Below are 57671 nucleotides of genomic sequence, written 5' to 3' on the forward strand. Positions count from 1 at the left end.
TCGAAGGTCTTGTTCTCCGCCGAGATGACCGCGTACTGCATGGCCTTCGGGATCTCGGCGAGGGTGACGTTCTGCCGGTTGGCGCCAGTTCCGGTCGCCACCATGCGGTCGCCGTTGGCCCAGAAGAAGACGTTGTTCTGCGACTTGGCGGCGTCGTTCTCGTTGGGGATGCCCACCATCGCGTAGCCGATGCCCGCGGCCGCCACCATGCTGCCGAAGAGGAAGACGCACAGACCCGACACGAGCTTCCAGGACGGCATCCAGCGCTGCCATCCGTCCCGGCCCCAGCGCGGGTAGTCGACGATGCGCTTCTTGGGCGGCTGGCCGCCACCGCGTCCGCCCCCGGCACCAGTCGCGTCCGCTCCCGCGGTGCGGCGACGGCCGCCCTTCTGTGTGGACTGGGCCGCGCGGCGCGCGGCGGCACGTCCCTGGTACGCGGACTCGCCCCCGCCCCGGCGACCGCCCTGACCCGCACCCGGGCCCGGCGCCGCGCCGTGGCCGGCGCTCTGGCGTGCGCCCTGACCCGGACCGGGCGGCCGTCCGCCCTGACCCGGGGCAGCGCCCTCCCGGCGCGGCTGCTGGCGCGAACCGCCGCCCGCGCCCTGGGCCGGACCGGGTCCGCGTGTGCCGTACGACTGCGATGGCGGCGCTTCCCGCCGCCCTCCTGGCGGCGGGGGTTGCTGCTGCGCGCCGCGCCGGGCGGCTGCGCGGCCGCCGCCGGGCGGCGTCTGCGGCGGCTTGCGACGGTGCTCGCTCATGAACAGCTACTCCTAGGACAGGCGGGATCGCCTGAAAGCGGCAGTGGTTTTCCGGTCCCCCCGGCGTGCGTTGGCCGCACTGCACCACGGACAAGGACGCTCACTTGCGCCTCACGGTTCCCGGTGCTCTGCATGGCGAACAGAGTACGCAGGGTCAAAAGACCTGCTAGCCCGATGTTCATCACATAAGGGGCGGTTGACGCTGTGCAGATTTCCCGATGTGACGTCGGTCACCGTGCGGCACCTTGCGGGTCCCGGCCGGGCGTTCTATCGTCACGATGTATCGAGCCGATACATCGCGGCGAGATAAGAGGCGACGACTGCAAGGACGGAGGCGGGAAGAGGGCATGAGCAAACGCTCGGGCATCCTCGAGTTCGCCGTCCTGGGCTTGCTGCGCGAATCCCCGATGCACGGTTATGAGCTGCGGAAACGGCTCAACACCTCGCTCGGTGTGTTCCGCGCGTTCAGCTACGGGAGCCTCTACCCCTGCCTCAAGACACTGGTCGCTCAGGGCTACCTGGTCGAGGAGACCGGCCCCGAGTCCGATCCGCTCACTGCGCCGCTGGCCGGCCGGCGGGCGAAGATCGTGTACCGGTTGACGGCGGCCGGCAAGGAGCACTTCGAAGAACTGCTCGCCCACTCCGGACCGGACGCATGGGAGGACGAGCACTTCGCTGCTCGCTTCGCCTTCTTCGGCCAGACGTCCAGGGACGTACGGATGCGTGTCCTCGAAGGTCGGCGCAGCCGGCTGGAGGAGCGCCTGGAGAAGATGCGCGCGTCCCTCGCGCGCACCCGTGAGCGGCTCGACGACTACACGCTCGAGTTGCAGCGGCACGGCATGGAGTCGGTGGAGCGCGAGGTCCGCTGGCTGAACGAGCTGATCGAGACCGAGCGGGCGGGGCGCAGCAGAGCGCCCCTGTCCACTCTGTCCTCCGACGCCGAGCAGGACAACCAACTGGAAAACGACGAGGAACCCGGCAGCGACCGGGGATCCGCGTGACGATCACACAGGGAGCAACCGGAATGGGTTCGGTTCGCGTAGCCATCGTTGGCGTGGGCAACTGCGCCGCGTCGCTGGTGCAGGGTGTCGAGTACTACAAGGACGCCGACCCGGCCGGCCGCGTGCCCGGCCTCATGCACGTGCAGTTCGGCGACTACCACGTGCGTGACGTCGAGTTCGTGGCGGCCTTCGACGTGGACGCCAAGAAGGTCGGGCTCGACCTGGCCGACGCCATCGGTGCCAGTGAGAACAACACCATCAAGATCTGCGACGTGCCGCAGACGGACGTGACCGTCCAGCGCGGCCACACTCTGGACGGTCTGGGCAAGTACTACCGCGAGACCATCGAGGAGTCCGGCGAGGAGCCGGTGGACGTCGTCCAGATCCTCAAGGACCGCCAGGTCGACGTGCTCGTCTGCTACCTGCCGGTCGGTTCCGAGGCCGCCGCCAAGTTCTACGCGCAGTGCGCCATCGACGCCAAGGTCGCGTTCGTCAACGCCCTGCCGGTGTTCATCGCGGGCACCAAGGAGTGGGCGGACAAGTTCACCGCGGCGGGCGTGCCGATCGTCGGCGACGACATCAAGTCCCAGGTCGGTGCGACCATCACGCACCGCGTGCTGACCAAGCTCTTCGAGGACCGCGGGGTCATCGTCGAGCGCACCATGCAGCTGAACGTCGGCGGCAACATGGACTTCAAGAACATGCTCGAGCGCGAGCGCCTGGAGTCCAAGAAGATCTCCAAGACGCAGGCCGTCACCTCCCAGATCCCGGACCGCGACCTGGGCGCGAAGAACGTCCACATCGGCCCCTCGGACTACGTGGCCTGGCTGGACGACCGCAAGTGGGCGTACGTCCGCCTCGAGGGCCGTGCGTTCGGCGACGTCCCGCTGAACCTGGAGTACAAGCTCGAGGTCTGGGACTCCCCGAACTCGGCCGGCGTCATCATCGACGCGGTGCGCGCGGCGAAGATCGCCAAGGACCGTGGCATCGGCGGCCCGATCCTCTCGGCCTCCTCCTACTTCATGAAGTCCCCGCCGGTTCAGTACTTCGACGACGAGGCGCGCGAGAACGTCGAGAAGTTCATCCGCGGCGAGGTCGACCGCTGATCGGCGGTTCAGCCACCGTTCACCGCCCGTCGCACGACGCGACCGCACAGGCCCCCGGGTATGACACCCGGGGGCCTGTGCGTCGTGTGAGGCTGTGCGCATGCCCGTAGTACGTGATCTCCGTCTGCTGCTGCGCTTCCGCGACTTCCGGCGCCTGCTGGCAGTGCGGCTGCTGTCGCAGCTCTCCGACGGGGTGTTCCAGGTGGCACTGGCGACCTACGTGGTCTTCTCCCCGGAGAAGCAGACCTCGCCGGCTGCCATCGCCTCCGCCATGGCGGTGCTGCTGCTGCCGTACTCGCTCCTGGGACCGTTCACGGGCGTCCTTCTCGACCGCTGGCGACGGCGGCAGGTGCTGCTCTACTGCAACCTGCTCCGGGCACTGCTCTCGGCCGGCACCGCCGCCTTGACGCTGCTGCGGGTGCCGGACTGGCTGTTCTATCTGTCGGCCCTCTCGGTCACCGGCATCAACCGCTTCGTCCTGGCCGGTCTGTCGGCCTCGCTGCCTCGCGTGGTCGACGGCGACCGCCTTGTGATGGCGAACTCGCTCTCCCCGACCGCGGGCACACTCGCGGCGACCGCGGGCGGCGGGGTGGCGTTCCTCATCCACCTCGGGGTCGCCGAGGGCAGGGCGTCCGACGCCCTGATCGTGCTCCTGGCGGCGGTCGTCTATCTGTCGGCCGGACTCACCTCCCTGACCCTGGGGAGAGATCTGCTGGGGCCCGATCCCACCCGGGTCCAGCCGCGGGTCGGCGAGGCGCTGCGCAGCACGCTGAGCGGTCTGCTGCACGGACTGCGGCACCTACGGGACCGCCCCCGGGCGGCGCGTGCGATGACCGCGATGACGGCGATGCGCTTCTGCTACGGCGGACTGACCGTGACGGTGCTCATGCTGTGCCGGTACGCCTGGGTCGACGGGGGATCGGGCGACGCCTCGGGCGGGGACGGACTGGCGCTCCTGGGCCTCGCGGTCGCCGCGTCCGGGGCGGGTTTCTTCGTCGCGGCGGTGATCACTCCGTGGTCGGCGGGGCGTTTCGGCACCTTCGGGTGGATCACCGTCTGCGCGGCCTCGGCCGCCGTCCTGCTCCCGGGTCTGGGGCTGCCCTTCCGTCCGGTCCCGATACTCGTGGCTGCCTTCGTCCTCGGAATCGCCACCCAGGGAGCCAAGATCGCCACTGACACGGTCGTCCAGTCCTCGATCGACGACGCCTACCGCGGCCGTGTCTTCTCGCTCTACGACGTCCTCTTCAATGTGGCCTTCGTCGGTGCGGCAGCCGCCTGCGCCCTGATCCTGCCTCCTGACGGGCGTTCCGCCCCCCTGGTGATCGCGCTCGCCCTGATCTACGCCGCAGTGGCGGTGGGCACCGCACGCACTCCGCTCCGCTTCACGTGAAACGCGGCCACATCGTCATGTTTCACGTGAAACACCCGCCCCGTCATGCCGGAGGGGGTCATGTTTCACGTGAAACATGACCCCCTCCGGGCGGCTTGACCACCTTCACCGGCTTGGCCGGCTCGCGGTCCTCGAAGCTCAGCCGGTCTGCGCGGCCCACCATTCCTTGAGCGCCGCCACCGCGGCCTCCTCGCCGAGCGGCCCGTGGTCCATGCGCAGCTCCAGCAGATGGGCGTAGGCCTTGCCGACCTCCGGGCCCGGGGAGACGCCCAGGATCCCCATGATCTGGTTGCCGTCCAGGTCGGGCCGGATCGCGTCCAGTTCCTCCTGCTCCCGCAGCCGCTCGATGCGCTCCTCGAGCCCGTCGTATGTACGCGACAGGGCGGCGGCCTTGCGCTTGTTGCGGGTGGTGCAGTCCGAGCGGGTCAGCTTGTGCAGCCGCTCCAGCTGCGGGCCCGCGTCCCGGACGTAACGGCGCACGGCGGAGTCGGTCCACTCGCCGGTGCCGTAGCCGTGGAAGCGCAGGTGCAGCTCGACCAGCCGGGCAACGTCCTTGATCGTCTCGTTCGGGTACTTGAGCTTCGTCAGCCGGGCCTTGGTCATCTTCGCGCCCACCATTTCGTGGTGGTGGAAGGAGACCCGCCCGTCGGACTCGAAACGCCGGGTACGCGGCTTGCCGATGTCGTGCAGCAGGGCCGCCAGACGCAGCACGAGGTCCGGCCCCTCGGTCTCCAGGGCCATCGCCTGGTCGAGCACCGTCAGCGTGTGCTCATAGACGTCCTTGTGCCGGTGGTGCTCGTCACGCTCCAGCTTCAGGGCCGGCAGCTCCGGCAGCACCCGGGCCGCCAGACCGGTCTCGACCAGCAGGCCCAGGCCCTTGCGCGGGTTGTCGGAGACGATCAGCTTGTTCAGCTCGTCCCTGATCCGTTCCGCGGAGACGATGTCGATGCGGTCCGCCATCTCCGTCATCGCGGTGACCACCTCGGGCGCCACCTCGAAGTCCAGCTGTGCCGCGAAGCGGGCCGCCCGCAGCATCCGCAGCGGGTCGTCGGAGAAGGACTCCTCCGGGGTGCCCGGTGTCCGCAGCACCCGCTGGGCCAGATCACTCAGGCCGTCGTGGGGGTCGATGAACTCGGGGTCGGGGAGGGCGACCGCCATCGCGTTGACGGTGAAGTCCCGGCGTACGAGGTCTTCCTCAATGGTGTCGCCATAGGAGACCTCCGGTTTCCGGGACGTCCGGTCGTACGCCTCGGAACGGTACGTCGTGATCTCGATCTGGAAGCCGTCCTTGCGGCAGCCGACCGTGCCGAAGGCGATGCCGACCTCCCAGACCGCCTCGGCCCAGCCGCGGATGATCCTGAGCACATGGTCGGGGCGGGCGTCCGTGGTGAAGTCCAGATCATTGCCGAGCCTGCCGAGCAGGGTGTCGCGGACCGAACCGCCGACGAGGGCAAGCCGGAATCCGGCGTCCTGGAAGCGGCGGCCGAGGTCCTCGGCCACCGGCGCGATGACGGGCGCCGGCTTCAGGGTCTGGGGGGCGTTGTTGGCATTCGGCACAACAGAACAGGGTACGTGCCCGTGCGCCCTACGGCCGACCGGTTTAGTGTCGTCCCATGATCGCCACGGGCGTTTCGGGGTCGTCATTGTGGCGATCTTGTGGCCCGACCGCAGCACTTCGACTCATCGAGCATCGTTACCATTCCAGGACGCACATCCGATGACGACGAGGGACGGCCAGCGCGTGGGCGAGGCGGCACAGCACCCTGGGACAGCTCCGGCCCGTACGAGGCTGCGTCGAGCCGCGGCGCTGCTCGCCGGCGCCGCGATGTTCGCAGGGCTGCTCCAGGCCCAGACGGCTCCCGTGGCGCGCGCGGACTCCTCGGGCCAGGGTGTCGACGTGTCGGTGGACTCGTTGTCCCCCACCGTCCCCGCGAAGGGCGACACCCTCACGGTGACCGGCACGGTCACCAACAAGGGGAAGCGGACCGTCACCGACGCCGAGATGGGCGTGGAGGTCGCCCCTGGCGGCCCCCTCACCAGCCGCAGCGCCATCGGCGCGGCCGCCGGGCGCGGCACGTACAGTCCCGGCACCGACGGCTACGAGATCTCCGGTCACTCGGCCGCCCTCGAGGACCTGTCGGCCGGCATGAGCCGCCCCTTCACCCTCAAGATCCCCGTCAAGGACCTCCATCTGGGCGCCGACGGCGTCTACCAGCTCGGTGTCTCCCTCGCCGGGCAGACCCGGGCCACCGGCTACCGGCAGATCCTGGGTGTGGAGCGGACGTTCCTTCCCTGGTACGCCACCGCGACCGCCAAGAGCACCCGGTACACCTTCCTGTGGCCGCTCATCGACCGTCCCCACCTGGCCGTGCGCAGCGAGAGCGACGACCAGCAGAGCCCGATCTTCCTCGACGACCACCTCGCCCAGGACCTGGCTCCCGGCGGACGGCTCCAGCAACTCGTGGCGCTGGGCCGGAACCTCCCGGTCACCTGGGTGGTCGACCCCGACCTGATCGCCACCGTCGACGCGATGACCCGGCGCTACCAGGTGGCCGGTCCTGACGGTGATCTCGATCACACCGCCTCCGGTACCGGGACGGAGGATGCCAAGCGCTGGCTGACCGACCTGAAGACCGCTCTCACAGGCGACGAGGTGGTCGCCCTGCCCTTCTCCGACCCGGACATCGCCTCGATCGCGCACCACGGCAAGAACGTCGCCGGAACCCTGGCCCACCTCAACACCGCCACCGAACTGGCGACCACCACCTTCGAGACCGTCCTGCACATCACGCCCGCCACGGATGTGGCCTGGCCCGTGCAGGGCGCCGTCGACCCCTCCATCGTCGACGTCGCCACCTCGGCGGGCGCGGACAAGGTCATCGCCCGCAGCGACAGCCTCGGCGAGCCCGGCAAGCCCAGCTACACGCCGACCTCCGCCCGGCCCATCGGGGGGGGCACCACTGCTGTGGTGGCCGACGCGGGGCTATCCCAGGGCTTCGAGGGCGACATGATGCGGGCCGAGAAGGCCACCCTGGCGATCCAGAAGTTCGTCTCCCAGACGCTGATGGTCACCATGCAGGCGCCCGACCGCCAGCGGAGCATCGTCGTCGCCCCCCAGCGGATGCCCAGCGCCTCGCAGGCCCAGGCCATGGCCATGGCCATCACGTCCGTCGAATCGAGCGCGTGGGCCGAGACGGCCGACTTCTCCGACGCCGCCAAGGCCACCCCGGACCCCCGGGCCAACCGCACGGTGCCGCGCGGCAGCGCCTACCCGGCGAGCCTGCGCAAGCGGGAACTGAGTACCGAGGCGTTCCGTCAGATCCAGGCCACCCAGGCCACGCTCAACGGCTTCCTTGTCATCCTCAGCCGCAAGGACCGGGTGACGACGCCCTTCACGACCGCGCTGCTGCGGTCGATGTCCACCGAATGGCGCGGCAACTCCGGGGGCGCCGCCTCCTTCCGGTGGGCGATCGGGACATACCTCTCCGATCTCATGGGGCTCGTCCAGATCCTCCCCAAGACCGGTACCCTCACCCTCTCCGGCCGCAGCGGCACCATCCCGGTGACGGTGAAGAACGAGCTCGGCCAGACCATCGAGGGACTGCAGCTGGAACTCAGCTCCAGTCAGGGCAACAGCATGGACCCGGGCGACCCGCAGCCGGTCACGGTGGAGGGCGGACACACCCGGTCCCTGAAATTCGCGGCGACAGCGGCGCGCAACGGCCTCAACACCATCACCGCGCAGCTCTACACCAAGGACCACGTCGCCTACGGCAGGCCGATCACCTTCACGGTGGACGTCACCTCGATCACCTCCACCGTCATGCTGGTGATCGCCGCCGGCCTGCTGCTGCTTGTCCTCGCCGGCGTACGGATGTATCACCAGCGCAAGCGCCGCGCCGTCGACGGTGACGGTGACAACGGCGACGAGGACGAGGACGAGGGCGACGACGAGGACGCGAAAGCGGCCGCGGACGGGGAAGACGCGGAGGAGGACACCGCCGACGGCACCGCGAAGGGCACCGAAGGTACCCAGGACGGCGCCGCGCCCGGGCAGCCGGGTGACCCGGCGGCGGACACCGCCGCGCAAAGTAAGGACCCGTCCGGGACGGGTGAGAAGGTGGACCGATAGTCAGCGAGTCAGGGGCCGATGAGGTGGGGCAGTGATGAACGCGCCGTACGACGGTGAACGCGAACGGGAAGCGGGGGAGCGGTTCCCCGCCCAGCCCGGGCAGCCCCCCGCCGTCCCCGACCCGTATTTGCAGGACACGTATGCCCGCGACCCGTACGAGCGCCAGGACCCCACGGCGCAGGACCCGGTGGACGAGGCGCTGTACGACCGCACCGCGCACCCGGCACCCGCCTACGGCCAGCCGCCCTACGGTCACCAGCCCTACCGGATGCCCTATGCCGACGACGCCGCCACGCGGTACGTGGGTGTGGACGAGCTCGTCTCCTACGCTCCTGACGAGCAGGGCGCCCAGGCGCCCCAGCCGGACGCCTACGCGCACCTCTTCCGGGACGACCCGGAGCCGCCCGCTCCCGAGCCTGAGCCCGTGGTGGAGCCGGTGCAGGCCTCGGCGGGCAGCCGCGGCAGCAGCCTGCTGAAGTCCAGCGCCCTCATGGCGGCCGGTACCCTCGTGTCCCGGATCACCGGATTCCTGCGCACCCTGGTCATGGCCGCCGCGATCGGCGTCGGCACCCTGAACGACGGCTACCAGGTCGCCAACACCCTGCCGACGATGATCTACATCCTGGTCGGCGGCGGAGCGATCAACGCCGTGTTCGTGCCGCAGCTCGTGCGGGCCATGAAGAACGACGAGGACGGTGGCGAGGCCTACGCCAACCGCCTGCTCACCCTCGTCGCCGTCGGCCTGGCGGCGGTCACCGCCGTCTGTGTCGTCGGCGCACCGCTGCTCATCCGGGTGATGTCCCCGAGCATGGCCTCCGACCCGGCCAGGTTCGACGTCGCGGTCACCTTCGCCCGCTACTGCATCCCCACCATGTTCTTCATGGGTCTGCATGTGGTGCTCGGCCAGGTACTCAACGCCCGCGGCCGGTTCGGCGCGATGATGTGGACCCCGGTCCTCAACAACGTCGTCATCATCGCCACCTTCGGTGCGTTCATCTGGGCCTTCGGCTCCTTCACCAGTACCGGTGTCTCCTCGCAGTCGATCACCCCCGAGGCAGTGCGTCTGCTCGGCCTCGGCACCCTGCTGGGCCTGACCGTGCAGGCCCTGGCGATGATCCCCTACCTGCGCGAGGCCGGATTCCGGATCAAGCCGCGGTTCGACTGGCGCGGCCACAGTCTCGGCCACGCGGCCAAACTGGCCAAGTGGACCTTCTTCTTCGTCCTCGCCAACCAGATCGGCCTGATCGTCCTCACCCAGTTCGCCACCGCGGCGGGTGCAGCGGCCGAGGCACAGCACCACGAGGGAACGGGTATCACCGCCTTCAACTACGCGCTGCTGCTGTGGCAGATGCCGCAGGCGATCATCACCGTCTCTGTCATGACGGCCGTGCTCCCGCGCATCTCCCGCGCCGCCGCCGACGGCGACGCCGCGGCGGTCCGCGACGACATCTCCTACGGGCTGCGCACCTCGGGTGTGGCCATCGTGCCCGCCTCCTTCGCGTTCCTCGCCCTCGGCCTCCCCATCGCCACCCTGCTCTACAGCAGCTCCGGCGATGGCGCGGTGAACATCGGCTTCGTACTGATGGCCTTCGGACTAGGCCTGATCCCCTTCTCGGTGCAGTACATCGTCCTGCGCGGCTTCTACGCGTACGAGGACACCCGCACCCCCTTCTACAACACGGTCATCGTCGCGGTCTGCAACGCCACCGCGGCGGCCGCCTGCTACTTCCTGCTGCCCGCCCGATGGGCCGTGGTCGGCATGGCCGCCGGCTACGGCCTGTCCTACGCGATCGGTGTGGGGATCGCGGTGAAGCGCCTGCGCAGGCGACTCGGCGGCGACATCGACGGCAAGCGCGTGGTCCGCACCTACGCCAGGCTCTTCGGCGCCTGCATCCCCGCCGCAGCGGGTGCCGGCGCGGTCGTCTACGGTGTCTGGCACTCGCTGGGTCACGGTGCCGCCGCATCGTTGCTGTCACTGGCGCTCGGCGCCGCTGTGCTGGGCGGAATCTTCTTCATCGCCGCCAAGCGCATGCGCATCGAGGAGATGACAGCCATGGTCGGCATGGTCCGTGGCCGGCTGGGCCGCTGATTTCTGGTCGCGGGGCAACCATCGCCCGCCCTCGTGTGTCGTGCATAGCGGTGGACTGTTGGCACAATTGTCCTTGGCTGTGTTGTCAGATCTTGCAACGGATGGGGAGGCAGGAACGACGGTGGCGGAACGGAGCACGGCTGCCGTCGGAGTGGCCAACGAGAGCGGCGACAAGCCGCTCACCGCTCACGCGGACAGTGCCACTGCCGACGAGGCGACCGACCTGAGCGAAGAGCAGGACGCACCGCAAAAGACCCTCCCCGAGGAGACAGCACCGACCAGGAACGCCCCGCCTGAGCTCCACAGCGGCCACAAGCTCGCCAGGCGGTACCGCCTGGAGGACTGCCTCACCCGTGTCGACGGCTTCAGCAGCTGGAAAGCCTTCGACGAGAAACTCCGCCGCGCCGTGGGCATCCACATCCTGCCCGCCGACCACAGCCGGGCCCGCCTGGTGCTGGCCGCGGCCCGCTCCGCGGCGCTGCTCGGAGACCCCCGGTTCGTCCAGGTCCTCGACGCCGTCGAGGAGAACGACCTCGTCTACGTCATCCATGAATGGCTGCCCGACGCCCGTGAGCTGAGCGAGCTCGTCGCCGTCGACCCGCTGGAGCCCCACGAGGCCTACCAGATGGTCAGCCAGGTCTCCCAAGCCATGGCCGCCGCCCACCGCGAGGGCCTGGCGCATCTGCGGCTCAACCCGGACGCCGTGCTCCGCACCGAGGCCGGCCAGTACCGCATCCGCGGTCTTGCCGTCGCCGCCGCGCTGCGGGGCATCACCTCCGATCGCCCGCAGCGCGAGGACACCGAGGCAATCGGGGCCCTGCTGTACGCCTGCCTCACTCAGCGCTGGCCCTACGCGGAGGACGCGTACGGGCTCACCGGCCTGCCCAAGGACGTCGGTCTCGTCGCCCCGGACAAGGTGCGGGCGGGAATCCACCGCGGGCTGTCCGAGCTCGCCATGCGCGCACTCGTCAACGACGGTGCCACCGCGTCCCGCGAGCCGGGTCCGTGTGCCACCCCGGAGGAGCTGGCGAAGGCGGTCGCCGCGACCCCCAAGATCCGGCCTCCGGAACCGTCCACGACCGCCTATTCGCGGACGACCTACCAGCAGGGCGCCTACCGCCAGGCCACCCCCCGTCCCTCCACGCACGCCACCACGGCCCTGCCGGCCACGCCACCCCCGCCCCTCACCGGGCGTACCGGGAAGGCCCTCAAGTGGTCCGTGTCGGCCCTTCTGATCACCGCTCTCGGTCTCGGTAGCTGGCAGGTCGCCGAGACGCTCATGGACCGCGAGAACCGGTCCAAGGACGGCGGCACGACCAGCTCCCACCCCACGGGGGGCAGTGACGACCCCAGCGGCACCGCGCAGCTGACGTCCGGCAAGCCCATCGCCATCACCGGGGCCAAGGACTTCGACCCGCTGGGTACCGACGGTTCGGAGAACCCGCGGGACGTGGCCAACGCTTATGACGGCAAGGCGTCCACCTTCTGGGAGACCAGCTGGTACACCCAGGCCAACCTCGGCGGGCTGAAGTCCGGGGTCGGCGTCATCGTCGATCTCGGCAGCGTCCAGCAGGTCGGCAAGGTGAAGGTCGACTTCATAGGGGACGACACCAGCGCCGAGCTGATGGCCGCGAGTTCGAGTGCCGACTCCATGCCGACCGGTCTCGACGACTTCACCAAGGTGGCCGCGGGCTCCGGCGGCCAGGTGACCCTGACGCCGGGCAAGGCGGTCAAGACCCGGTACCTCCTGGTCTGGCTGACCCAGCTCCCCCACACCGATCAGGGCAACTACCGCGGCCGGATCTCCGAGATCAAGGTCAGCGGCTAGCGGAAGAACTGGGGGGAGCGTGCCGAAGCAGAACACGGGCGGGGAGGTCGCGGACAGCGACCTCCTCGCCCGTCATGTAGCGGGGGACCCGGACGCCTTCGCAGAACTCGTCCGCCGCCATCGCGACCGACTGTGGGCAGTGGCCCTGCGGACTCTGGGGGACCGGGAGGAGGCCGCGGACGCCGTCCAGGACGCACTGGTCTCGGCCTTCCGTTCCGCCCACACCTTTCGCGGCCAGTCCGCCGTCACCACATGGCTGCACCGCATCACCGTGAACGCCTGTCTGGACCGCGCGCGCAAGGCGGCCTCACGCCGGACTTCGTCGGTCATCGACGAGAAGCAGTTCGAGGCGATTCTCGAACCGCATGAGTCGGCCGCGGCCCCGGCGGAGCGGGGGGAGCTCCATCGAGAGTTGCTCCAGGCTCTGGCGACGCTGCCGCCAGAGCAACGCGCCGCCCTCGTCCTGGTCGACATGCAGGGCTACCCCGTGGCGGAGGCCGCGGCCGTCCTGGACGTTCCACCGGGAACAGTCAAGAGCAGATGCGCCCGGGGCCGGGCACGGCTGCTGCCGCTCCTCACTCATCTGCGTGAAGGGAGTGTGGGTAGCGCCGATCGGGGCGGGGGAAGGAACCGGACGGAGAACGCATCCGTCCCAGAGACGGAGACCGGACCGGGTCACGGGATCACGAAGGGCGGAGGTGGACATCGATGACGTCACCGACGGGAATGAACGAACATCCCGAGGTCGTCGAGATCTCGGACTTCACAGAGGGCATCCTCCCGCCCCAGCGGTCCGCCTCCGTCCGCGGCCATCTCGACGACTGCCCGCTCTGCGCCGACGTACGGGCCTCCCTGGACGAGATCCGCGGACTGCTCGGAACCCTCCCCGGGCCGCCCCGGATGCCCACCGACATCGCCCACCGCATCGATGCCGCACTCGCCGCAGAAGTCCTGCTGGCCTCCACCGCCCCCGATGTTTCACGTGAAACATCGCCCGCAACGACGGCGACTCCTGTTTCACGTGAAACATCGCCCGGTGCCGGCCGTGGACCCGACAGCCGAGGCACCGCTGCCACCGGTCCGGGACGCACTGTGACCCCGACCCGCCGACGCTGGCACAGGGGGCTTGTCCTGACCGTCTCCGCGATGGCGGTCCTCGGTTTCGGTGGTCTCGGCGCCGCCCTGATGGAGTCCTCGTCCGGGCAGGCCGACAAGGCCTCCGCCGATGCCGTCGGTGCCAAGGACTCCGTCGCCGGTCAGTCGGACGAGCGGAGCGAGGCGGCCGACTCGCTCCGCACCCAGGTACAGCAGCTCCTGACCGGCACCACGGCCAGCCGGATCCAGGGAAAGCCGGCCGGGCAGTCCCCGCTCATGGACGTCAACGGAGCGCCGCCCTCCTGCGTCCTGCGGGCGATCGGCCGTCCGGACGACAGCAGCCCGCTCGCCGCCCGTCGAGGCGTCTACGAGGGATCGGACTCCTATCTCGTCCTCCTCCCGCATCCCGGCGATCGATCGCTGGTCGACGCCTTCGTCGTGGATGCCTCCTGCACGGCCGCCACGCCGTCCGGAACGGGCACTCTGCTGCGTGAGGAGACATACCCTCGTTAGCGGCGGAGCGCTGGGAATGCGGGGCCCGTAGTATCCGTTAGGCGGATACAACAGTCCCGCCGGGGCACCGGCGCAGCTGTCAGACAGAGACGAGGAATGAACCCGTGAGCGACGTCCGAAACGTGATCATCATCGGTTCCGGGCCGGCGGGCTACACAGCCGCGCTGTACACCGCACGCGCCTCGCTGAAGCCTCTGGTCTTCGAGGGAGCGGTGACCGCCGGCGGTGCACTGATGACGACGACCGAGGTGGAGAACTTCCCCGGCTTCCGCGACGGCATCATGGGCCCGGACCTGATGGACAACATGCGCGCCCAGGCCGAGCGCTTTGGAGCGGAGCTGATCCCGGACGACATCATCGAGGTGAACCTCGACGGTGACATCAAGACCGTCACCGACTCCGCGGGTACCGTGCACCGCGCCAAGGCCGTGATCATCACCACCGGCTCGCAGCACCGCAAGCTCGGACTGCCGAACGAGGATGTGCTGTCCGGCCGCGGTGTCTCCTGGTGCGCCACCTGTGACGGCTTCTTCTTCAAGGACAACGACATCGCCGTGATCGGCGGCGGCGACACCGCGTTGGAGGAGGCGACCTTCCTCTCCCGCTTCGCCAAGACCGTGACGGTCGTCCACCGCCGTGACACCCTGCGCGCCTCCAAGGCCATGCAGGAGCGTGCCTTCGCCGACCCCAAGATCAAGTTCATCTGGGACAACGAGGTCGACACCATCCACGGCGAGGGCAAGCTCGCCGGGCTGACGCTGCGCAACACCAAGACCGGTGAGACCTCGGAGCTTCCGGTGACCGGCCTGTTCATCGCGATCGGCCACGACCCGCGCACCGACCTCTTCAAGGGCATCCTCGACCTGGACGGCGAGGGTTACCTCAAGGTCGAGTCCCCCAGCACCCGCACACGGATCCCCGGTGTCTTCGCCGCGGGTGACGTCGTGGACCACACCTACCGTCAGGCCATCACGGCGGCCGGCACGGGCTGTTCCGCGGCTCTGGACGCGGAGCGATTCCTCGCCGCCCTGAGCGACGCGGAGGCCGAGCACACCCGCGAGCCCGAGCAGACCACCGCCGCCGTCTGACCTGCCCACCCCCCACCGAAGTACCCGCACAACACCCCGAGGAGACAGCCGTGGCCGGCAACACCAAGATCGTCACCGATGCGACCTTCGACGAGGAGGTCCTCGCCAGCGACAAGCCCGTCCTCGTCGACTTCTGGGCCGAGTGGTGCGGTCCCTGCCGCCAGATCGCTCCGTCTCTGGAGGCCATTGCCGCCGAGCACGCCGAGCAGATCACCATCGTCAAGCTGAACATCGACGAGAACCCGGTCACCGCCGCCAAGTACGGCGTCATGTCGATCCCGACCCTCAACGTCTACAAGGGCGGCGAGGTCGTGAAGACCATCGTCGGCGCCAAGCCGAAGGCCGCCATCGAGCGCGACCTCTCCGACTTCATCGGCTGACACACCGGCCCTGACGACGGACAGCGAAGAAGGCCCGCCCCCTCACCGGGACGGGCCTTCTTCGCTGTCACAGGGGCCGCAGCGCGGGTTCCTTCTGGACGGCTCCCAGCAGGCGGTCGATCGCCAACTCGACATCCTCTCGCCAGGAGATTGTCGTCCTCAGCTCCAGCCGCAGCCGGGGGAAGCGGGGATGCGGACGCACCGTCTTGAAACCGACCGCCAGCAGATGTTCCGCCGGCAGCACGCACGCGGGTTCCTCCCAACGTGCGTCGCCGAAAGCCTCGATGGCCCGGAAGCCGCGTCGTACCAAGTCCTTGGCGACGGTCTGCACCAGCACCCGGCCCAGTCCCTGGCCCTGGAACCCCGGCATGATCCGCGCCGTCATCAGCTGGACCGCGTCGGCGGAGACAGGGCTCGTGGGGAAGGCCGTGGAGCGTGGCACATACGCGGGCGGCGCGTAGAGGACGAAGCCAGCCGGGACCTCGTCGACATAGACGACCCGGCCGCACGACCCCCACTCCAGCAGGGCGGCCGATATCCAGGACTCCTTCTCCAGCTCCGGTTTCCCGGTCTGGACGGCGGCCTCACCGCTTACCGGGTCGAGTTCCCAGAAGACGCACGCGCGGCAGCGGTTGGGGAGATCCGGGAGGTTGTCCAGCGTGAGCGGAACGAGCCGACGCCCCATGAGGTCAGACCCTCGTTTCTGTCGTGGACCCAACTGCCGACGAAGCCACCCACCGCCCCCAGTCCCAGTCCCGCGGCCAGGAGAGCGGCCGTCTGCCAATCGTGCTCCACTCCAGCGCGCCGCACCGATCGCATGGGCCTCCCACCTCAGGGGGTAGTGCTCCATCTCGTACGCATCGTATCCGCGGCAGGACATGTCCGACACAGGACAACACCAACGGTCCAGCAAAAAGCGGGCCACATTCCCCGAGGGGATGTGGCCCGCTGTCGTGTGGTGAGCCGGCCCTGGCGGCCGGGCGGGAGGGTCGGCTCACTCCTCGTCTTCGTCGGTCTCCTCGGTCAGCGACCGTTGAAGGGTGTTGCTCTCGCCCGGAGCCATCGAGCCGAGGATGCGCTCCAGATCCTCTATCGAGGCGAACTCGACGACGATCTTCCCGCGCTTCTGGCCGAGGTCCACCTTCACCCGGGTGTCGAACCGGTCCGACAGACGCAGTGCAAGATCGGTGAGGGCGGGGGAGACGCGCCTCCCGGCTCGCGGCGTCGCGGACTTCCGGACGGGTGCGGTCTCGGAGTTCATCACATGCACGATCTCCTCGACCGCGCGCACCGACAGCCCCTCGGCCACGATCCGGCTGGCGAGCTTGTCCTGGTCCTCCACGTCCTCCAGGGCGAGCAGTGAGCGGGCGTGCCCGGCGGAGAGCACACCGGCCGCCACACGGCGCTGGACGGGCGCCGAGAGCCTCAACAGCCGCAGGGTGTTGGAGACCTGGGAACGGGAACGGCCGATCCGGTCGGCCAGCTGCTCGTGCGTACAGGCGAAGTCCTTCAGCAACTGGTCGTAGGCCGCGGCCTCCTCGAGCGGGTTCAGCTGCGCGCGGTGCAGGTTCTCCAGGAGGGCGTCGAGAAGGAGCTTCTCGTCCTCGGTGGCGCGGACGATCGCCGGGATGCGTTCCAACCCGGCCTCGCGGCTGGCCCGCCACCGACGCTCACCCATGATGAGCTCATAGCGGTCCGTGCCGGTCTCCCGGATCACGACCGGCTGGAGGAGACCGACTTCCTTGATGGATGCGACGAGTTCGGCGAGGGCGTCCTCGTCGAAGACCTCACGGGGCTGGCGCGGGTTGGGGGTGATCGCGTCGAGCGGCACCTCCGCGAAGTACGCTCCCGCCACCGGGACCGGCCCGTGATCGCTGATCCCTTCCCGCGTTTCACGTGAAACAGGGATCTCCACGGTCCCGCTGTGCTCCGCGAGGGCGGTCACCTTCGCCACCGCGATCCCCCGCTCCGGCGCCAGGACCGCCACGGCGGGGGCGGCAGCCGCAGCCGTGGCCACCGCGGTCGCGGCTGCCTGATCCGCACCATTGGGTGCGGCAGGAATCAGCGCGCCAAGACCACGGCCGAGCCCTCTGCGTCGCTCACTCACTGGATCCCCTCCGAGCTGCTCTGTTCCTTGAACTCACTGCTGCCACCGAGACCGCGCATCGCCATCTCCCGCGCCGCCTCGAGGTAGGACAACGCTCCACTTGACCCCGGGTCGTAGGTCAGCACGGTCTGACCGTAGCTGGGCGCCTCCGAGATGCGGACCGAGCGCGGAATGCTCGTACTCAGCACTTCCTTGCCGAAGTGGGTGCGCACTTCCTCCGCGACCTGTGAGGCGAGCCGGGTACGGCCGTCGTACATGGTGAGGAGGATGGTGGAGACGTGCAGCTTGGGATTGAGGTGGCCACGCACCAGCTCCACGTTCCGCAACAGCTGCCCCAGACCCTCCAGGGCGTAGTACTCGCACTGGATCGGGATGAGCACCTCGGCTCCCGCCACCAGGGCGTTGACGGTCAGCAGACCGAGCGAGGGCGGACAGTCGATGAGGATGTAGTCGAGCGGCTGCTCATAGGCCTCGATCGCCCGCTGCAGTCGGCTTTCTCGTGCCACCAGCGACACAAGCTCGATCTCCGCGCCGGCGAGGTCGATCGTGGCGGGGGCGCAGAACAGCCCCTCCACGTCAGGGACCGGCTGCACGACGTCGGAGAGCGGCTTGCTCTCGACCAGGACGTCATAGATGGACGGCACCTCGGCGTGGTGGTCGATCCCCAGCGCCGTGGAGGCATTGCCCTGGGGGTCAAGGTCCACGACGAGCACACGGGCCCCGTGGAGGGCCAGGGAAGCCGCCATATTGACGGTCGTGGTGGTCTTGCCGACGCCCCCCTTCTGGTTGGCGACGACGACCACTCTGGTCTCGGGTGGGCGGGGGAGTCCTTCACCGGCCCGCCCCAGAGCCTCGACGGCCAGCTGGGCGGCTCGGCCGATGGGGGTGTCGTCCATCGGGGGCGGTGTTTCACGTGAAACATCCTCCCCGAACAGCTCGGTACGGGGACCGGGGACCGGATCGGCCATCGGTCCCGCGATGTTGGCGTCGGACCGCAAGGATTCACTCTCCTCGACTACAAGCTCGCAATGAACAGAGCCTGCCATGCTTTCGGGGTCGCGAACCAGTGAGGCCCGTTCTCCTGTGGATGAATCCTTCGGTCGGCTCGCCGGAGCGACCGGCTCCGAGGCCCGTTGGGTCAGCGTTTCGGCCGCCGCACGGGCACGACCGAGGATTCCTGGAAGCAGAGAGCGCCGTTTCACGTGAAACACGATGCGCAGCCGCGCATCTGTTTCCTATCCGACACTCCGGGTTGTCATGGTTTGACCGGTTATATGGAGCACAGCCACGGGATGTCGTCAACGTCACATTCAGCGCTGACGCCGACGGTTCGCCCGCGCCGCCTTGGCTCGCCGGGTCGCGGCACGGACACCGCCGGGGCTCTCCCCCGCGATCACCCGGACAACCGTGGACTGTGGGTCCACCACACCTTCACCGACCTGCACCACAGAGGTCTCTGCGGCACCGAGCCGACTCAGCGCGGCCCGGGCGGCCTTCAGTTCCTCCTCGGCGGTGTCCCCCTTCAGCACGGCCATCTCCCCGTGCGGACGGAGCAACGGCATCCCCCAGCCGGCCAGCCGCTCCAGTGGCGCCACGGCGCGAGCAGTCACGACATCCACCGGAGGCAGCGTACCGACCATCTCCTCGGCACGGCCTCGGACCACCCCGACATTGTCGAGGCCGAGCAGCCGGACGGCCTCCTCCAGAAAAGTGGTCCGGCGAAGCAACGGTTCCAGGAGTGTGATCGTGAGGTCGGGCCGGGTCAGCGCCAGGGGAATGCCGGGCAGACCCGCTCCGGAGCCGACATCGCAGACCGAGGCACCGTACGGGATCACCTCGGAGAGGACCGCACAGTTCAACAGATGCCGCTCCCACAGCCGGGGAACCTCCCGAGGACCGATGAGGCCACGTCCCACCCCCGCGTCGGCCAGCAGCTCCGCGTAGCGCACCGCGTCCGCGAAACGCTCTCCGAAGACCTCCCGCGCCGCTTCCGGTGCCGGGGGAAGCTCCGACGCTGCTTCCGTCACGAGAACTGTCCTTCCGTAAGTGGGGGCCCTCAGAACCGTGAGAGCCGTCATCAGGCTGACAAGATTCGGCCCCGCCTGCGAACAGACGGGGCCAAAATAGGTACGACGGGGGAACTGGAAAGCGGGTCAGGCGGGAAGAACCACCACGCGGCGCTCGGGTTCCTCGCCCTCGGACTCGCTGCGAAGGCCGGCCGCCGCGACGGCGTCGTGCACGACCTTCCGCTCGAAGGGCGTCATCGCCTTCAGCTTCACCGGCTGACCGCTGTCCTTGACCTCCTCGACGGCCTTGACGCCCAGGTCCGTCAGCTCGGTGCGCTTACGCGCCCGGAAGCCGGCGATGTCCAGCATCAAGCGGCTCCGGTCACCGGTCTCCCGGTGCACCGCGAGCCGGGTGAGTTCCTGGAGCGCCTCCAGGACCTCGCCCTCCCGACCCACCAGCTTGTTGAGATCACGGCTCGTCGACGACTCGCCGACGATGGAGACCGACGCACGATCGCCCTCGACGTCCATGTCGATGTCACCATCGAGGTCGGCGATGTCCAGCAGCCCCTCGAGGTAATCGGCCGCGATCTCACCCTCCTGCTCGAGGTGGGTCAGCGCGTCGGTGGTGTTGCCGTCCGTCACGACGGGGCTCCTCTACTACTTCTTCTTCGACAGGTTCGGCTTGTCCACGCCGCTGCTGGGCCTGGGCGGCTTGTTCCCCGCGGCGCCACCACCGCCCTGCTTGGGCTTGCTGCTGCCCACAGCCGGCTGGACGGGAGCGGGCCCGCCCGTCTGGCGCTGGGACTTGGTCTGCCGCTTGGGCTGCGCGCGCTTGACCGGGGCGGCGTCCTGCGCCTCCTTGGCGGCGACAGGCTCCTCCTTGAGCAGGCCCTTGGCCTTCAGGCGTTCCTGGCGCTGCTGGAAGGCCAGGCTGCCCGGCGTCGGGTTGCGGCGGATCACGAACATCTGCTGGCCCATGGTCCACACGTTGGTGGTCAGCCAGTAGATGAGGACACCGACCGGGAAGTTGATGCCGAAGACGGCGAACATGATCGGGAAGACGTACATCAGCATCTTCTGCTGCTGCATGAACGGGGTCTTCACCGTCATGTCGACGTTCTTGGTCATCAGCTGGCGCTGCGTGTAGAACTGCGAGGCCGACATCAGGACGATCATGATGATCGTGACCACACGGACGTCGGTGACCGATGCGCCCAGCTGCGCGACCTTGTCGGCGCCGTCCCGGAACGTCGCGGCGAGCGGGGCACCGAAGATGTGCGCCTTCTGGGCACTCGCAACCTGGTCGGCGTTCAGCACGCCCACCTGGTTGCCCTTCGCGATGTTGCTGAGGACGTGGTACAGCGAGAAGAAGAAGGGCGACTGCGCCAGGATCGGAAGGCACGAGGAGAGCGGGTTGGTACCCGTCTCCTTGTACAGCTTCATCATCTCTTCGGACTGACGCTGTTTGTCGTTCTTGTAGCGCTCCTGAATCGCCTTCATCTTCGGCTGGAGCGCCTGCATGTTCCGGGTCGCCTTGATCTGCTTCACGAAGAGCGGGATCAGGCAGATCCGGATCAGGACCACCAGTGAGACGATCGACAGACCCCAGGCCAGTCCGCTGTCCTTGTCAAAGACAAGGCTGTACAGCGAGTGGAACTGGACGATGATCCACGAAACTGCGTCGTAGAGGGGGTTCAAGATCCCCACGGTCAGGCTCCTTGGGCGTTAGGGGTCTCGACGGGCTCGGGAGTAACGGACCCGCCTGTCGTATCGCCCCGCAGGGCGTCACGCAGCCGAACGTGCCACGGCGGTCGCTTACGCGGCGGGACATGATCCACACCGCCGAGCGACCACGGGTTGCAACGCAGGATCCGCCACGCGGTCAAGGCGGTGCCCTTGATCGCGCCATGCCGATCGATCGCCGTATACCCGTAGTGAGAACACGAGGGGTAGTACTTGCAGACCGGACCGAGCAACGGGCTGATGGTCCACTGGTAAATCTTGATCAACGCCAGTAGCGGGTACTTCATCGCGCCACCCCCAGGAGCCTCCCGAGGGCGGCATCCAGGTCTCGGGCCAGCTGTGAATGGTCTGCGTCACCCGCACCGGGCAGCGCTCGTACGACTACCAGGCTACCGGGGGGCAGCACGGACAGACGTTCGCGAACAAGGTGACGAAGCCGACGCTTGACCAGGTTCCGGGTAACAGCGCCTCCGACGGCCTTGCTGACAACGAAACCCGCACGCGCCGGGGGGGCACTTCCCCCCGCCGCGTGCGGGTCCCTTGTCTCAGTGTCGGTGCGCAGGTGAACGACCAGAAGGGGTCGCCCGGCCCGGCGTCCTCGACGTACCGCGCTCGCGAAGTCCTGCCGCCGCCTCAGCCGATTATCGCTGGGCAGCACGGCACCACACCTCGCGCTTCGGTGCGATCAGGCGGACAGACGGGCGCGGCCCTTGCCACGGCGGGTCGCGAGGATGGCGCGACCGGCACGCGTACGCATGCGCAGCCGGAAGCCGTGGGTCTTGGCGCGACGACGGTTGTTCGGCTGGAAGGTGCGCTTGCTCACTCGGGGGCTCCAGGATGAATCGTGTGTTGGCGGGGCGTCGCCTGGCTGTCACCGTGCGCCCACGAGAGACTCGCGGAACATCGCAGTGTGCACCGCTTAACGATCACCTCGGTGATCCTCGCCCATCGGTAGGCAGGCGGCAGCAGCCATCGACAACTCGACCTGGTTACGGTACGCGCGGCTGAGGCGTCAGGTCAAACCAGCGGGCCCTGCGGCCGGTGAGCGCCGCCATCCGGCCGTGGTTTTGCACACCCTGTGGACAACGACTTGAACCAGGCGGGCCCGGCTGACTACCGTGGCAGAACCCCAAAACATTCCCGTCCGTCCCAAGAACCACACCTTCGTGGGACCCATCGGCACCGACCAGCGACCGAGAGAGCGTGCCCTGTGGCTGACGTAACTGCCGATCTTGCCTCAGTCTGGCCAAGGGTCCTGCAGAAACTTCTCGTCGACGGCGACGACCTGAAGCCGAAGGACGCGGACTGGCTTCAGCGCACCCAGCCGCTCGCCCTGGTCGCGGGCACCGCCGTGCTCTCGGCTCCGAACGAGTTCGCCAAGAGCGTGCTGGAGGGACGGCTCCTCCCGCTGATCACCGAGGTGCTCAGCCGTGAGTTCGGTCACCCGGTGGGCATCGCCATCGCCGTCGCCTCGGGCAGCGAGCACGACGCGGCCCCCGCGCCGCCGCCCTCGCCCGCCCATGAAGTGCAGCAGGGCCCGTACGCCTCCGAGCCCTCTCCTTACGACGAACCGCAGCACGGGTACGGAGAAGGCCCGCGGATGCGCCGTGCGTATCCCGAGCACCAGGCCGGTTCTCCCGTCGGCTGGCCGCCCCGTGATCCCGAGGACCACTGGCAGCAGCAGCGGCTGGGCGATTTCCAGGAGCGCGAGCCCTACCAGTCGCCCGTGTCGCGCTACGACATGCCGCCGGCGCACCAGGTCCCGCCCCGCCGCGAGCCCCCCGCGACCCAGATGCCCCAGATGCCCGCCCCCCGCACGCCGGGCGGCCACAACGGCGGCGGCCCCGTCGGGCACGGAGGCCACAACAGCCACAACTCGCACGGGGGCCACAACGGCCACAACTCCTCCGGCCACAACTCCTCCGGCCACGGCGGCGGATCCGGCACGGGTTCGGGCAGCTCCGGCGGCCCTGCCGAGCCAACGGCCCGGCTGAACCCCAAGTACCTCTTCGACACCTTCGTCATCGGCTCCTCCAACCGCTTCGCGCACGCCGCGGCGGTGGCCGTCGCAGAAGCACCGGCCAAGGCGTACAACCCGCTGTTCATCTACGGGGAGTCCGGCCTCGGCAAGACCCACTTGCTGCACGCCATCGGGCACTACGCGCGGAGCCTGTACCCCGGCACCCGGGTCCGGTACGTGAGCTCGGAGGAGTTCACCAACGAGTTCATCAACTCCATCCGCGACGGCAAGGCGGACGCGTTCCGCCGGCGGTACCGCGACATGGACATCCTGCTCGTCGACGACATCCAGTTCCTGGCGAGCAAGGAGTCGACGCAGGAGGAGTTCTTCCACACCTTCAACACCCTGCACAACGCGAACAAGCAGATCGTGCTCTCCTCGGACCGGCCGCCCAAGCAGCTGGTCACCCTGGAGGACCGGCTGCGCAACCGCTTCGAGTGGGGCCTGATCACCGACGTCCAGCCGCCTGAGCTGGAGACCCGGATCGCGATTCTGCGCAAGAAGGCCGTGCAGGAGCAGCTCAACGCGCCGCCGGAGGTACTGGAGTTCATCGCTTCCCGGATCTCGCGCAACATCCGCGAGCTGGAGGGCGCGCTGATCCGGGTGACCGCGTTCGCGAGCCTGAACCGGCAGCCGGTCGACCTCCAGCTGACCGAGATCGTGCTGAAGGACCTGATCCCGGGCGGCGAGGACTCCGTGCCGGAGATCAGCGGCCCGGCGATCATGGCCGAGACGGCCTCCTACTTCGGACTGGACGTGGAGGACCTCTCCGGCTCCTCCCGCAGCCGGGTGCTGGTCACGGCGCGCCAGATCGCGATGTACCTCTGCCGTGAGCTCACCGATCTGTCGCTGCCGAAGATCGGCGCGCTGTTCGGCGGCCGCGACCACACGACGGTGATGCACGCCGACCGGAAGATCCGCTCCCTCATGGCGGAGCGGCGGTCCATCTACAACCAGGTCACCGAGCTCACCAACCGCATCAAGAGCTGACCTCGGCCGGGGCCACGGCCGAGGGCGGGGCAGGTCCGCCCGAGGCCCCTCCGCGGTGTTCCCGTCGCCCGCGGCAGCCCCCGCCACAGACCCGTCCCAGCCTCTCGCCGACCGTTTCGGCGGCCTCCACGCGTCCTCAGCGCCCCGGGTCCAACTCCCGGGGCGCTTCGCTTTGTTCGAACGCGCCGGCAGCGCGCCGGGCACAGGAACGTCTCTCCACAGCAACAGCCCGGATTTCCCCGTCCACAGCCTGGGGATGCCCGAGTTGTCCAGAACTCGTCCACAGCCGGGACCGTGGGAGACTCATCGGGCCAGCTGGGAGGCGTGTGGATTTGTGGGCAACCCTGATCCACAGACTGTGGACGCCCGAACCGCCCACAGGGACGTCCACGAGGTTGTCCACCGGCCGCCCACAGGATCGGGGCAGTTGTCCCCACATCCGGGTGGCTTCTCCACAGTTCTGTCCACTGTTCGGCAACCCGACACGACCACTCACCGGTCGGAGTGAACCGCGTCACACCAACGTGGTGGGTTGGGCTGGGGAGAACCTGGGTATTCCTGGGGACAGTGCTGGGGAGAACCGGGCCCGTCCTGTGCATTGCGTGTGCACAACGTCGGGCCGTCCACAGACGGGGCTGTTTGTCCACCGGCTCCACCCACAGGCGCGGTGGACAAAAAACGTGGCCTGACCTGCGCAGGAACCACTTATCCACGGTATCCACACCCCCTATTACTACGACCAGGGATAGATACCGGGAGACCTGCTTCGAAGCGGGGCCTGTGCACAAACGAGCCGTCGACCGCCCGACCCCTCCGGCTCCGGCTTGACCCCAACGCGCACCGCATGTCGGTGGCGGCTGTCAGACTGTTCCCCGGCAAGAGGGCCAGCAGGGCCAAGAGACAGTTCGGCCACAGACAGCCAGCAACAGCAGGAGGCGGTTCCGGTGAAGATCCGGGTGGAGCGCGATGTACTCGCGGAGGCAGTGGCCTGGGCGGCCCGCAGTCTCCCGGCCCGTCCCCCGGTGCCGGTCCTTGCAGGGCTGCTGCTGAAGGCCGAGGAGGGCCGGCTGAGCCTGTCCGGCTTCGACTACGAGGTCTCGGCCCGGGTCTCCGTCGAGGCCGATGTCGAGGAGGACGGCACCGTCCTGGTCTCCGGCCGGCTGCTCGCCGACATCTCGCGGGCACTTCCCAACAGGCCTGTGGAGATCTCCACCGACGGTGTGCGCGTGACCGTCGTCTGCGGCAGCTCGCGATTCACACTCCACACCCTGCCTGTGGACGAGTACCCGGCACTGCCCGCGATGCCGATCGCCTCCGGCACCGTCCCCGGCGAGGTCTTCGCCGCGGCCGCCGCCCAGGTCGCGATCGCCGCCGGCCGTGACGACACCCTCCCGGTGCTCACCGGTGTGCGCATCGAGATCGAGGGCGACACCGTCACCCTGGCCGCCACCGACCGCTACCGCTTCGCGGTCCGCGAGTTCCTGTGGAAGCCGGAGACCCCGGACATCTCCGCGGTCGCCCTGGTCCCCGCCAAGACGCTGCTGGACACCGCCAAGTCGCTCACCAACGGTGACTCGGTCTCCATCGCCCTTGCCGGCTCCGGCGCGGGCGAGGGCCTGATCGGTTTCGAGGGTGCGGGCCGCCGTACGACGACCCGGCTGCTCGAGGGCGACCTGCCGAAGTACCGCACGCTCTTCCCGACGGAGTTCAACTCCGTCGCGGTCATCGAGACCCCCCCGTTCGTCGAGGCCGTCAAGCGCGTCGCCCTCGTGGCCGAGCGCAACACGCCGGTGCGGCTGAGCTTCGAGCAGGGCGTGCTGACCCTGGAGGCCGGGTCCAGCGACGATGCACAGGCTGTGGAGCGGGTGGACGCCAAGCTGGACGGCGACGACATCTCGATCGCCTTCAACCCGACGTTCCTGCTGGACGGCCTGAGCGCAATCGACTCCCCCGTGGCGCAGTTGTCGTTCACCACGTCCACCAAGCCCGCGCTGTTGAGCGGCCGTCCGGCTGCCGACGCCGAGGCGGACGATGCGTACAAGTACCTGATCATGCCGGTCCGGCTGTCCGGCTGATGCGAGGCCTGTCCGGTCACGTCGGCCGTTGAGGGCCGACGTAGGCTCGACCTAGGTCAGGCAGGCTTCGAACGAAGGATCAACGATGGAGCTCGGTCTCATCGGTCTCGGCAAGATGGGCGGGAACATGCGCACCCGCATCCGCCAGGCCGGACACACGGTCATCGGCTACGACCGCAACCCGGACCTCGCCGACGTCCACAGCCTGCGCGAACTTGTGGACAAGCTCGAGGCCCCTCGGGTGGTCTGGGTGATGGTGCCGGCCGGTGCAGCGACCCAGTCCACCATCGACGAACTGGGCGAGCTGCTCTCTCCCGGGGACGTCGTCGTCGACGGCGGCAACTCCCGCTGGACGGACGACGAGAAGCACGCCGAGGAGCTCGCGGCCAAGGGCATCGGCTTCGTCGACTGCGGTGTCTCCGGCGGCGTATGGGGCCTGCAGAACGGCTACGCGCTGATGTACGGCGGCGACGCCGAGCACGTCGAGAAGGTCCAGCCGGTGTTCAACGCCCTCAAGCCGGTGGGCAGCTTCGGCTCCGTGCACGCGGGCAAGGTCGGCGCGGGCCACTTCGCGAAGATGGTCCACAACGGCATCGAGTACGCCATGATGCAGGCCTACGCCGAGGGCTGGGAGCTGCTGGAGAAGGTCGACTCCGTCACCGATGTGCGCGAGGTCTTCCGCTCCTGGCAGGAGGGCACGGTCATCCGTTCCTGGCTGCTGGACCTGGCCGTCAACGCCCTCGACGACGACGAGCACCTGGAAAAGCTCAAGGGCTTCGCGGAGGACTCCGGCGAGGGCCGCTGGACCGTTGAGGCGGCCATCGACAACGCCGTGCCGCTGCCCGCGATCACCGCGTCGCTCTTCGCCCGCTTCGCCTCGCGCCAGGACGACTCCCCGCAGATGAAGATGATCGCCGCACTGCGCAACCAGTTCGGCGGCCACGCCGTCGAGACCAAGAAGTAGCCGCGCAAGCAGTCATGTCCACCGGGTGCTCGCCGCGCCCACGAGGGAAGGAGGCGTCGCACAGCCATGCACGTCGCGCATCTGTCGCTCGCCGACTTCCGCTCCTACGCCCGGGTCGAGGTCCCGCTCGACCCGGGCGTCACCGCTTTTGTCGGCCCCAACGGCCAGGGCAAGACCAATCTGGTCGAGGCGGTCGGCTATCTGGCCACCCTCGCCAGCCACCGGGTCGCCAGTGACGCCCCGCTGGTGCGCATGGGCGCGGACCGGGCGATCGTCCGGGCGGCCGTCGTCCAGGGCGAACGCCAGCAGATGGTGGAGCTGGAGATCAACCCGGGCCGTGCCAATCGCGCCAGGCTCAACCGCTCCTCCCAGGTCCGCCCGCGCGACCTGCTGGGCATTGTCAGGACCGTGCTGTTCGCCCCCGAGGACCTGGCCCTGGTCAAGGGCGATCCCGGTGAGCGCCGGCGTTTCCTCGACGAGCTGCTGACCGCCCGCGCGCCCCGGATGGCAGGCGTGCGCAGCGACTACGAGCGGGTGCTCAAGCAGCGCAACACCCTGCTCAAGTCGGCGGCCATGGCCCGCCGCCACGGTGGCCGGGGTGGCGATCTGTCCACGCTCGACGTGTGGGACCAGCATCTGGCCCGGGCCGGTGCCGAGCTGCTGGCCCAGCGCCTGGACCTCACGCACGCGCTGCAGCCGCTGGCCGACAAGGCGTACGAGCAGCTGGCACCGGGCGGCGGCCCGGTCGCACTGGAGTACCGCAGCTCGGTCGGCGAACGCATCGCCGGGGCGTCCGGCCGCGAGGAGCTGTACGGACTGCTGCTGGAGGCTCTGGGAGAGGCCCGCAAGCAGGAGATCGAGCGCGGGGTGACCCTCGTCGGCCCGCATCGCGACGACCTCTCCCTCAACCTCGGCCGGCTTCCCGCCAAGGGGTACGCCAGCCACGGAGAGTCCTGGTCGTACGCCCTGGCGCTGCGACTGGCCTCGTACGACCTGCTGTGCGCCGACGGCGGCGAACCGGTGCTGGTGCTCGACGACGTCTTCGCCGAGCTGGACGCCCGGCGTCGCGACCGCCTGGCGGAACTGGTGGCCCCCGGCGAGCAGGTGCTCGTGACGGCGGCTGTGGACGACGACGTGCCGGGCGTGCTGATCGGCGCCCGCTACGCGGTGGAGAGCGGCGGCGTGGAGCGGGCATGAGCGAACAGCAGGCACAACCTCCCACGCAGGACAAGCCGCTGTCCGGCGTCGACCTGGCGCGTGTGGCCCTGCGTGCGGCCAAGGAGCAGGCGCGGGCCAAGGGCGCCGCCGCCCAGCAGAAGAAGCAGGCCCGCCGCGGTGGTCTGCGCAGTGGCGCCAGGGCCGACGGACGCGACCCGCTGCCGCTCGGCGCGGCGATCAATCGTCTGATCACCGAGCGCGGCTGGGAGGCGCCGGCCGCCGTGGGCGGGGTGATGGGCCGCTGGCCGCAATTGGTCGGTGACGACGTGGCGCTGCACTGCCAGCCGCAGCGGTACGACGAGGAGGAGCGGGTTCTCACCGTCCAGTGCGACTCCACGGCCTGGGCGACCCAGCTACGGCTGCTCGCCCCGACCCTGGTGGCCAGGCTGAACGCCGATCTCGGCCATGGAACGGTCAAGCTGATCAAGGTCCTGGGGCCGGGGGGACCGGCGCGGTCCTACGGGCGTCTGAGGGCTCCCGGGAGCCGTGGGCCGGGCGATACGTACGGATAGGCCGGGAACCTGCGGTGCGTAATCAGGTCGAAGCCCTGAGCGCCCGCGTGAGCGGTTTTGAGACCCGGTGCGCGTGTAGGGAGTCGGCAGGAGGCACTTCCGTCGGGTACGCGGGAACTCAGGTACCGCCAAAGCCCCATCTATGTCGGTGCTACCGGTAGACTGGTGGCAAGACGCCCGCCCCTGGCCTCCGGCACTGGAGGATCCCAGCGGGACCCGTCGATCGATGTCGAAGTGATGCAGCCGATCCCGCTCCGCGGGTCCCGGCTCGTGCTGTGCCAGAAAGGGCGCTTCGTGGCCGATTCCGGCAACCCCAACGAGATCAATACGTCCGCAGCCGAAGGCTCTGCCGCGCCCCCGCACGGGGGCGCGTACGACGCTAGCGCGATCACCGTCCTGGAGGGCCTGGACGCCGTTCGCAAGCGACCGGGCATGTACATCGGCTCGACGGGCGAGCGCGGCCTGCACCACCTGGTGTACGAGGTCGTCGACAACTCCGTCGACGAGGCGCTGGCCGGTCACGCGGACGCCATTCAGGTCACGATCCTCGCCGACGGCGGCGTGCGCGTGATCGACAACGGCCGTGGCATCCCGGTGGACATCGTGCCGTCCGAGGGCAAGCCCGCCCTCGAGGTCGTGCTCACCGTGCTGCACGCGGGCGGCAAGTTCGGCGGCGGCGGCTACGCCGTCTCCGGCGGTCTGCACGGCGTCGGCGTCTCCGTGGTGAACGCCCTGTCGAACAGGGTCGCGGTCGAGGTCAGGCGTGAGGGCTTCCGCTGGACCCAGGACTACAAGCTCGGTGTGCCCACCGCCCCGCTGCAGAAGAACGAGCCGGCCTCGGAGACCGGTACGAGCGTGACCTTCTGGGCCGACGGCGACATCTTTGAGACCACCGAGTACTCCTTCGAGACGCTGTCGCGGCGCTTCCAGGAGATGGCCTTCCTCAACAAGGGCCTGACGATCTCGCTGACCGACGAGCGCCCCGAGCACGCGGACCTCGAGAACGAGGGCCAGCCGCGCACGGTCGCTTACCACTACGAGGGCGGCATCGTCGACTTCGTGAAGTACCTCAACTCGCGCAAGGGCGAGACGGTCCACCCCTCGGTGATCGACATCGAGGCCGAGGACAAGGAGCGCCTCCTCTCGGTCGAGGTGGCGATGCAGTGGAACACCCAGTACAGCGAGGGTGTCTACAGCTTCGCGAACACCATCCACACCCATGAGGGCGGTACTCACGAGGAGGGCTTCCGCGCCGCGCTGACCACGCTGGTCAACAAGTACGCGCGCGAGAAGAGGCTGCTCCGTGAGAAGGACGACAACCTCACGGGCGAGGACATCCGCGAGGGTCTGACGGCGATCATCTCGGTCAAGCTCGGCGAGCCGCAGTTCGAGGGCCAGACCAAGACCAAGCTGGGCAACACCGAGGCGAAGACCTTTGTCCAGAGGGTCGTGTTCGAGCACCTGACGGACTGGCTGGACCGCAACCCCAACGAGGCCGCGGACATCATCCGCAAGTCGATCCAGGCGGCCACCGCCCGTGTCGCCGCCCGCAAGGCGCGCGATCTGACGCGCCGCAAGGGACTGCTGGAGACGGCGTCGTTGCCGGGCAAGCTGAGCGACTGCCAGTCCAACGACCCGAGCAAGTGCGAGATCTTCATCGTCGAGGGTGACTCCGCAGGCGGTTCGGCCAAGTCCGGCCGCAACCCGCAGTACCAGGCGATCCTCCCGATCCGCGGCAAGATCCTCAACGTGGAGAAGTCGCGGATCGACAAGATCCTGCAGAACACGGAGATCCAGGCGCTGATCTCGGCCTTCGGCACCGGTGTGCACGAGGACTTCGACATCTCGCGGCTGCGGTATCACAAGATCATCCTGATGGCGGACGCCGACGTCGACGGCCAGCACATCAACACCCTGCTGCTGACCTTCCTGTTCCGCTTCATGCGTCCGCTGGTCGAGGCCGGGCACGTGTACCTCTCCCGTCCCCCGCTCTACAAGATCAAGTGGGGCCGGGACGACTTCGAGTACGCGTACTCGGACTCCGAGCGTGACGCCCTGATCGAGCTGGGGCGGCAGAGCGGCAAGCGCGTGCGCGAGGACTCGATCCAGCGCTTCAAGGGCCTCGGTGAGATGAACGCCGAGGAGCTGCGGGTCACCACCATGGACGTCGACCACCGTGTACTGGGCCAGGTCACCCTGGACGACGCGGCCCTCGCCGACGACCTCTTCTCGGTGCTGATGGGCGAGGACGTCGAGGCCCGGCGCTCCTTCATCCAGCGCAACGCCAAGGATGTCCGCTTCCTCGACATCTGAGTCGGCCCCCATCAGCCGCAGCTCGAAAGGACTTTGACCAGCAATGGCCGACGACAACACTCCCGTCACGCCCGAGGGCCCCGAGGGCGCCGCCACGACGGGCATCATGCGGATCGAGCCCGTGGGCCTCGAGACGGAGATGCAGCGCAGTTACCTCGACTACGCGATGTCCGTCATCGTCTCCCGCGCGCTGCCGGACGTCCGCGACGGACTCAAGCCCGTCCACCGTCGTGTGCTGTACGCGATGTACGACGGCGGTTACCGCCCCGAGCGCGGCTTCTACAAGTGCGCCCGCGTCGTCGGCGACGTCATGGGCACGTACCACCCGCACGGCGACTCCTCGATCTACGACGCGCTGGTCCGCCTCGCGCAGCCGTGGTCGATGCGCATGCCGCTGGTCGACAGCAACGGCAACTTCGGTTCCCCGGGCAACGACCCGGCCGCGGCCATGCGGTACACCGAGTGCAAGATGGCGCCGCTGTCGATGGAGATGGTCCGGGACATCGACGAGGAGACCGTCGACTTCCAGGACAACTACGACGGCCGCAACCAGGAGCCGACGGTCCTGCCGGCCCGCTTCCCCAACCTGCTGATCAACGGCTCCGCCGGCATCGCGGTCGGCATGGCGACCAACATCCCGCCGCACAACCTGCGCGAGGTCGCCGAGGGCGCCCAGTGGTGCCTGGCCAACCCCGACGCGACGAACGAGGAGCTGCTGGAAGCCCTCATCGAGCGCATCAAGGGCCCGGACTTCCCGACCGGCGCACTCGTGGTGGGCCGCAGGGGTATCGAGGAGGCGTACCGCACCGGTCGCGGCTCCATCACGATGCGCGCGGTGGTCGAGGTCGAGGAGATCCAGGGCCGGCAGTGCCTGGTCGTCACCGAGCTGCCGTACCAGGTGAACCCGGACAACCTGGCGCAGAAGATCGCCGACCTGGTGAAGGACGGCCGCGTCGGCGGCATCGCAGACGTCCGCGACGAGACCTCGTCGCGCACCGGCCAGCGCCTGGTGGTCGTGCTCAAGCGCGACGCCGTCGCCAAGGTCGTGCTGAACAACCTCTACAAGCACACGGACCTGCAGACGAACTTCGGCGCCAACATGCTGGCGCTGGTCGACGGCGTGCCGCGCACGCTCTCGCTCGACCAGTTCATCAAGCAGTGGGTGACCCACCAGATCGAGGTCATCGTCCGCCGGACCCGTTTCCGGCTGCGCAAGGCCGAGGAGCGCGCGCACATCCTGCGCGGTCTGCTGAAGGCCCTGGACGCGATCGACGAGGTCATCGCCCTGATCCGGCGCAGCGCGACGGTCGACGTGGCGCGTGAAGGCCTGATGGGCCTGCTCGAGATCGACGAGATCCAGGCCAACGCGATCCTGGAGATGCAGCTCCGCCGGCTGGCGGCCCTGGAGCGGCAGAAGATCGTCCAGGAGCACGACGAGCTCCAGACGAAGATCAACGAGTACAACCGCATCCTGGCGTCGCCGGAGATGCAGCGCGGCATCATCAGCACGGAGCTGACGGCGATCGTCGACAAGTTCGGCGACGACCGGCGCTCGGCACTGGTGCCCTTCGACGGCGACATGTCCATCGAGGACCTGATCGCCGAGGAGGACATCGTCATCACGATCTCCCGCGGCGGCTACGTCAAGCGCACCAAGACGGACGACTACCGCTCCCAGAAGCGCGGCGGGAAGGGTGTGCGCGGCACGAAGCTGAAGGAAGACGACATCGTCGACCACTTCTTCGTCACCACCACCCACCACTGGCTGCTGTTCTTCACCAACAAGGGCCGGGTCTACCGCGCCAAGGCCTACGAGCTCCCGGACGTCGGCCGTGACGCCCGCGGCCAGCACGTGGCCAACCTGCTGGCCTTCCAGCCGGACGAGCAGATCGCCCAGATCCTGGCCATCCGCGACTACAACGCGGCGCCCTACCTGGTGCTGGCCACCCGTTCGGGCCTGGTGAAGAAGACCATGCTCAAGGACTACGACTCGCCCCGTGCGGGCGGCGTCATCGCGATCAATCTCCGCGAGACCGAGGACGGCGGCGAGGACCTGCTGATCGGTGCGGAACTGGTCGGCCCGGCCGACGATCTGCTCCTGGTGAGCCGCAAGGCGCAGTCCATCCGCTTCACGGCGACGGACGACGCGCTGCGGCCGATGGGCCGTGCGACATCGGGCGTCAAGGGCATGAGCTTCCGCGAAGGGGACGAACTGCTCTCGATGAATGTCGTCCGACCGGGTACGTTCGTCTTCACCGCCACCGATGGCGGGTACGCCAAGCGGACCAGCGTGGACGAGTACCGGGTCCAGGGCCGCGGCGGACTCGGCATCAAGGCGGCGAAGATCGTCGAGGACCGGGGTTCACTGGTCGGGGCGCTGGTGGTCGAGGAAACGGATGAGATCCTCGCCATCACACTCGGCGGCGGAGTGATCCGCACCCGCGTCAACGAGATCCGTGAGACCGGGCGTGACACCATGGGCGTCCAGCTGATCAATCTCGGTAAGAAGGATGCCGTTGTGGGCATCGCGCGCAATGCCGAGGCGGGGGTGGAGGCCGAAGAGGTCGTCGCCGCCGAAGAGGCCGAGGGTGAGCAGCCCGCGGCCGCCGAGTCGGAGGAGTAAGTAGCCGTGAGTGGAGCCGAGGGCGCCGCGGGTGGGACGGGAGCGGAAGGAGCGCAGCCGATGCCGGCTGCGGCTCCGGACGCGATCGGTGGTGCCCCTGGCTCACGTACGGACAGCGGCCCGCATCAGGGGGGAACCACCGTGACTGACACCCGTCCGCCGCACCACCAGCATGCGGTGCGACAGCAGACGCAGACCTATGGGGCCGTGCCAGGCGCCGCTGAGCAGGCCCCTCAGGGCCCGCACCAGCCGCCGCAGGCGTACGCCCCCCCGGCAGGCCCGCCGGCCACCGCCGGCGTCCGCCAGCCGCGTCCGGCGGCCCGGCAGGTCCCGCGGACCCGCAAGGCCCGGCTGCGGGTGGCCAAGGCCGACCCGTGGTCGGTGATGAAGGTCAGCTTCCTGCTCTCCATCGCCCTCGGTGTCTGCACGATCGTGGCGGTCGCCGTCCTGTGGATGGTGCTCGACACCATCGGCGTCTTCAGCACGGTCGGCGGAACCCTCAGCGAGGCCACCTCGTCCGGCTCGGACGGCGGCTTCGACCTGGTGTCGTTCCTGTCGATGTCCCGGGTGCTGACCTTCACGTCGATCATCGCCGTCATCGACGTCGTGCTGGCCACCGCCCTGGCCACGCTCGGCGCCTTCATCTACAACATGTCGGCGGGCCTGGTCGGCGGCGTCGAGCTGACATTGGCAGAGGACGAGTAACCGATTTTGGGACATGGCCCCGTGTGCGCTAATCTTTCAACGCGACGCAGCGCGGGGCTATAGCTCAGACGGTTAGAGCGCTTCCCTGATAAGGAAGAGGCCACAGGTTCAAGTCCTGTTAGCCCCACCAGCGTGAAGGGCCCCGGGAAATCTCCCGGGGCCCTTCGGCATTTCCCGCCGTGCTCTGTCCGGCGGTCTCGTGGATACCCTGCTCGGGAGCCGCGGCGGTGGTGGCCTACGCCCCCCGGGGGAGGTCGTCGCGCCGTCGAGCGAGATCGGGCGTCACGGGACCGGGGCGTGGCACGTTCCGTTGAACATTGCCGTCGTGCAGGTCGGCGGAGTGGCACTGGCCATCGGTCTCTTCCGGATTCCAGCCGTGTCCGTGGCCACCTGTGGCCAGATGGCCGGGCTGCTGCGCACGGGGGACGAGGCGTCGATGCAAGCCCTGCGGTGGCAGAGCCGGGGAGGTCTCTGTGTCCCCCTGAGCGGTTACGCAGGGCTGTGAACCTTGCGGCGGTCCACCGTCGAGCGGCTCGCCGGACGATGCGCCGGGACACTCCAAACGCTCGCCATGCGGGCCCTGTTGCTTCCGTGGCGGCGCGGTTCCCACTGATCCGGCCGCCGCACTGGTGCCGGACCGGAGCGGTTTCCCGTGGAAACGGCCCGGCCTGGGGAGAGACCCACCGGAGGGAAGGCCGCCGCGGATGACCTGGGCGGCGGGCCTCGGCTTTCATTCGGACGGACCGTTTCCTCACTCGACGTACTACCGTTGGGGTGGATAGACAGATCACCGTTCGATATCGACCGGTGTGTATAGTCGGGCTGGTCGGAGGACCCCCCAACGCAAGAAGGACGAGGTCGCGCGGTGAAGAAGTTGCTCCTGGTCGCACTGGCCGCCATCGGCGGTCTTCTCGTGTACCGCCAGATCCAGGCGGACCGCGCCGAGCAGGACCTGTGGACGGAGGCGACCGACTCCGTTCCCGCCGGTTCCGGCGCGAGCGTCTGAGGCGGGCAAGGCCCGCGTCGCACAAGGTTTCCCGAAGCCCCGGCCACGGTGTGGCCGGGGCTTCGTCGTTGTGCGACCGTGACGGCATCCCCTTGTATTTGCTCTCGCAAATCAATAGCGTCGCCGCAGCCGATGATGTGCGAGGGGGAACGGCGCATGCGACGAGGAAAGGCGCTGCCGGCGCACGGGCACGGGCACGCGACGCGCGCGGTGCCGCTCGTGTGCGCGGTGGGTGTGGCGCTGCTCGCGGCCGGGGTGGCCCCCCTGTCGGTTGTGGACCCGCTTCCGGTGGGCCGTCCGACGGACTTGCGGATGTACGGCCCCGGCAAGCGGCAGGGCTGTGACGACACCCGCCTGTCGCAGCCCGCGCGCCCACGGGACCCGGCGGTCCTGAGAGCCGCTGTGGTGGGCGTGCGGCCCGAGGGGGACACACCCATCGGCCTGTCGCCGCGGGAGTGCAACGCCGGCTCCGGCCACAGCGCCTTCCCCGACATGCCCGAGGCGGCAGTCCTCGTACGGCAGTTGACGCGGGCTTCGCCACCCACTGCGGACGCGTACCGGCTGCGGGGCCGGGAGGTCGGCGGGGGCGGCGGCGCCAAGACCGCTCCGCGCCTGACCCCCGGTCAGTACACCGACACCATCGGGCCCGGCGAGACGCGCTGGTACGCGGTGGACCTGGATGCCGCGGCCACGGCCGACCTGGCGGTCACCGCGGTTCCGCGTGCGGGCGCCGAGGTCTCCCACGGGGACGGGATCGAGCTGCGGCTCGCCGCCCCCGGCGCGTACTCCACGGCCTGCGGCACGGACTTTGTTCACTTCGGGCAGGACGAGGGCGCCATGCCGCTCAGCGGCGCCGTCAGCCGCGTCCCGTCCGCCGACGGGCACGGCGGCTGCGACACGGCCGGACGCTACGCGCTGTCCGTGCACCGCACCGGGGACGCGGGCTCGGACCGCGCGCGCTGGCCGGTCGAACTGCGCTACGGCGCCGAGGCACCGCTCGCCGCCGGGACCACCCCGGCGCCCGCCGTGACGCGGTTCGGTGACGTACCGGACGCGGTGGCCGGGACGCCCCGGGACGTCGAGGGCGGCACCGGCTTCAACGACGCGCTGCGGCTGCGCAGGGGCGTGTGGCGCGACGCGCTGCTGCCCGGGCAGACCCGCTTCTACAAGGTGCGGGTGGGCTGGGGACAACGGCTGGTGTATGCGGCGGAGTTCGCCAATGAGCCGGTGCCGGAGGCGGACGGGCCCGTGGTGGCGTCCTTCGTGGCGACCGCCGCGTACGGGCCGCAGCGGCAGCCCGTGGAGGACGCCTCCGGTGTCCCGCAGCGGCGGTCCTACTCCGGGCGTCCCGTGTCGGTGGGGCTCGGCACGGTGCCGGTGACGTGGACCAACCGCTGGGTCGCCGCGGGCGCCGCCCCGGGGGTCCGTGCGAGTGGTGACTACTACGTCGCCGTGTCGCTCGGGCCGGGCGCGGCGCGCCTCGCGCGGAGCTCGGCGGTGGGGGTCGTCCTGCGCGTGGACGTGGCAGGGACGGAGTTGTCCGGTCCGCAGTACAAGGCGGCCGCGCGGGGCGCCGGTTCGCCTTCCGGGGCGGCCGCGAAGGACATCGCGGCGACCACGCCGGCCAGCGGTGCGGACAGGGGAGGATTCATGACCGCGGGCGACGTGCTCGCGGCGGGAGCGGGCGGCGCGGTGGCGCTCGCGGGTGTCGCGGCGGTGGCCGCACGGAGCCGGCGGCGGAGGGACGGGGCGTGATCCGCAGGACGATGGCGGCCGTGGTGGCCGCGTTCCTGTTGGCGGCCGGGCCGGCGGGAGCGGCCTTCGCCGACTCCGCCGCCCCGGCCTGGCAGCCGCGGGGCGAGGTTGTACAGGGCGAACCGAGCACGGCCGACGCCCCGCAGCTCACGGCCGGTGTGCTGTACCGGGACACGCTGCCGCCGGGCGAGGGCGCGCGGCACTACGCCGTCCAGCTCGACGCGAAGAGCTCGGCCTACCTCGCCGTCTTCGTGCTTCCCGAGCCCGGCAGCGAGGTGGCGTTCGGCGACGGGGTGGACCTGAGCCTGGAGAGCACCGACGGCACCCGCTGCGACAGCGACCACCGCACCTTGTCCAGCGACGGCGCCGCCCGTCCGCTGGGCACCGCGGTCACGCGGACGATCGGCGCGGACGAGCCGTGCCAGGAGGCCCATGCCTACGTCCTGTCCGTGACCCGCAAGTCGGCGGGCACTTCCGACCCGGCGCCGTGGCCGCTGCAGATACGCCTCACGACCGAACCGGGGCTCGTCCCCGGTGCCACGCCGGGGCCCGCCGCGAGTGCGGGCACGCGGACCCCCGTGCCCGCGGCCGGCACCGCGCGCGGGACACGCGGCGGCACCGACTTCGCCGGGGCGGCGGAGCTCGGCGCGGGTGTGTGGAAGGACCTGGTGCGGCCGGGGCAGACCCGTTTCTACAAGGTGCCCGTGGAATGGGGGCGGCAGGCGTGGATCGACGCCGAGTTCGCCAACGCGCCGGTGACGAGGGCCGGCGGCTTCGCGGCCTCGGGCGTGCGGGTGGAGGTGTACAACCCCCGCTGGGGATTTGTCGGCGGCGCCGCCGGCACGTACGCGGGGAAGCAGACCTCCGTCACGGCGACCACCGGAACGGTCGCCTACGCCAACCGCTGGGAGGCCGGCGGCGAGGTCTCCGCGGCGTGTTGCGACGGCCCGTACTACGTGGCGGTCACCGTCCACCGGGACGTCGCGGGATTCGTGCGCGGCGCGCTCCCCGTCACCCTGCGGGTCGGGCTGGAGGGCGAGGCACGGGCCGCTCCCCGGTACGACGGCGATCCCACCGCCGACCTCGGCCTGCCCGGGGAGGACGGTTCCGGGGGTGAATCGGCCCTGCGGCTGGCCGGGTTCGCCTCGCTGGGCGCCGGGACCGTACTGCTGCTGTCCCTGGCGGTGTGGGCAGCCTCCGCCCGGCGGCGAGCCGACGGGTGATCCGGCGCGGCCTCAGGAGGACGCCGCGAGCGCCCAGATGCCGAAGGCGAAGCACAGCGCGGCCACCAGCAGCACGGGCACGACCACGCCGGTGGCGGGGCCGGGACGCCGGGCCGCGGCAGCCGGCACGGCGCGCGGGGCCGGAAGGGGCGGTGCGCCCGCTCCGCCGGCGGTCGCCGTGTACGGGGGCGTGGGCGCCGGGGTGACCGGGGGCTGCGTCGGCGGGGTCGGCGGGGTCGGGTCGGACGACGTGACCGCGGCCGGCGGCATCGGCGGCGGCAGCCGGAAGCTGCCGGTGTCCTCCGCGGCCGGTGCCCGGTGCACCGGGCCGTCCGGGGTGAAGCCCCCGGGCAGCGGGCCGATCTGGTCGAAGACCTCCACCGGTTCCTCGCCCGGGTCCGCCTCCGGCAGCAGTTCCACGGCAGCGGCCAGCGCTTTGCGGGCGCCGGACGCGGTGCGGAAACGGGCCTCGGGGTCGGGCTGCAGCAGGGTTCCGACGACATCCCACAACGGCCCGGGGACGCCGAGCGGCGCCCGCGGCTTCCCGTGCGCGTACTGGGTGACGATCGCCTCGGCGTCCGGCTTGACGCCGCCCAGCAGGTAGAGCGCGACCAGCCCCGCTGCGTACAGGTCGGCGGGGAAGTCCGGGTCGGCGCCCATCATTTGCTCGGGCGCGAAGTAACCGGGCGTGCCGACCACGTAGTCGGCGGCGGTCAGACGGGGCTCGCCCTTGCGCATCGCGATGCCGAAGTCCGACAGCCGCAGGTGCGGGCTGCCGGTGCCGGTCGCCTCCATCAGGAGGTTCGCCGGTTTGATGTCCCGGTGCACCACGCCCTCGGCGTGCACCGCGGTCAGCCCGGACAGCAACTGGTCCAGCAGAGCGCACACATAGCGCGGGGGCAGCGGTCCGTAGTCGCCGATGAGGTGCGCCAGCGAACCGCCGCGCACCAGGTCCATGGTGAACAGGACCTTGTCGTCGTCGGCGGCCCAGCTCGCGGGGGCCAGGACATGCGGGTGGTCGATGCGCAGGGCCTGCTCGCGGACGAAACGCAGCAGGGCGTGGGCGTCGCTCTGGTGAAGGACCTTGGCCGCCACGTAGCGGCCGCGCCGCCGGTCCCAGGCCCGCCACACCGCGCCCGAACCGCCGCGGCCGACCGGGTCGACCAGCTCGTACCGGCCCGCGAAGACCTCACCCATGTCCTGCGTCCGCCCCCTGTGCCCGTCGCCGCTGCGTCTCGTAGTGCCGGACCGCGTCCTCGGCGGGCCCGACGCCGTACACACGGAGGAAGTCTGCCAGCTGTGGATGGGCCGGGGCGAGGGAGTCGGCGGCTTCGGCGATCTCGGCGGGCGGCGCCGTCGCGCGCAGCAGCGTGCGCAGCTCGTGGACGACGCGGCGTGCGGGCGGCATCTGCTGCCCAGTGGTCGAACTCTGCGTCGTCCCCAGTACCGAGGAGCCCTCGGACCGTCGGATCTCCTCCATCCGGCCGGCCGCCTCCACGGGGGTCACGATCCCCCCGGCGGCCTCCGCGCCGAGTTCGCGCAGCGCCTGGAGCCGCTGCACGACCGACGGATTGCCGATCTTGGCCCGCTGGCCGCTCATCAGCTGCGACAGCATCGGCGCCGACAGGCCCAGGACCCCGGCCAGCCGTGCCTGGTTGAGTGCCAGATCGGCCATCAGCCGCCTGAAGAGCTCCCCGAGCGGCTCGCCGTACCAGGTGCGCTGCATCTCCCGGACGCGTGCGGTGGCATCCTGCTGAGAGGTGTCCATGCGGGCTCCTGACGGGTGACCTTTGCGGCCGCGAACTTGCCCGTCATCCTACGGACACCGATACTCGGTCGGTGATCGTCGTGGCAGCCGGTACGCTGGTCTGCGGCACGGGGCCTTAGCTCAGTTGGTAGAGCGCCGTCTTTGCATGGCGGATGTCAGGGGTTCGACTCCCCTAGGCTCCACAATCCCCGACCGGGCCGGAACCTCATCGAGGTCCCGGCCCTTCGTGTTTCCGCCCCGGTCCTCCCGCCCCGTTCACAGGGCGGCCCGCCCGCCGCCTCGGCATGCTGGAGCCATGTTCGGAAAAACGAGAGCGTTCAGCGGCTTCGCCGTGGACGACATCGACAAGGCCAGGGAGTTCTACGGGGACACGCTGGGGCTGGACGTCGGCGAGGAACACGGACGGCTGACCCTGCGGATCGAGGGCGGCACCAGGGTGCTGGTGTACCCGAAGCCGGGCCACACCGCGGCGTCGTTCACCGTCCTGAACTTCCCCGTCGACGACATCGACCGGGCGGTGGACGAGCTGGTCCGGCGCGGTGTCGCCTTCGAGCGCTACCCAGGCTTCGAGCACGACGAGAAGGGCGTCGCCCGCGCCACCGGCGGCCCGGCGATCGCCTGGTTCACCGACCCGGCGGGCAACATCCTCGCCGTCCTTCAGGAGGACTAGCCCGTCCGGGTGGACGGTGCGGCACAATCGGCGGCGTGCGGTTCGGCATTCTGGGGGAGACGCGGGCTCTGCGGCCCGACGGGGAGACCGCTTCGGCGGGCGGGCCCGGCCGGCGCGCGCTGCTCGCGATGCTGCTGCTGGAGGCCGGGCGGATCGTCAGCACCGAGCGCCTGATCGACGGACTGTACGGCGAGGAGCCCCCGGCCGGCGTGGGCAACGCGCTCCAGTCGCAGGTCTCCCGGCTGCGTTCCGCGATCGGGGCGCCCGTCGAGAGCCACCCCGGTGGATACCGGCTCGCCGTGCCGCGGGACGAGGTCGATGTCCACCGCTTCGAGCGGCTTGCCGCCGAGGGCCGGGGGGCGCTGGCCGCCGGTGAGCGCACGCGGGCGGCCGGGCTGCTCCGTGAGGCGCTCGGGCTGTGGCGGGGGTCCGCTCTGTCGGACGTGGGCGACGCCCCCTTCGCCGGGCCGCAGATCACCCGTCTGGAAGAGCTGCGCGTCGCGACAGTGGAGGACCGGATCGCCGCGGACCTCGCGCTCGACCCGCACCGGCACGGCGAGCTGGCGGCCGAGCTGCGTGAGCTGGTGGCCGCGTATCCGCTCCGCGAGCGGCTGCGGGCCCAGTTGATGCGGGCGCTGTACAGCTGCGGGCGCCAGTCCGAGGCGCTGGCGGTGTACGAGGACGCGCGTCGTGAGCTCGCCGACTCCTTGGGCGCCGACCCCGGACCGGAACTCGCGGAGACGCATCTGGCGGTGCTGCGCGGCGACCCGGGCCCGAGTGTCGGCACGGTGCCCGTTTCCCTCGGTTCGGGTGTTTCACGTGAAACACCGCCCGCTGCGCCCCCGCCTCCGCGGCACGCGCTGCCGGCCCAGCTCACCAGCTTCATCGGGCGGGAGGAGGAGCTGCGGCGGATCGGGTCGCTGCTGACCGGCGCACGGCTGGTCACCCTGGTCGGGCCGGGCGGTGCGGGAAAGACCCGGCTCGCCGTCGAGGCGGCGGACCGGTATGCCGGGGAGGCGTGCTTCGTCGATCTGTCCGGGCTGACCCACGGCTCCGCGGTGCCGCAGGCGATCGCCGGGGCGCTGGGGCTGCGCGAGGCGGGCCCGCTGTCCTCCGCAGGCCGGGAGGCGGGGGCTCCCGGTCCCCTGGCACGGCTCACCGCGGCGCTCACCGATCGCGATCTGCTGCTGGTGCTGGACAACTGCGAGCACCTGATCGACGACGTGGCCCGCCTCGCCCATGGCCTGCTGTCCGCCTGTACCGGCCTGCGGGTCCTGGCGACGAGCCGGGAAGCGCTGGGGATCACGGGGGAGGCCCTGTCACCGCTCGCGCCGCTCCCGCTGCCCGAGGAGGGGGCGGATGACGCCGCCGTGCTCGCCTCTCCCGCGGTCCGGCTGCTCACCGACCGGGTCGCGGCGGCCGGATCCGCCGAGAGCTTGCAGGACCCCGGGACCGCCGCCCGTATCTGCCGGGCCCTGGACGGCATACCGCTCGCCATCGAGCTGGCCGCCGCCCGCCTGCGCTCGTTGTCGGCCGCCGAGATCGCCGACCGGCTCGACGCCCTCCCGGGGGCCACCGGCTCCGGGGACCGCTTCCGGTTGCTGTCCCGCGGCAGCCGTACCGCCACCCCGCGCCAGCGCACCCTGCGCGGGGTCGTCGACTGGAGCTGGGAGCTGCTGTCCGAGGAGGAACGGACCGTTTTGCGCCGGACGTCCGCCTTCGCCGGCGGCTGGACCCTCTCAGCCGCCGAGGCGGTCTGCGCAGGACCGGCGGACCAGGCGGCGGGCACCCCGGTGATCGGCTCCGACGATGTGCTGGACCTGCTCGCCTCACTCGTCGACAAGTCACTGGTCGTCATCCACCGTCCCGAGGCCGGTGCCGCCCAGGGGACGCGCTACCGGCTGCTCCAGACCATCCGCGCCTATGCCGCGGACCGCGCGGCGGAGGCCGGCGAGACCGAGCGGCTGCGGCGCGCGCACGCCGGGTACTTCCTCGACCTGGCCCTGACCGCGGACCCCCATCTGCGGCGCGCCGAACAGCTCGACTGGCTGGCCCGCCTGGCCGCCGACCACGACAACCTGCACTCCGCCCTGCGCGGCGCGGTCGCCGCGGGGGACATCGCCGCCGCCCTGCGGCTGCTCGCCTCCCTGTGCACGTACTGGATGCTCCGCGGCATGCGCTACGAAGGCGCCCAGCCCGCGGCCGAACTCCTCCGGGCGACCGGGACGGGCCCGCCGGAGGGGCTGGACGAGGAGTACGCGCTGTGCGTCATGACGGCCGCGGCCGGTACCCCGGACCAGGGAGAACTGGCCGCGCACTTCGCCTCCGTGGCCGAGGTGGTACGCCGGCTCGGCGGCCTGCCGCGCCGGTTCCCCGTGCTCAATCTGCTGTGGGCGCCGTTCTCCGGCGTCCCCGACACCGAGACGTACGCGGTGTACCGGCGAGAGCTGGCGAGGCAGGCCGAGGAACCCTGGCAGACCGCGCTCATGCACATCGGCTCGGGATTCCAGCTGTGGATGGTGGAGGGCGACATAGACGCGGGACAGGCTGAGTTCACCGCCGCGCTCGCGGCCTTCCGCGCACTCGGCGACCGGTGGGGCACCATCATGGCGCTCACCCAGCTGGCCTGGCTCGCTGGAGTCCGCGGCGATCTGCCGCGCGCCCTGCGCCTCGTGGACGACGCGCTGACCGTCGCGCGGGAGATCGGCGCCACGGAGAACGTCGCCGAACTGCTCGGCGAGCGCGGCAAGAACGCCGTCCGCGCGGGCCGTCCCGACCGGGCCCGCGCCGACTTCACCGCGTGCCTGGATCTCGCCCGCAGGTCCGGCGCCCGGGAGATGCTCGCCGGCGCCCACCTGGGTCTCGGCGAGTGCGCGCGGCTGGAGGGCGACCTCGCCGAAGCGCGCCGGCTGTGCGAACTGGCCCTGTCCGAGTGCCTGACCGGCTGGTACACCGGCGAGGGCGCACGCACTGAGACGCTCATCGCGTTGGGCCGGATCGCCCTGGCGGAAGGCCGTCCCGAGCAGGCCCGCGCACGTTTCCTGGAAGCCGCCGACCCCGCGCACGGCGCACGGAACCTGCCCCTGGCGGCAGCCCTCGCCGAGGCCCAGGCCGACCTCTCGCTCGCCGAGGGCGACCACGACGCGGCCGCGGAACGCCTCGGCATCGCCCGCGCCCTGCGCGGCCCGTCGGTCCCCGCGCTCCCCGGGACCGACCGCACCGACGCCGTCGTACGGGCCGCCCTGGACTCCCCCTCCTACGAGGCGGCGTACGCGCGCGGCGCGCGGCTCCCCGTGGACCGGGCCCTGAGGGCGCTGACGGGCCCGGCCGCCGGCGCGTAGCAAGCGGTCAGCGCGCGGTGCGCGACCGGTCAGCGTCCCCGGCCACCGTTGCGCCCATGACGACGACACACACCGCACCGACACCGCGGGCCCCGGGCCCCGCCCGCCACCGGTGGGCCGCGCTGGCCGTCTGCTGCCTGGGCGCCGTGCTCCTCGGCATCGACAACAGCGTCCTCAACTACGCGATCCCGTCCCTGCTCAGGGACATGCACCCGAGCGGCACCCAGATCCTGTGGATCTCCGATGTCTACGGTTTCGCCATGGGCAGCCTGCTGGTCGTCATGGGCAACCTCGGCGACCGTCTCGGCCGCAAGCGCCTGATGCTGCTGGGCGCCGTCGCCTTCGGCGTCGCCTCACTGCTCACCGCGTACGCCCCCGACCCCGGGCTGCTCATCGCCGGGCGGGCCCTGCTGGGCGTGGCCGGCGCGATGATGGTGCCCTCGACCCTGTCCCTGCTGCGCCATGCCTTCACCGATCCCAAGGAGCGCACCACCGCGATCGGCATCAGCAGCGGCATCGGCGCGGCGAGCTTCGCCCTCGGACCGGTCGTCGGCGGGCTGCTGCTGGACCACTTCTGGTGGGGCTCGGTGTTCCTGGTCAACGTTCCGCTGATGGCCGTCGTCCTGGTCGCCGGGACGCTGGTGCTGCCCGAGTCGCGCAATCCGCGCCCCGGGCGGCTGGACTGGCCCGGTGTCCCCCTGTCGGTCATCGGTGTGCTGGGTGCCATCTACGCGATCAAGACCGGCTTCCGGGACGGCGCGGGCCACGCACCGGTGTGGATCGCGGCGGCGGTGGGGGTCTCGGCCCTGCTGCTCTTCGTCCGCCGTCAGGGCCGCGTGGAGGAGCCGCTGATCGACCTGGGGCTGTTCCGCAACCCCGCCTTCAGCGGTGCGGTCGGCGCCAACCTGGTGATGATCTTCGCGTCGTCCACGCTGTCGCTGGCCTTCGCGATGTACTTCCAGACCGTCCGCGGCTGGTCGCCGTTCACCGCGGGCCTGGCGCTGCTGCCCGGTCCGCTCGCCGCCGCCTTCGCCGCGCCGCTCGCCACCGCGCTGATCCCGCGCATCGGCCGGGCCAGGGTCGTCGCCCTGGGTCTCGTCCTGGTGGCCGCGAGCACCGCGGTCCTCGGGCAGCTGTCCGACCCGGGCACGCCCTACGGGGAGTTGCTGGCGCCGCTGGCCGTCAACGGTATGGGGATCATCCTGATCGTCTCGGTCACCAACGACACGATCCTGGCGAGCGCCCCCAAGGATCGCACCGGCGCGGCCGCTGCCGTCTCGGAGACCGCGATGGAGATGGGCGGGTCGCTGGGCATCGCCGTCCTCGGCTCCGTGCTCGGCTCGGTCTACCGCGACGCCCTGGTCCTGCCCGCCGGGCTGCCGGACGGAGCGGCACGGGCCGCCCGCGAATCGGTCGGCGGTGCGGTCGAGGCCGGTACCCGGATCCAGGGGGCGGCGGGGACCGCGCTGACCGAGACCGCCAGGGACGCGTTCTGCCACAGCATCCAGGTCACGACGCTGGCCGGCGCGGTGCTCATCGCCTGCGGCGCGGTCGGGGCCCGCTGGGCCCTGCGCGCGGTGCCCGTGGAGATCCACGACCCCGAGGCGGAGCCGGAGACCGCTGATCAGGTCGTGCCCGCGCGGCAGTGAGTCCGTACGCGACGCGGGAGGGCGGCGGACCGCACGGTCCGCCGCCCTCCCGCGTCATGAGGGGCTCACGCGGCGGTGGTGCCGGCACCGCACCGCCGCCGCTGCTCCGGGCCCCGCCTCAGGGATACGTCTCCCCGTTGCCGGGGCGGTCCTTCGAATCGGCCTCGGCCTGCTTGGCCTGCACCTCGGGGTCGAGGGCGTCGACGGGGGAGCCGTCGACCTTGCCGAAGGCGGCGTCGGAGCCGACCCCGCCGTTGAGCGAGGCGCGGTCGGCGACCTCGGTGGCCGGCGCGGGCTCCACCAGCCAGTCGGGATTGGTCTGCCTGCTCCACCACTTCCAGGCCGCGAATCCGCCGCCCGCGACCAGGCCCACCAGCAGGAAGCCCCTGGCGAAGCGCCCGGTGCGGGCGCGCCGCACCTGGCGGCGCTCCAGTTTGCGGATGTCGTCGGCCGTGACATGGCTACGCAGTACGGCGACCGCCGCGGCCGCCCGGACCGCCGCCTCCTCCGCGGCCGGCTGGGCGACCGCGCGGACCGTGCTGACCGCCTGCTCCACGCGCGGGGCCGTGTAGTCCGCCGCCTGCCGGGCCGTCCTGCGGGTCCGCTGAGCGGCGGTGCCGACGGCCTGCTGCACTCCCGGTGGCACTGCCGCCAGGGCCTGGTCGACGCGCGACGCCAGATGGGCGTCGTACTGCAGACGGGCCGCGTCGCGGGCCTGCAGGGCGGCCGAGGACACCCTGGGTGCCAGATACAGCCGCGCCTCGTCCGCGTAGTGCGCGGCGCCGCCCTTCGCTGTGTCGGCGTACGGCGCCACCACGTCCGCGGCGTGTCGCACGCTGTTCCTCGTCCTTCCGGCTGCGTCGCGCACGCTGTCGATGCGGGTCACGAGAACCTCCTCCTCGGTGGCGTTACGTTTTCGCCTTTCCACCCGGTTTGAAATCATGCCCGTGACGACGGGGAACGGCATGTGCGTACGGGCATCCGGGTCAAGCCGGCGTCCGCCCGGGGTACCGCCGCGAAGCCGGTCCGCGACGGGGCGCGGCAGAAGCTCCGACGTGCGAGGATTTGTCCCTGTCGTCGAGGACTGATGGAAGGTAGACCCGTGGCCGAGCAGCTCCACGCCACCCTGAGGACCAACCACGGGGACATCACCATCCGGCTCCTGCCGGACCACGCGCCGAAGACCGTCCAGAACTTCGTCGGGCTCGCCGAGGGCACCCGCGAGTGGACCGACCCGCGCACCGGTCATCGGTCCACGGAGCCCCTCTACGACGGCACGATCTTCCACCGCGTCATCTCCGGCTTCATGATCCAGGGCGGCGACCCGCTGGGCAACGGCACCGGCGACCCGGGCTACCAGTTCGGCGACGAGTTCCACCCCGAGCTGGCCTTCACCAGGCCGTACCTGCTGGCCATGGCGAACGCGGGGCCCGCGACGAACGGCTCGCAGTTCTTCATCACCGTGTCCCCCACGACCTGGCTGACCCACAAGCACACCATCTTCGGCGAGGTCGTCGACCCGGCCAGCCAGAAGGTCGTGGACGCCATCGCGGCCACGGTGACCAACCCTCGCACCGACCGCCCGGTGGAGGACGTCGTCATCGAGAGCGTGGCCGTCGAGCGCCGGTAGGGCGTCCCCGGGAACTCAACCGCCCTGCCCGTCCGTCTGATGTGCGGGGCGATTCCGCGGTGAAGGGCTGAGAGATGACCGACCAGACGGTCCGCTGCTACCGGCACCCGGACCGGGAGACCGGCATTCGGTGCTCGCGCTGCGAGCGGCCCATCTGCCCCGAGTGCATGGTCAACGCCTCGGTCGGCTTCCACTGCCCCGAGTGTGTGCGCGACGCGCGCCGGGAGACGCAGGCCGCCGGGCCGCGCACGGTGGCGGGCGGCAGCGTGACGGGCGACCCGCACCTGGTGACCAAGATCCTCATCGGGCTGAACCTGGCGGTCTTCCTGATCGTCAAGGCGGTCGGCGAGCAGGTGGTGAACAAGCTGGCGCTGATCGGCCGGGCCTGCAACGACTTCGGCACCAACTGCATCGGCGTCGCCGAGGGCCCGGACCAGTGGTACCGGCTGATCAGCTCGACGTTCCTGCACCAGGAGCTGTGGCACATCGGCTTCAACATGCTCTCGCTGTGGTGGATCGGCGCTCCGCTGGAGGGACTGCTCGGCCGCGCACGCTATCTCGCGCTCTATCTGATCGCCGGGCTGGGCGGCGGTGCGCTGGTCCTGCTGCTGGCGCCGAACGTGGGCTCGCTGGGCGCCTCGGGTGCGATCTACGGACTCTTCGGTGCCATGGCCGTCTTCATCAAGCGGCTCCGGATGGACATGCGCCCGGTCCTGATCCTGCTGGGGCTGAACCTGGTGTTCACGTTCTTCTGGGCGGGCATCAGCTGGCAGGCCCACATCGGGGGCCTGGTCGCCGGTGCCCTCGTGGCGGTGGGGATGGCGTACGCGCCGCCCGCGCGCCGTTCCGCGGTGCAGTGGGGGACGGCCGCCGCCGTGCTGGTTGCGGTGCTGGTCGTCGCGTGGGTGGGCGTCGCAAGAATCACCGGCTAGGCCGTAACCCGCTCTGTTGATCTGACGTTATCCACAGAGACGGACAGGCCCCCTGTGCATTCTGTGGGCACGTCGTGCCCGGGCCCGCACACACCGTGTCTGACCTGCAAGATCAATGAAAGACCGGTGGCCCGTACATCGGACCACCGGTCACACCGGCGTCAACCCGGTAGTGGTTATCCACAGATCGTGCGACCTTTTCAACACTGTGGATGACGGTTGTGGATAACTGTGCGATCGACTACTTCCACTGCGTGGAGACGACGAAGCCACCCGCGATGAAGCCGAAGCCCACGGCGATGTTCCAGTTGCCCAGCTGCTCCACGGGCCAGTTGCCCTGCGTCACATAGAAGATGACGATCCACGCCAGACCGACGAGGAAGAGCGCCAGCATCAACGGCGCGACCCAGCCCCTGCCGGTGCTCAGCTTTATGACGGCGGTCTTCGCCGGCGGCGGGGTGAAGTCTGCCTTCTTGCGGATCCGTGACTTCGGCACGAGGAACTCTCCTGTCGATGCGCTGCGTGACCGCGCGGGTGACGTGTGGTGGGATCTGGCGGGCGGCGAGGCGAACCAGGCCGCCAGGCGTCCGTTAGCGTAGTGCTTCCAAGGGTTGGAAGGAGATAAGGCTACGGTGAGTACTCCGGTCCACGCCTCCCCCACCCGCCGATCTGCCCGGTCTGTGGTGCTTCGCCTGCTCAGCGGGGCTGTTTTCGCACTTGCCGGGCTGCTGTTCTGGGTGAGTTTCGACACTGCCAAGGGTGTGGACATCCGCACCGACGAGCCCCTGCTGCGCCTGTCGGACCGGGTCCAGGAGAAGAGCCGGCAGAACGAGAAGCTCGACAACGAGCTCTCCGGGGTGCGCAAGGACGTCGATTCCCTCGCCCACGCCGACAGCGGGGTCAGCGACGCCACCCGTGAAAGGCTCGACCGGCTGTCCGCCGAGGCGGGGACGAGCAAGCTGAGCGGCCCCGCCGTCTCCGTCACCCTCAATGACGCGCCGCCGGACGCCACGCCGCTCGTCCCCGGCGTGCCCGACCCCCAGCCCAACGACCTCGTGATCCACCAGCAGGACCTTCAGGCCGTCGTCAACGCCCTGTGGGCGGGCGGCGCCTCGGGCATCAAGGTCATGGACCAGCGGCTGATCTCCACCAGCGCGGTGCGCTGCGTCGGCAACACCCTCATCCTGCAAGGGCGTGTCTACTCGCCGCCCTACAAGATCACGGCGGTGGGCGACCCCGGCAAGCTCCACAAGGCGATCGACCGGAGCCCCGCGATCCAGAACTACCTGCAGTACGTCAACGCCTACGGACTCGGATGGAAAGTCGAGGACGACAGGCGGGTGACTCTGCCCGGCTACTCCGGCACAGTGGATCTGCACTACGCCAAGCCTGTGGGGTGATCGCCGTGCGCCTGGTGGTGCGGACGCTGAGCGAGTTGTGCGTCACCGCGGGCGCGCTGATGGTCCTCTTCGTGGTGTATGTGCTCTTCTGGACCGGCTTACGGGCCGACAGCGCCATGGACGGCGAGGTCCACCGGCTCCAGGACAGCTGGGCGACGCAACCGGCCGGCTCGGCACGGCCGTCCACCGCGCACAAGGTGCCGGACTCCGGGAAACCCGCTCCTCAGGTGACGCCGTATCCACAGGGCAGGGCGTTCGCCGTCATGTACATCCCCCGCCTCGGGCGCGCCTGGCGCAAGCCGGTGCTGCAGGGCACGGAGACCGGCACCCTCAAGCGGGGTCTCGGCCACTACGCGGACACCGCGCGCCTCGGCGGAGCGGGCAACTTCGCCGTCGCCGGCCACCGCCGCACCTACGGGGACCCGTTCAAGGACTTCCCGCGGCTGCGCAAGGGCGACGAGGTCGTCCTCACCGACGGCCGCACCTGGTACACGTACGAGATCGACCGCGCACCCTACCGCACGGTGCCCACCGACGTCGCGGTCGTCGACCCGGTGCCGGCGAAGTCCGGCTACACCGTTCCCGGGCGCTATCTGACCCTGACCACGTGCGATCCCGAGTGGGGTCACAGCCACCGGCTCGTCACCTGGGGGCACCTGGAATCCGCACAGCCTGTGGAGGACGGCGTGCCCGAGGGACTGTCGGGCTAATCTTGGCGTGGCACGGGCAGCAGGGAGCAGGAAGGCAGCGCATGTACGGCTTCATCTGGAGGCACCTGCCGGGCAACGCGTGGGTGAAGGCGGCGATCTCGCTCGTCCTCGCCCTCGCCGCCGTGTACGTCCTCTTCCAGTACGTCTTCCCGTGGGCGGAGCCGCTGCTCCCCTTCAACGACGTGACCGTCGACCAGGGGATGGCGGCGGTACGGTGAGCGCCCGCATCCTCGTCGTGGACAACTACGACAGCTTTGTCTTCAACCTGGTCCAGTACCTCTACCAGCTGGGTGCCGAGTGCGAGGTGCTCCGCAACGACCAGGTCGCCCCCGCCCACGCGCAGGACGGCTTCGACGGGGTCCTGCTGTCGCCGGGACCAGGCACCCCGGAAGAGGCCGGGATCTGCGTGGACATGGTGCGGCACTGCGCGGCCACCGACGTCCCGGTCTTCGGTGTGTGCCTCGGCCTGCAGTCCATGGCGGTCGCCTACGGCGGGGTCGTGGACCGGGCGCCCGAACTGCTGCACGGCAAGACCTCCCCGGTGTTCCACGAGGGGCGCGGGGTCTTCGCCGGGCTGCCGACGCCCTTCACCGCCACCCGGTACCACTCCCTGGCAGTCGAACGTGACACCCTGCCGGAGGAGTTGGAGGTCACCTCCTGGACGGAGAACGGCATCGTGATGGGCCTGCGGCACCGCACCGCCCGGGTGGAGGGCGTCCAGTTCCACCCGGAGTCGGTGCTCACCGAATGGGGACACCGGATGCTCGCCAACTGGCTGGCCGAGTGCGGCGACCAGGACGCCGTCGAGCGTTCCGCGGGCCTCGCGCCTGTGGTCGGAACCAGGGCGTGATTGCGTGACCGCGCATCGGCACTTCGGTGACACCGCCGAATTCGCCGCCGCGGTGGAGGGGTTGGCCGACCCGCTCAACGACCCGCTGCCGAACCCCTCGCGGCGCGCGGATCGGCCCGAGGAGCCCCCGGTCCAGGAGCAGGAGCCGCCGGCCCAGGAACCGCGGCGGACACCCGAGGAGAGCCAGGTGCTCGCGCAGGGGAAGTACGCGCCGCCGGCCCCGCGGCACGCGCAGCCCTCCGGGTACGAGCCGGCGGCCCCGGCGGCGCCCGCCCAGGCCCCGACCGCTCCGGCCCCCCCCGCTCCGGTTTCCGTCCCGCCGTGGGAGGAGCAGGCGCCGCAAGCGCCTGAAGGCGCCCGCGTCGTACGCAGGCGGCCCACCGAGGAAGAGCGGGACGCCGCCCGTCGCAGGGCGGCCGGCGCCCCCGGCGACACGATGGCGATGCCCGTCGTGGACGCCCCGGGCCCCGTCCCGCGCCGCGGCACGGGCACGGGTGACGGGGACGGGCCGGAGGAGAAGCCCGAACCGCCGCGCCCGGAACGCGAGGACGAGAGCGTCCTCGCCGTCGGCGGGCGCGCCGCCCGCCGCAAGGCCGCCCAGGAGGCCGCACGCCGCGGCGGCAGAGGACACAGGCGTTCCGGTGTCAACCCGGGCGCCCAGGACGCCACAGGGGCGCTCACGGCCCCGGACGCGTCCACTCCGGCGATCGCGTCGCCCCCCGGCTCCCGCCTCGAGGCGCGGCGCGCGGCCCGTGCGGCCAAGGAGAGCCCCGGAGTGATCGCCAGCCGCGTCGTCGGCGAGGTGTTCATCACCTTCGGCGTGCTGATGCTGCTGTTCGTCACCTACCAGCTGTGGTGGACCAACGTCCTGGCCCACCAGCAGGCCGGCGGGGCCGCCAACAACCTTCAGAAGCAGTGGGAGGGCGAGAAGGCGACGCCCCGCGATCCTGGCGCGTTCTCGCCCGGCCAGGGCTTCGCGATCATGTACATCCCCAAGCTGGACGTGAAGGCCCCCATCGCCGAGGGCACCGACAAGCACAAGGTGCTCGACAAGGGCATGATCGGCCACTACGACGGTCAGTTGGAGACGGCGATGCCCTGGGACAAGCAGGGCAACTTCGCGCTCGCCGCCCACCGCAACACCCATGGCGAGCCGTTCCGCTACATCAACAAGCTGGTCGACGGCGACAAGGTCGTCGTCGAGACGGAGTCGACGTACTACACGTACCAGGTCACGAGCATGCTGGCCTCGACCCCGCCGTCCAACACCTCCGTGATCAAGCCGGTCCCCAACGGATCCGGCTTCAGCAAGCCGGGCCGCTACATCACATTGACCACCTGCACACCGGAGTTCACGAGCAAGTACCGGCTGATCGTCTGGGGCAAAATGGTCGAGGAACGGCCGCGTGCCAAGGGCAAGCCGGACGCGTTGGTCGAGTAGGCCGGGGACGTACGCACAGATCGGGGCAGCGGTGTCGACCACCCAGCAGGACCACCACCGGGAGACCGCGCCGTACCCGCGGCGTACCCGCGACGGCGTCGCCGCCGTCGTCAGCCTGATCGGTGAACTCCTCATCACCGCGGGACTGGTGCTCGGTCTCTTCGTCGTCTACTCCCTGTGGTGGACCAACGTCCTGGCCGACCGCCAGGCCAAGCACGACGGCGACGCTGTCCGCCGCCAGTGGGCCGCCGAGCAGCCGGGCAAGCTCGACACGAAGAACGGCATCGGCTTCCTGCACGTCCCCGCCATGGGCAAGAACTTCGAGGTCCTGGTCCGCAAGGGCACCAACACCGATGTCCTCAACGAGGGCGTCGCCGGCTACTACACCGACCCCGTGAAGTCGGCCATGCCGTGGGACAAGCAGGGCAACTTCACGCTCGCGGCCCACCGCGACGGCCACGGCGCCAAGTTCCACAACATCGACAAGATCAAGAAGGGCGACCCGGTCGTCTTCGAGGACCGCGACACCTGGTTCGTCTACAAGGTCTTCGCCGTCCTCCCCGAGACCTCGAAGTACAACGTCAAGGTCATCGACCAGATCCCCCGTGAGAGCGGCAGGACCAAGGCGGGCCGCTACATCACGCTCACGACCTGCACCCCGGTCTACACCTCCCGCTACCGCTACATCGTCTGGGCCGAACTCGTCCGCACCCAGAAGGTCAACGCGAAGCGGACGCCTCCGGCGGAGCTCGGCGGCTGATCCGGCCGGCACGGCAAAGGGAAGGGGCCCCGGACATCGTGTCCGGGGCCCCTTCCCTTTGCTCTCGCCGGGCCGGCGTCGGCAGCGTCAGCCGCCGTTGCCGCCGTCGATGAAGCCTCCGCCGCCGTTGTTCCCGCCGCCGTTCGGGTCCTGGACGTAGATCGTCAGGGTGTCGCCGGGCTTCATCTGGGTGCCCTGGCCCGGGTTCTGGTTCTGGACGACGGCGGCGTCGTTCGCGTTGGGCGGGAGAACCACCAGGTTCAGTCCCAGCTCGGCTGCCATGCCCCTCACCTGGCCGACCGTCTGGCCCTGAAGGTTCGGGATCGCGTTGGTGGACGGCGGCTTCGCGATGACCAGGTTGACCGTGTCGCCTGCCTTGACCGTGTTACCGGCCCCCGGGTCCGTCCTGATGACCGTCCCCGCGGCGTGGTCGGCCGACTCCTCCTCGCTGGAGGTCACCTGCAGACCGTCCGCCTTGAGGATCTGGGTGGCCTCGTCCTTGCTCTTGCCTTCCACGTTCTTGATCGTGACCTCTTCGGGCGCCACCGCCACGGTCAGCGTGATCGTCGCGCCCTTGGCCCGCTTCTCGCCACCGTTCGGGTCCTGCTTGAGGACCGTTCCCTCCTCCTTGTCGGAGGTCTGGGACTGCTTGTCGACCTCGAAGCCCGCATCCTTCAGCGTCTGTTCGGCGTCGTCGAACTTGTCCCCGGTGACGTCGGGGACGTCGATCTTCTCGGCACCCTTGGAGAGGTTCAGGGTGACCGTCTGATCCTTGGGGATGCTCGCGTTGGGGTCGGCCGACTGCTTGCAGACGTTGCCCTTGGGCTGGTCGGCGCAGAAGACCGTGTCGCCGAAGGAGATCGTCACGTCGGCGTTCTTGGCCTTGGTCTCCGCCTCGGCCTTGGTCACGCCGACGAACGCCGGAACGGAGACCGTGCCGGCCGCGCCGTTCTTCCCGGAGAAGATCGCCTTGCCCATGAAGATCGCGCCGATGAGGACCAGGACGGCCGCGACGACGAGCAGGATGGTCGAGGTGTTGCTCTTCTTGGGCTTGCGCCGGCCACTGCCGCCGGGCCCCTGCTGGTCGTAGCCAAAACCGCCGTCGTCGTCGCGCATGGGCGGCAGCATCGAGGTGCCCGCGTCGTGCTGCGGCGGCATGGCCGTGGTGGCGGAGTCGTTGCCGTAGCCGCCGTAACCGCCGCCGTAGCCCACGGCGCCGAGGGCGACCGTGGCGCCGACGGGCTGGCCGTCGAGGCAGGCCTCGATGTCGGCGCGCATCTCGTCGGCGGACTGGTAGCGGTAGTCCGGGTCCTTGGTGAGCGCCTTGAGGACGATGGCGTCCATATCGGGGCTGACCTCGGGGTCGTACACGCTCGGGGGCTGCGGCTCCTCCCGGACGTGCTGGTACGCCACCGCGACCGGCGAGTCGCCCACGAAGGGCGGCCGAACGGTCAGCAGCTCGTACAGCAGGCAGCCGGCCGAGTAGAGGTCGGAACGGGCGTCGACGGTCTCGCCCTTGGCCTGCTCCGGTGAGAGGTACTGCGCGGTGCCGATGACGGCCGCGGTCTGCGTCATCGTCATGCCGGAGTCGCCCATGGCGCGGGCGATGCCGAAGTCCATGACCTTGACCTGGCCCTGGCGCGTCAGCATGACGTTCGCGGGCTTGATGTCGCGGTGCACGATGCCGGAGCGGTGGCTGTACTCCAGTGCCTGGAGGATGCCCACCGTCATCTCGAGCGAGCGCTCGGGCAGCAGTTTGCGGCCGGAGTGCAGCAGCTCACGCAGGGTGGACCCGTCCACGTACTCCATGACGATGTACGGGATGGAGACCCCGTCGACGTAGTCCTCGCCGGTGTCGTACACCGCGACGATCGACGGGTGGTTCAGCGAGGCGGCCGATTGGGCCTCACGGCGGAACCGGGCTTGGAAGGACGGGTCACGGGCGAGATCCACCCGGAGCGTCTTCACTGCGACGGTGCGGCCGAGCCGGCTGTCGTGGGCGATGTACACCTCGGCCATACCACCGCGGCCGAGCACCGAGCCCAGCTCGTACCGGCCGCCGAGGCGACGCGGCTCTTCCATAGCGCTTGCCCTTCCTAAACCGTCCGTGTGGCTGCTCGGGCATACCGTACCCGCCGCCGCGTACCGATCCCGGCCCTGGCCGGTAGCCGATATACGACCGGTATCGCAACGTGCGTTTTCGCGCACATAAAGAGATACGGCGTGACCGGCATCACTTGTTCAGCACGGCCTCCATGACGCTCTTGGCGATCGGGGCCGCGAAACCTCCACCGGAGATGTCGCCGCGATTCGCGCTCGCGTCCTCGACGACCACGGCGACCGCCACCGGCGAACCGGAGTCCGTCTTGGCGTATGAGATGAACCACGCGTAAGGACTCTCACTGTTGTCGATGCCGTGCTGCGCGGTACCGGTCTTGCCACCCACGGTGACGCCGGAGATCTGTGCGTTCTTGCCCGTGCCGTCGGTGACGACGGTCTCCATCATCTGCTGGAGCTTCTGGGCGTTCTCCGGGCTCAGCGGCTGGGAGAACTCCTTGGGCTTGGTGTGCTCGACCACGGCGTTGCTCGGTGCCCGCAGCTCGCTCACCATGTAGGGCTGCATCAGCGTGCCGTCGTTCGCGATCGCGGAGGCCACCATCGCCATCTGCAGCGGGGTGGCGGCGGTCTCGAACTGGCCGATGGAGGACAGAGCCGTCTGCGGCTTGTCCATGGTCTTGGAGAAGTTGCTCGCCGCGGTGCGGACCGGGATGAAGAGCTCCTGGTTGAAGCCGAACTTCTGGGCCTCGTCGAGCATCTTGTCGCGGCCGAGGTCGGCGCCGACCTTGCCGAAGACCGAGTTGCAGGAGTACTGCAGGGCCACCCGGAGCGTGGCGTTCTTGCAGGGGATGGACCCCTCGTTCTTCAGCTCCTGGTGGTTGGTGTCCGGGAGGATGTACGGCACCGGCGAGTCCGTCGGGTCGTCGATGTTGCTGTACAGCCCGTTCTCCAAGGCGGCGGCCGCCGTGACCACCTTGAAGGTCGAGCCCGGAGGGTAGGTCTGGCGCAGTGCCCGGTTCAGCATCGGCTCGTCCGGGTTGTTCTCCTTCAGCAGCGAGCCCCAGGCCTTGCTGTCGTTCTTGGAGTTGCCGGCGAAGGAGGACGGGTCGTACGACGGCGTGCTGGCCAGCGCGAGGATGGCGCCGGTCCTCGGGTCGATCGCGGCGACCGCGCCCTTCTTCTTGCCCAGGCCTTCGAAGGCGGCCTTCTGCGCCTTGGCGTTCAGCGTCGTGACGACGTCGCCGCCCTGCTTCTGCTTGCCGGACAGGATGTCGACGGTGCGCTTGAAGAAGAGCCGGTCGTCGTCGCCGGTGAGGATCGAGTCGTAGATCGACTCAAGCTGGGTGGAACCGAAGGCCTGGGACGCGTAGCCGGTGACCGGCGCCCACAGGGGGCCGTCCTTGAAGGTCGCCTTGTACCGGAAGTCGCTGCCGTTGGTCTCGGAATGGCCGGTCACGGCCTTGCCGTCGACGAGTATGTCGCCGCGCGGGCTCGCGTACTGGTTGATCGCGACCCGGCGGTTGTTCGTGTCGGTCCTGAGCTCGTCGGCCTGCACGAACTGGACGTAGTTCACCCTGATCAGGAGGGCGAGCACGAGCAGCCCGCAGAAGATGGCGACTCGCCGGAGGGGCTTGTTCACTGGACGCGCACCACCTGGGTCGGCTCGGCATCGGGGGACGATGCGGGGGTCGGCGCCGGACGGCGCGCGGTGTCGCTGATTCTGAGCAGGATCGCCACCAGCGCCCAGTTGGCGATCACGGAGGAACCACCTTGGGCGAGGAAGGGCATCGTCATACCGGTCAGCGGGATCAGGCCCGTG

At 70.1% G+C, this 57671-nt stretch carries 50 protein-coding genes, 2 tRNA genes and 1 pseudogene (2 of these 53 cut by a window edge); 35 read left to right on the forward strand and 18 right to left on the reverse strand.

What is annotated here, in order from left to right:
- Positions 1–260: the start of a transglycosylase domain-containing protein gene (locus RV983_RS18325; protein ID WP_475990366.1), read on the reverse strand. The gene continues 2044 nt to the left of window position 1, outside the view; only the first 260 of its 2304 coding nucleotides appear in the window; the start codon lies at positions 258–260; the stop codon falls past the left edge of the window.
- An 845-nt stretch (positions 261–1105) separates the two neighbouring features.
- On the opposite strand from RV983_RS18325, the gene RV983_RS18330 reads away from it, so the two are divergent.
- The 3 genes from RV983_RS18330 (at position 1106) to RV983_RS18340 (ending at position 4255) form a co-directional block, all read left to right on the forward strand.
- Complete coding sequence (locus tag RV983_RS18330) at positions 1106–1759, forward strand: PadR family transcriptional regulator (protein ID WP_475986839.1); 654 nt, start codon at positions 1106–1108, stop codon at positions 1757–1759.
- Positions 1760–1782: 23 nt separating this feature from the next.
- Complete coding sequence (locus RV983_RS18335) at positions 1783–2865, forward strand: inositol-3-phosphate synthase (protein ID WP_475986840.1); 1083 nt, start codon at positions 1783–1785, stop codon at positions 2863–2865.
- Between the two features lie 100 nt (positions 2866–2965).
- Complete coding sequence (locus RV983_RS18340; RefSeq protein WP_475986841.1) at positions 2966–4255, forward strand: MFS transporter; 1290 nt, start codon at positions 2966–2968, stop codon at positions 4253–4255.
- Positions 4256–4393: 138 nt separating this feature from the next.
- Here RV983_RS18340 and RV983_RS18345 read toward each other — a convergent pair whose 3' ends face one another.
- Positions 4394–5812 carry a CCA tRNA nucleotidyltransferase gene (locus RV983_RS18345; protein ID WP_475986842.1) on the reverse strand — a complete coding sequence of 473 codons (1419 nt, stop codon included), beginning with the start codon at positions 5810–5812 and terminating at the stop codon, positions 4394–4396.
- A 160-nt stretch (positions 5813–5972) separates the two neighbouring features.
- Between RV983_RS18345 and RV983_RS18350 the strand changes: the two genes are divergently transcribed.
- The 7 genes from RV983_RS18350 (at position 5973) to trxA (ending at position 15380) form a co-directional block, all read left to right on the forward strand.
- Complete coding sequence (locus RV983_RS18350; RefSeq protein WP_475986843.1) at positions 5973–8387, forward strand: DUF6049 family protein; 2415 nt, start codon at positions 5973–5975, stop codon at positions 8385–8387.
- Positions 8388–8421: 34 nt separating this feature from the next.
- Positions 8422–10476, forward strand: a complete 2055-nt coding sequence (gene murJ / locus RV983_RS18355; protein ID WP_475986844.1) for a murein biosynthesis integral membrane protein MurJ — start codon at positions 8422–8424, stop codon at positions 10474–10476.
- Positions 10477–10597: 121 nt separating this feature from the next.
- The gene (locus tag RV983_RS18360) at positions 10598–12304 is read left to right on the forward strand and encodes a protein kinase family protein (protein WP_475986845.1); all 1707 of its coding nucleotides are present in this window, start codon (positions 10598–10600) and stop codon (positions 12302–12304) included.
- Between the two features lie 19 nt (positions 12305–12323).
- A complete protein-coding gene (gene sigM / locus RV983_RS18365) occupies positions 12324–13016 on the forward strand; it encodes an RNA polymerase sigma factor SigM (RefSeq protein ID WP_475986846.1) in 693 nt (230 codons plus the stop codon).
- Positions 13013–13912, forward strand: coding sequence for an anti-sigma factor family protein (locus tag RV983_RS18370; protein WP_475986847.1), 900 nt, complete (start codon positions 13013–13015; stop codon positions 13910–13912). The genes sigM and RV983_RS18370 overlap by 4 nt, the downstream gene beginning before the upstream one ends.
- A 104-nt stretch (positions 13913–14016) precedes the next feature.
- Positions 14017–15000: a thioredoxin-disulfide reductase gene (gene trxB / locus RV983_RS18375; RefSeq protein ID WP_475986848.1), complete on the forward strand. Its 984-nt coding sequence runs from the start codon at positions 14017–14019 to the stop codon at positions 14998–15000.
- Between the two features lie 50 nt (positions 15001–15050).
- The gene (gene trxA, locus RV983_RS18380) at positions 15051–15380 is read left to right on the forward strand and encodes a thioredoxin (RefSeq protein ID WP_319663357.1); all 330 of its coding nucleotides are present in this window, start codon (positions 15051–15053) and stop codon (positions 15378–15380) included.
- Positions 15381–15447: 67 nt separating this feature from the next.
- Here the strand turns inward: trxA and RV983_RS18385 are convergent, their stop codons facing one another.
- The 9 genes from RV983_RS18385 to rpmH all read right to left on the reverse strand — a co-directional run bounded on the left by RV983_RS18385 (position 15448) and on the right by rpmH (position 22062).
- Positions 15448–16065 (reverse strand): GNAT family N-acetyltransferase, encoded by a 618-nt coding sequence (locus tag RV983_RS18385; protein WP_475986849.1) that lies wholly within the window; start codon positions 16063–16065, stop codon positions 15448–15450.
- Positions 16066–16374: 309 nt separating this feature from the next.
- Positions 16375–17487 (reverse strand): ParB/RepB/Spo0J family partition protein, encoded by a 1113-nt coding sequence (locus RV983_RS18390; protein WP_475986850.1) that lies wholly within the window; start codon positions 17485–17487, stop codon positions 16375–16377.
- The gene (locus RV983_RS18395) at positions 17484–18533 is read right to left on the reverse strand and encodes a ParA family protein (protein ID WP_475986851.1); all 1050 of its coding nucleotides are present in this window, start codon (positions 18531–18533) and stop codon (positions 17484–17486) included. The genes RV983_RS18390 and RV983_RS18395 overlap by 4 nt, the downstream gene beginning before the upstream one ends.
- A 264-nt stretch (positions 18534–18797) precedes the next feature.
- The gene (rsmG, locus tag RV983_RS18400) at positions 18798–19514 is read right to left on the reverse strand and encodes a 16S rRNA (guanine(527)-N(7))-methyltransferase RsmG (RefSeq protein ID WP_475986852.1); all 717 of its coding nucleotides are present in this window, start codon (positions 19512–19514) and stop codon (positions 18798–18800) included.
- Positions 19515–19640: 126 nt separating this feature from the next.
- The gene (locus RV983_RS18405; protein WP_475986853.1) at positions 19641–20138 is read right to left on the reverse strand and encodes a Jag family protein; all 498 of its coding nucleotides are present in this window, start codon (positions 20136–20138) and stop codon (positions 19641–19643) included.
- A 15-nt stretch (positions 20139–20153) separates the two neighbouring features.
- Positions 20154–21203 carry a membrane protein insertase YidC gene (gene yidC, locus RV983_RS18410; RefSeq protein WP_475986854.1) on the reverse strand — a complete coding sequence of 350 codons (1050 nt, stop codon included), beginning with the start codon at positions 21201–21203 and terminating at the stop codon, positions 20154–20156.
- Positions 21204–21205: 2 nt separating this feature from the next.
- Positions 21206–21526, reverse strand: coding sequence for a membrane protein insertion efficiency factor YidD (gene yidD, locus RV983_RS18415; RefSeq protein WP_475986855.1), 321 nt, complete (start codon positions 21524–21526; stop codon positions 21206–21208).
- Positions 21523–21897 carry a ribonuclease P protein component gene (rnpA, locus tag RV983_RS18420; RefSeq protein WP_475986856.1) on the reverse strand — a complete coding sequence of 125 codons (375 nt, stop codon included), beginning with the start codon at positions 21895–21897 and terminating at the stop codon, positions 21523–21525. Before rnpA ends, yidD begins: the two co-directional genes overlap by 4 nt.
- 27 nt (positions 21898–21924) lie before the next feature.
- Positions 21925–22062 (reverse strand): 50S ribosomal protein L34, encoded by a 138-nt coding sequence (gene rpmH, locus RV983_RS18425; protein ID WP_030354375.1) that lies wholly within the window; start codon positions 22060–22062, stop codon positions 21925–21927.
- A gap of 387 nt (positions 22063–22449) precedes the next feature.
- Between rpmH and dnaA the strand changes: the two genes are divergently transcribed.
- From dnaA to RV983_RS18490, 13 genes and pseudogenes are all read left to right on the forward strand, one after another.
- A complete protein-coding gene (gene dnaA / locus RV983_RS18430) occupies positions 22450–24249 on the forward strand; it encodes a chromosomal replication initiator protein DnaA (protein ID WP_475986857.1) in 1800 nt (599 codons plus the stop codon).
- A gap of 944 nt (positions 24250–25193) precedes the next feature.
- Complete coding sequence (gene dnaN, locus RV983_RS18435; RefSeq protein WP_475986858.1) at positions 25194–26324, forward strand: DNA polymerase III subunit beta; 1131 nt, start codon at positions 25194–25196, stop codon at positions 26322–26324.
- A gap of 79 nt (positions 26325–26403) precedes the next feature.
- A pseudogene (gene gnd, locus RV983_RS18440) lies at positions 26404–27288 on the forward strand (phosphogluconate dehydrogenase (NAD(+)-dependent, decarboxylating)); the annotation flags it as partial.
- Positions 27289–27354: 66 nt separating this feature from the next.
- Positions 27355–28485 (forward strand): DNA replication/repair protein RecF, encoded by a 1131-nt coding sequence (recF, locus tag RV983_RS18445; protein WP_475986859.1) that lies wholly within the window; start codon positions 27355–27357, stop codon positions 28483–28485.
- On the forward strand, positions 28482–29018 hold the full coding sequence (locus RV983_RS18450; protein WP_475986860.1) for a DciA family protein: 537 nt from the start codon (positions 28482–28484) through the stop codon (positions 29016–29018). The genes recF and RV983_RS18450 overlap by 4 nt, the downstream gene beginning before the upstream one ends.
- Positions 29019–29288: 270 nt before the next feature.
- Positions 29289–31331, forward strand: a complete 2043-nt coding sequence (gene gyrB / locus RV983_RS18455) for a DNA topoisomerase (ATP-hydrolyzing) subunit B (protein ID WP_475990367.1) — start codon at positions 29289–29291, stop codon at positions 31329–31331.
- A gap of 43 nt (positions 31332–31374) precedes the next feature.
- Positions 31375–33954 (forward strand): DNA gyrase subunit A, encoded by a 2580-nt coding sequence (gyrA, locus tag RV983_RS18460; RefSeq protein WP_475986861.1) that lies wholly within the window; start codon positions 31375–31377, stop codon positions 33952–33954.
- 6 nt (positions 33955–33960) lie between these two features.
- The gene (locus tag RV983_RS18465) at positions 33961–34659 is read left to right on the forward strand and encodes a DUF3566 domain-containing protein (protein ID WP_475986862.1); all 699 of its coding nucleotides are present in this window, start codon (positions 33961–33963) and stop codon (positions 34657–34659) included.
- Positions 34660–34712: 53 nt separating this feature from the next.
- Positions 34713–34789: transfer RNA gene (locus tag RV983_RS18470), tRNA-Ile, on the forward strand.
- Between the two features lie 195 nt (positions 34790–34984).
- Complete coding sequence (locus RV983_RS18475) at positions 34985–35164, forward strand: hypothetical protein (RefSeq protein ID WP_475986863.1); 180 nt, start codon at positions 34985–34987, stop codon at positions 35162–35164.
- Positions 35165–35524: 360 nt separating this feature from the next.
- A complete protein-coding gene (locus RV983_RS18480; protein WP_319132034.1) occupies positions 35525–35665 on the forward strand; it encodes a DLW-39 family protein in 141 nt (46 codons plus the stop codon).
- A gap of 156 nt (positions 35666–35821) precedes the next feature.
- Entirely contained in the window at positions 35822–37420 is a 1599-nt protein-coding gene (locus RV983_RS18485; protein ID WP_475986864.1) for a hypothetical protein, read from the forward strand.
- A complete protein-coding gene (locus tag RV983_RS18490; protein ID WP_475986865.1) occupies positions 37417–38643 on the forward strand; it encodes a hypothetical protein in 1227 nt (408 codons plus the stop codon). Before RV983_RS18485 ends, RV983_RS18490 begins: the two co-directional genes overlap by 4 nt.
- A gap of 12 nt (positions 38644–38655) precedes the next feature.
- Here the strand turns inward: RV983_RS18490 and RV983_RS18495 are convergent, their stop codons facing one another.
- Positions 38656–39840: a serine/threonine-protein kinase gene (locus RV983_RS18495; RefSeq protein ID WP_475986866.1), complete on the reverse strand. Its 1185-nt coding sequence runs from the start codon at positions 39838–39840 to the stop codon at positions 38656–38658.
- Positions 39833–40411, reverse strand: a complete 579-nt coding sequence (locus RV983_RS18500; protein ID WP_475986867.1) for a helix-turn-helix domain-containing protein — start codon at positions 40409–40411, stop codon at positions 39833–39835. Before RV983_RS18500 ends, RV983_RS18495 begins: the two co-directional genes overlap by 8 nt.
- A 109-nt stretch (positions 40412–40520) precedes the next feature.
- Here RV983_RS18500 and RV983_RS18505 point away from each other — a divergent pair.
- From RV983_RS18505 to RV983_RS18520, 4 genes are all read left to right on the forward strand, one after another.
- Positions 40521–40593, forward strand: a tRNA-Ala gene (locus tag RV983_RS18505).
- Between the two features lie 113 nt (positions 40594–40706).
- Complete coding sequence (locus RV983_RS18510) at positions 40707–41081, forward strand: VOC family protein (protein ID WP_475986868.1); 375 nt, start codon at positions 40707–40709, stop codon at positions 41079–41081.
- 35 nt (positions 41082–41116) lie between these two features.
- Positions 41117–44422 carry an AfsR/SARP family transcriptional regulator gene (locus tag RV983_RS18515; RefSeq protein ID WP_475986869.1) on the forward strand — a complete coding sequence of 1102 codons (3306 nt, stop codon included), beginning with the start codon at positions 41117–41119 and terminating at the stop codon, positions 44420–44422.
- A gap of 56 nt (positions 44423–44478) precedes the next feature.
- On the forward strand, positions 44479–46071 hold the full coding sequence (locus RV983_RS18520; protein ID WP_475986870.1) for an MFS transporter: 1593 nt from the start codon (positions 44479–44481) through the stop codon (positions 46069–46071).
- A 118-nt stretch (positions 46072–46189) separates the two neighbouring features.
- On the opposite strand, the gene RV983_RS18525 is transcribed toward RV983_RS18520, so the two are convergent.
- Positions 46190–46957 carry a DUF5324 family protein gene (locus tag RV983_RS18525; RefSeq protein WP_475986871.1) on the reverse strand — a complete coding sequence of 256 codons (768 nt, stop codon included), beginning with the start codon at positions 46955–46957 and terminating at the stop codon, positions 46190–46192.
- 216 nt (positions 46958–47173) lie between these two features.
- Here RV983_RS18525 and RV983_RS18530 point away from each other — a divergent pair, with 216 nt between their 5' ends.
- Together RV983_RS18530 and RV983_RS18535 are read left to right on the forward strand one after the other, a co-directional pair.
- A complete protein-coding gene (locus RV983_RS18530; RefSeq protein WP_475986872.1) occupies positions 47174–47701 on the forward strand; it encodes a peptidylprolyl isomerase in 528 nt (175 codons plus the stop codon).
- A 74-nt stretch (positions 47702–47775) separates the two neighbouring features.
- The gene (locus RV983_RS18535; RefSeq protein WP_475986873.1) at positions 47776–48633 is read left to right on the forward strand and encodes a rhomboid family intramembrane serine protease; all 858 of its coding nucleotides are present in this window, start codon (positions 47776–47778) and stop codon (positions 48631–48633) included.
- Between the two features lie 241 nt (positions 48634–48874).
- Here RV983_RS18535 and crgA read toward each other — a convergent pair whose 3' ends face one another.
- Positions 48875–49129, reverse strand: a complete 255-nt coding sequence (gene crgA, locus RV983_RS18540) for a cell division protein CrgA (protein WP_475986874.1) — start codon at positions 49127–49129, stop codon at positions 48875–48877.
- 136 nt (positions 49130–49265) lie between these two features.
- Between crgA and RV983_RS18545 the strand changes: the two genes are divergently transcribed.
- Genes RV983_RS18545 through RV983_RS18570 form a run of 6 tightly spaced genes read left to right on the forward strand, consistent with a single transcriptional unit; the run spans position 49266 to position 53794 of the window.
- On the forward strand, positions 49266–50033 hold the full coding sequence (locus tag RV983_RS18545) for a DUF881 domain-containing protein (protein WP_475986875.1): 768 nt from the start codon (positions 49266–49268) through the stop codon (positions 50031–50033).
- Positions 50033–50743 carry a class E sortase gene (locus RV983_RS18550; RefSeq protein WP_475990368.1) on the forward strand — a complete coding sequence of 237 codons (711 nt, stop codon included), beginning with the start codon at positions 50033–50035 and terminating at the stop codon, positions 50741–50743. Before RV983_RS18545 ends, RV983_RS18550 begins: the two co-directional genes overlap by 1 nt.
- A 41-nt stretch (positions 50744–50784) precedes the next feature.
- Positions 50785–50961, forward strand: coding sequence for a hypothetical protein (locus RV983_RS18555; protein WP_475986876.1), 177 nt, complete (start codon positions 50785–50787; stop codon positions 50959–50961).
- Entirely contained in the window at positions 50958–51593 is a 636-nt protein-coding gene (locus RV983_RS18560; RefSeq protein ID WP_475986877.1) for an aminodeoxychorismate/anthranilate synthase component II, read from the forward strand. Before RV983_RS18555 ends, RV983_RS18560 begins: the two co-directional genes overlap by 4 nt.
- Positions 51594–51597: 4 nt before the next feature.
- Positions 51598–53034 (forward strand): class E sortase, encoded by a 1437-nt coding sequence (locus RV983_RS18565; protein WP_475986878.1) that lies wholly within the window; start codon positions 51598–51600, stop codon positions 53032–53034.
- 31 nt (positions 53035–53065) lie between these two features.
- Positions 53066–53794 carry a class E sortase gene (locus RV983_RS18570; RefSeq protein ID WP_475986879.1) on the forward strand — a complete coding sequence of 243 codons (729 nt, stop codon included), beginning with the start codon at positions 53066–53068 and terminating at the stop codon, positions 53792–53794.
- Between the two features lie 87 nt (positions 53795–53881).
- Here RV983_RS18570 and pknB read toward each other — a convergent pair whose 3' ends face one another.
- The 3 genes from pknB to RV983_RS18585 all read right to left on the reverse strand — a co-directional run.
- The gene (pknB, locus tag RV983_RS18575; RefSeq protein WP_475986880.1) at positions 53882–55876 is read right to left on the reverse strand and encodes a Stk1 family PASTA domain-containing Ser/Thr kinase; all 1995 of its coding nucleotides are present in this window, start codon (positions 55874–55876) and stop codon (positions 53882–53884) included.
- Between the two features lie 151 nt (positions 55877–56027).
- Entirely contained in the window at positions 56028–57491 is a 1464-nt protein-coding gene (locus RV983_RS18580; RefSeq protein ID WP_475986881.1) for a peptidoglycan D,D-transpeptidase FtsI family protein, read from the reverse strand.
- Positions 57488–57671: the final stretch of an FtsW/RodA/SpoVE family cell cycle protein gene (locus RV983_RS18585; protein WP_475986882.1), read on the reverse strand. 1205 nt of this gene lie beyond the right edge of the window; 184 of the gene's 1389 nt are visible here — the last part of the coding sequence; its start codon lies off the right edge, out of view; it ends in the stop codon at positions 57488–57490. The genes RV983_RS18580 and RV983_RS18585 overlap by 4 nt, the downstream gene beginning before the upstream one ends.

The organism is Streptomyces sp. RLA123 (assembly GCF_056270165.1).

What these genes read in the sequence shown, in the direction of transcription:
- RV983_RS18330 (WP_475986839.1), top strand. Translation starts at nt 1,106, where the DNA reads ATGAGCAAACGCTCGGGCATCCTCGAGTTCGCCGTCCTGGGCTTGCTG.
- RV983_RS18335 (WP_475986840.1), top strand. Translation starts at nt 1,783, where the DNA reads ATGGGTTCGGTTCGCGTAGCCATCGTTGGCGTGGGCAACTGCGCCGCG.
- RV983_RS18340 (WP_475986841.1), top strand. Translation starts at nt 2,966, where the DNA reads ATGCCCGTAGTACGTGATCTCCGTCTGCTGCTGCGCTTCCGCGACTTC.
- RV983_RS18350 (WP_475986843.1), top strand. Translation starts at nt 5,973, where the DNA reads ATGACGACGAGGGACGGCCAGCGCGTGGGCGAGGCGGCACAGCACCCT.
- murJ (WP_475986844.1), top strand. Translation starts at nt 8,422, where the DNA reads ATGAACGCGCCGTACGACGGTGAACGCGAACGGGAAGCGGGGGAGCGG.
- RV983_RS18370 (WP_475986847.1), top strand. Translation starts at nt 13,013, where the DNA reads ATGACGTCACCGACGGGAATGAACGAACATCCCGAGGTCGTCGAGATC.
- RV983_RS18385 (WP_475986849.1), bottom strand. Translation starts at nt 16,065, where the DNA reads ATGGGGCGTCGGCTCGTTCCGCTCACGCTGGACAACCTCCCGGATCTC.
- RV983_RS18395 (WP_475986851.1), bottom strand. Translation starts at nt 18,533, where the DNA reads ATGGCAGGCTCTGTTCATTGCGAGCTTGTAGTCGAGGAGAGTGAATCC.
- yidD (WP_475986855.1), bottom strand. Translation starts at nt 21,526, where the DNA reads ATGAAGTACCCGCTACTGGCGTTGATCAAGATTTACCAGTGGACCATC.
- recF (WP_475986859.1), top strand. Translation starts at nt 27,355, where the DNA reads ATGCACGTCGCGCATCTGTCGCTCGCCGACTTCCGCTCCTACGCCCGG.
- RV983_RS18450 (WP_475986860.1), top strand. Translation starts at nt 28,482, where the DNA reads ATGAGCGAACAGCAGGCACAACCTCCCACGCAGGACAAGCCGCTGTCC.
- gyrA (WP_475986861.1), top strand. Translation starts at nt 31,375, where the DNA reads ATGGCCGACGACAACACTCCCGTCACGCCCGAGGGCCCCGAGGGCGCC.
- RV983_RS18485 (WP_475986864.1), top strand. Translation starts at nt 35,822, where the DNA reads ATGCGACGAGGAAAGGCGCTGCCGGCGCACGGGCACGGGCACGCGACG.
- RV983_RS18495 (WP_475986866.1), bottom strand. Translation starts at nt 39,840, where the DNA reads ATGGGTGAGGTCTTCGCGGGCCGGTACGAGCTGGTCGACCCGGTCGGC.
- RV983_RS18500 (WP_475986867.1), bottom strand. Translation starts at nt 40,411, where the DNA reads ATGGACACCTCTCAGCAGGATGCCACCGCACGCGTCCGGGAGATGCAG.
- RV983_RS18510 (WP_475986868.1), top strand. Translation starts at nt 40,707, where the DNA reads ATGTTCGGAAAAACGAGAGCGTTCAGCGGCTTCGCCGTGGACGACATC.
- RV983_RS18520 (WP_475986870.1), top strand. Translation starts at nt 44,479, where the DNA reads ATGACGACGACACACACCGCACCGACACCGCGGGCCCCGGGCCCCGCC.
- RV983_RS18535 (WP_475986873.1), top strand. Translation starts at nt 47,776, where the DNA reads ATGACCGACCAGACGGTCCGCTGCTACCGGCACCCGGACCGGGAGACC.
- RV983_RS18555 (WP_475986876.1), top strand. Translation starts at nt 50,785, where the DNA reads ATGTACGGCTTCATCTGGAGGCACCTGCCGGGCAACGCGTGGGTGAAG.
- pknB (WP_475986880.1), bottom strand. Translation starts at nt 55,876, where the DNA reads ATGGAAGAGCCGCGTCGCCTCGGCGGCCGGTACGAGCTGGGCTCGGTG.